We start from the raw sequence: 57,200 nt of genomic DNA, 5'->3' as shown, positions 1-57,200 counted from the left end.
CATCAGGTCGACACCGTCGCCCTGAGCCGCGACGGCCGGCGCGCCGTCGTCGCCGGGATCAGCAGCCCGCGGCGCCACGTTCTCACGGTGTGGGACATCGACCAGGGCCGTGAGATCAGCCGGATGACCGCCCCCGGCTGGACGGTCTCGACGCTCGCCCTCAGCCCCGACGGCCGCCGCGCCCTCTCCGCGGTCGACGACAGCCGCGTACGCCTGTGGGATCTGGAACGAGGCCGCTGCCTGCGGACCTTCGACGGCCACGACACCGAGGTCGGAGAACTGCTGCTCCGCCTCGGCGACGACGAGGCGACGATCATGGACGCGGACGACGCGCGGTGGCTGCAGTGGGATCCCCCGGGCACGTTCACCGCCGCCCCGGTCCTCGGCAGGCCCCGCCGTCAGGCCGACCTCGACCGCCACGGACGCTGGTGCGCCGCGCTCCTGAACGGCGCCGAGAAGGCCCTTGCCGCCGGCCGCGTTTCAGTGGCGGTGGATCTGGTGCAGCGTGCCAGGGCCGTGCCCGGCCACGCCAGTGAGCCACGGGCGATGGAGCTGTGGCGGGTGCTCGGCACCAGGACCATGCGGTCCGGTCTGCGGTCGGTGCGTGCGGCGTGGGAGCTCACCGACATCCAGTCGGTGGGATCGGTGGCGATCTCCCCGGACGGTGCGAAGGCGTGTGCGTCGGGCGACGGGCAGGTCCGGCTGTGGGACACGAACACCGGGGACCGGCTGGCGATGTGGGAGGACGACGGCTCGGGAGCGGTCGCCCTTCTCTCGGACGGGCGCCGGGTGGTGGCGAGCGGGAAACGCCGCATCGTGATGCGGTCCGCCCCGCACGGCCACTGGCCCGTGGTCGTGGAGACGGATCCGAGCGACGGGCTGCGAGGGCGCAAAGGAGTGGGGGCGACGGGCGACCGCGGAACGGCGTCCGTGAGCGCCGACGGGCTGGTCCTGACGGCTTGCTCGGACGGCGCTCTGCGGCTGTGGAACCTGACGGCCGGCGAACTCGTGAGGACCCTGCCGGGCGGGGGATCCCTGCTCAACAGCGCCTGGCTCAGCGCCGATGCGCGCCGCGCGGTGTCGGCCACGTTCGACGGCACGCTGCGCATCTGGGACCTGGAGGCGGGCACGGAGGTGACCGCCCGGCAACCGGGTACGTGGGTGACGTCGGTGTGCCTGAGCGCGGACGGCCGGATCGTGCTGAGCTCCGGCCACCACGACGACTGGACGCTGTGGGTGACCGACGCGGCGACCGGATCATTCATCCGAGGGCTCAGCAAGGAGCGGGATGACGAGGACGTGGTGTGGACCGTGCGGCTGAGCTCCGACGGGCGGTTCGCGTTCTCGGGGGACGACGAGGGTGACGTACGCATCTGGGACATCGCCTCGGGGCGGCACGTGCGGACTTTGGAAGGGCATACGGGGCAGGTCAACGGCCTTGCGCTGACTCCGGACGACCGTTTTCTGCTGTCGGGTGGCGACGACGGCAGCGTACGGCTGTGGGAGCTGGACTGGGAGCTGACGGCCGCAACGTGAGGTGGGGCGGCTGGTGTTGGCGGGTGTGACGGGTGAGGGGCCGGGCGGATTTTCATGGGCGTGTGCGGGACGGGGGGAGCGGGATCCGATGGTCGCGATCACAGCGGGCGGTGAGCGATGAGCGGGGCCGCCGCCTATACCGACAGCGTGCGGTTCGTGCTGGCGCGTGCGCTGGTCGAAGCACGCTCCGGCCGGGCGCTGGAGATCGAGCCGGATCATCTGCTGGTGGGGATGGGCACGTTGTGCCGTCCTGATCTGCCGGAGATCCTTGCGCGCGGTCAGCAGGATCCTGCCGTACGGGGCCGGATCGAAGCGGAGGCACTGCGCGTCAAGGCGTGCTTCGACCGCGCCGGAATCAGCCCGCAACAGCTGCGCCGTAGCCTGCGCGACGCCCTGGTCGTGGAAGGCGGTCCCGACGGGTCCGAGCGTCCGCTGAGCCGTGCGGCGCGCCGGGCCTTTCGCCGCGCCGCGGAGTCGGCCGGCCAGGAGAAGGCCGACGCGGTGCGTCTGCTGCGGGCCGCGCTCGACGAGCTCACGTCCGTAGGCCGGCATGTCCTCGCGTCGCACGGGATCGGCGACGCACGGGCGGCGTTCTTCCCCACGGTGCCCGACACTCCGTATCTCGACCGCTATGGACGGGACTTGAGTGCCCTCGCCCGAGCGGGCAAGCTGCCGCGGCTCATCGGGCGCGGCGCCGAGCTACGCACCCTCGCCCGCGTCCTCATCCGGCAGCGCAAGGCCAACGCCGTCCTCGTCGGGCACGCGGGCACCGGCAAGACCGGCATCGTCGAAGGTCTCGCGCAGCGGCTCGTATCGCCCGGCGCGCCCGCCGAACTGGCCGGGGCGCGGATCGTGGAGCTGTCCATGTCGGCCCTCCTGGCGGGCGCGCAGTACCGCGGGGATTTCGAGGCGCGCATGCAGGCGGTCCTGGCCGAGGCACGGGACGCGCCGGACGTGATCCTGTTCATCGACGAACTGCACACCGTCCTGCGGGCCGGCGGACGCGGGGCGAGCGACGCCGCCAACATCCTCAAACCCGCGCTGGCCCGGGGCGAAGTGCGGTGCATCGGTGCCACGACCCCCGGCGAATACCGCCGCGACATCGAGGACGATCCGGCACTGGAGCGCCGCTTCGAGGTCGTCCGCGTCGACGAGCCGGACCGCGACGAGGCCGTGGCGATCCTCCAGGGCGTCGCGGAATCCTTCGCCGCGCACCACGGCGTACGGATCGAACCGGAGGCGGTGGAGGCGGCAGTCGATCTGAGCATCCGTCATCTGCCGGACCGGCGCCTGCCGGACAAGGCCATCGACGCCCTCGACCAGGCCTGCGCGGCCGCCCGCATCCGCACGCTGAACCCGGACATCGCACCTGAGCCGCCGCTGCCGGTCGGCCGCGACGAGGTGGCGGCGGTCATCGCCGAACGAGCCGGACTGCCGCTGCACCAGGTGGCGCAGGCGGAGGCGGACCGGCTCCTCGCGATGGAGGAGCACCTGCGCCGCCGCGTGATCGGACAGGACGAGGCCGTACGGGCGGTGGCCGAGGCGGTGCGCGCCGGGCGGGCCGGGCTCGGCGATCCGCGGCGTCCGGTCGGGGTGCTGCTCTTCGCCGGGCCGACCGGCACCGGGAAGACGGAACTGGCCAAGGCACTGGCCGAGTTCCTCTTCGCCGACGAGCGGCGGCTGGTGCGCATCGACCTGTCGGAGTACAAGGAACGGCACGCGGTCTCGCGGCTCCTCGGCGCTCCGCCGGGGTATGTCGGGCACGACCGCGAGGGGCAGCTGAGCGGTCCGCTCCGGGACCATCCGCACAGCGTGGTGCTCTTCGACGAGGTGGAGAAGGCGCATCCGGAGGTCCTCGACCTCCTGCTGCAGATCTGCGACGAGGGCCGGCTGACGGATGCGCGGGGGCGGCGGGTGCCGTTCTCCGAGGCGGTGGTGATCCTGACGTCGAATCTGGGGACGGGGGAGGCCGCGCGGCCGGCGGACGGCTTCGGCTTCGCGCGGGCGCCGCTGGCCGAGGGCGCGTCCCCCGCCGGTGCAGACGGACACGTGGCGAAGGGCGGCCCGCCCGCGCGCGAGAACCCCGCTCACCGGCCGGTGCTCGACGCCCTGCGCCGGCACCTGCGTCCCGAACTCCTGGGCCGGATCGGCCGGATCGTCGTGTTCTCCCCGCTGTCCGACGCCGAACTCGACCCTGTACTCGACAAGGTGCTCGACCGCCTCCACGCCCGCCTGGCCGCCCGAGCCGTCACCCTGACCCTCACCCCGGCGGCCCGCGCGCTGCTCCTGCGCCACGGCACCGACCGCCGCGCCGGGGCGCGCCTCCTGGAACAGTCCGTCGACCGTCTCCTCGTCCAGCCTCTCGCCCGCGCCCTCCTCAACGGCGACCTCGCCGACGGCGCCCAGGTCCGCGCGGATGCCGCGGGCGAGGCGCTGACCTTCACCACGGACCAGCCCTGATGACCGCTACGGAGCAGCCCTGATGACCACCACGGAGCAGCCCTGATGACGCCGCCGTCCGCCACCGTCACCCTCACACTCGTCAAGGGACGCCTCGACCCGGCCGAGTACGTCTACGACAGCCGCGCCACCTGCGTCATCGGCCGCTCCGCCGACTGCTCACCGCGCCTGCCGAACGACGAGCACCACCGCACCGTCTCCCGCCACCACTGCCTCATCGACATCAACCCGCCCGACATCCGCATCCGCGACTTCGGCAGCCTCAACGGCACCTACGTGAACGGCGAGAAGATCGGCCAGCGCCGGGAGGGACTCACCCCGGCCGAGGCCGCGGGCGATTCCTACCCGGAGCACGATCTGTCCGACGGCGACCGGATCCGCATCGGCGAGACCGTCCTCAAGGTCGGCGTCACGCGCCCGCAGTCCACCCGCGTCCTCGGGGCGTGTGCCCGGTGCGGCCGCGAGGTGGGCGGCAGCGGCGGGGACGGCGAAGTGCTGTGCGCGGCCTGCCAGTCGGACCCCGCCGCCGTGCTGCGGCAGCTGCTCGACCAGGCGAAGGGCGGGCGCGCCGACCTCAAGGCCATCGAGGGCTACACCGTGCTGCGCGAGCTCGGCCGGGGCGGCATGGGCGCGGTGTATCTGGCGCGGCACGAGTCCACCGGCGAGGACGTGGCGCTCAAGGTGATGCTGCCGAAGGTCGCCGCGAACTCCACGGCCCGGGCCCGTTTCCTGCGCGAGGTGGGACTGACCCGGGCCCTGAGTCATCCGCATGTGGTGGCGCTGCACGATGCGGGCTTCGCGAACGGCACCTTCTATCTGACCACCGCGTACTGCAGTGGCGGCAGCCTCGACCACCTCCTGGCCGCGCGCGGCGGGCGGCTGCCGGCCGAGGAGGCCGTCCCCCTGATCCTCCAGGCCGCGCGCGGCCTGGAGCACGCCCACGACCGGGGCGTCATCCACCGCGACCTCACCCCGTCCAACATTCTCCTGGACGCCTCAGGGACGGCGAAGATCGCGGACTTCGGCATCGGGAAGGCCTTCGACCAGGCCGGCCTCAGCGGTCTCACCCGGACCGGTGCCACGGCGGGCAAGCCGATGTTCATGCCGCGCCAACAGGTAGTCAACTTCCGCAAGGCGCCGCCCGCGGTGGACGTCTGGGCGCTCGCCGCCTGCCTCTATCACGCCCTGACCGGGAAGACGCCCCGTGAGTTCCCCCGGGGCAAGGACCCCTGGCAGGTCGTCCTGCAGGAGCCGGCCGTCGCGATACGCCGACGTGCGCCGGGCGTTCCGGCCGGGCTCGCGGACGTCATCGACCAGGCGCTGCGTGAACGCCCCGAGATCGGCTTCGGCAGTGCGGCGGACTTCCGGAAGGCGCTGGAGCAGGCCATGTGATGCGCTGTCGCTCAGAAGTACCGCTCCACGGCGGCACTGAACGCGTCCGTCCACTCGACGGACGCCGGAGGCTCATGCCCGGCAGCGCGCACATGCGCGACGAACTCGTCCGGGATCACCAGCGGTTGCTGCGTCAGATACTCGATGGAGTCCACGCGCCAGAGCCATACACCGTCCGAATGCAGCGAGGGGCCGCCCGGGATGTGGCGGTCCTCCTCGAAGAAGTGCGGCTCGGAGGACATGACGTCGAAGATGCCGGGCCCGCGGCGCAGATAGCTCAGCACGGCTTCCCGGTCGGGCAGTTCCTCCGTGGCCACCGACTCGTAGAACGACGGCAGGTGTGCGTGCCGGCCGTTGTACATCTCCCGGTACATCCCGACGGTCCTCAACTCCACTGCCCTGCCTCTTTCGTCACGGCCCACGCCAGGTGATGGGCGGCTGGGTCAACCACGGACAAGCCGGCGGTCGTGTGCCGTGCGCTACCGTTCCGACGGCCGATGGCCATGGTACGAGGGGGAGTTCATGGTACGAGCCGGTAACAGGGTGCCCGTCCCGGAGGCGCCGCGCGACGCGGCTCCCCGCAAGGTCGGCGACGTGGTCGACGGCCGGTACCGCGTGCTGCAGGTGCACAGCGACGGCGCGATGGGCCTCGTCTACCGGGTGCGGCACATGCAGTGGGGCACCGACCTCGCGATGAAATGCCCACGGCCCGAACTGTTCGCCTCCGCCGCCGACCGGGACCGCTTCGTGGAAGAGGCCGAGACCTGGGTCTCGCTGGGCCTGCATCCCCATGTCTGCGGTTGCCACTACGTGCGGCTCGTCGACGGGCTGCCGAGCGTCTTCGCCGAATACGTCGACGGGGGCAGCCTCCAGGACGCGATCCGCAGCCGGCGGCTGTACGCGGGCGGGCCCGAGCAGGCCCTTGAGCGGATCCTCGACATCGCCGTGCAGTTCGCCCGCGGCCTCGACCACGCGCACACCCGCGGCCTCGTGCACCAGGACGTCAAGCCGGGCAACGTCCTCCTGGACCGGGACGGCACCGCGAAGGTCACCGACTTCGGGCTCGCCCGCGCCCGGGGCGGTTCCGCACGGGCCGAGGCCGGTGCGGGACCGCAGGCCAGCATCCTGGTGACGACGGGCGGCCTGACCCCGGCGTACGCCTCGCCGGAGCAGAGCGCCCTGCGGCCGCTCGGCCGCCGTACCGACGTCTACAGCTTCGCTGTCTCCGTCCTGGAGATGTTCACCGGAGGCGTGAGCTGGGCCGCCGGACCGATCGCCGGCCTGGCCCTCCGCTCCCACCTCGTCAACGGACCGGAGGACGAAGGGCTGCCCCGGATACCCCTCGAAGCCGTGGAGGTCCTCGCCGCCTGTCTGAGCCCCGACCCGGACGACCGCCCGTCCACGATGGCCGAGGTGGCCGCCCAATTCGCCGCCGTATACGAGGAGTTGGTCGGCCGCCCCTACTCTCGCCCGGCCGCCGTGGCCGCCGATCTGCGCGCCGACGAACTCAACAACCGTGCCCTGTCCCTGCTCGACCTCGGCCGTGTGGACGAGGCCGCAGCTTCCTTCGACGCGGCGCTCGCAGCCGACCCACGGCATCTGCGGGCCGTCTACAACGCCGGACTGCTGCAGTGGCAGCTCGGCGCCCTCACCGACGAGGGTTTCGTCGACCGCATCGACCGCGCCCGGCGGGATGCGGGAGATCCCGCGGAAGGACGCCAACTGCTCGCCCGGGCGCACTTGGCGCGCGGACAGCTCCCGGACGCCCGGGAGTTGCTCGACGGCGTGACGAGCGCCGACGAACCGGATGCGGCCGCCGCGCTGGCCGCCGTCGGATCCGGCACCGTCGTCCACGCCCGCTGCACCGCCCGCCGCGAGGTGCCGTGGGCCGCCCGCCCGTCACGGCGGGTGCTCGACAAGGACGGCAAGGAGTACCGGCGGTTCGAGTCACTGCCCGTCGCCCTCACGGACGACGGCACAAGGCTTCTCGTCGGAGGCGCCGACGGGGTTCTGCAGCTGTGGGACGTCATTGAGGGCCGTTGCCTCAAGACGCTCAAGGGTCACCGGCGCAAGGTGGAGTCCGTCGCGCTGACCCCCGACGGCCGCTACGCACTCTCGCGCTGCGCGGGCGAACTGGTGCGGTTCTGGGACCTGTCGAAGATGCTCCTGGGCGGCCTGCTCAAAGGCGCGGCACTGCACCACGGCACCCCGAAGCCGCACGCGCGGTACGAGGACGATCCGTCGGACAGCGCAACGGCGAAAGCGGTCGCCCTCACCCCGGACGGCCGCACCGCCGCAGCCGTCGACGCCGAAGGCACCCTGCGCGTATGGGACACCGCGAGCCGGAGGCTGCGCCGGGCCTTCCCCGGGCACCGACGGCACGCGGAAGTGGACCTGACCGCCGACGGCAGCCGCGTGCTCGCCATCGGCGACACCGACGACAAGCGCCCGGGCGCCCACCACCGGGACTACCCGGCCCTCCTGTGGGACGTGACCGGCGGCGCCCGGCTGCGGGAGCTCCGCGGTCACGAGTCCTTCACCACAAGCCTGTTCATGAGCCCCGACGGACGCCGCGCCGTCACCGGCACCAGCGAGCGCCTCCGGCTGTGGGACCTCTCGGACGGCCGCTGCCTGCGCACCTTCACCGGCGCGCGGTGGCCCCACGCGCTCGCGCTCTCCCCAGACGGCCGGCAGCTCGCAGCCGCCGACGCATACCACGGCAGCCTGCGCGTCTGGGACACGGACACCGGCCGCTGCGTACGCACCTTCCACCGCCACGAAGGCCACGCCACCGCGGTCCACTTCACCGCCGACGGCCGGGGACTGATCTCGACGGGCGACGACCGCACCGTCCGCCACTGGTCCCTGCCCGCCGGCTACACCTGCACCCCGCAACTCAGCCGGCCACGCCGCCACGACGAGCTCCACCGGCTCGGCTCCCGGGTGGAGCAGCTGCTCGCCGACGCCGAACGGGCACGCTCGGCAGGCTTTTCCGCGGCCGCGCTCGACGCGCTCCGCCAGGCACGCGAGACACCGGGATACGAGCGTGCACCCCAGGTGATGGCCGCCTGGCACCGGCTCGCCCGCCACACCCGGCGCACCGGCCTGCGCACGGCCTGGACGGCACGCACGCTCCAGGGCCACAGCGCATACGTGGGCGGCATCGACGTATCGCCGGACGGCCGTATCGCGGTGTCCGTGAGCCACGACCGGACCATGCGCCTGTGGGACGTGACGACCGGCACCTGCACGCGCGTCTTCGAAGGCCACACGGCACCGGTGTACGGGGTGTCCCTGAGCCCGGACGGCGAACTGGCCCTCTCCTCGGGCCGGGACGCGACGGCACGGCTCTGGCACCTCGGCTCCGGCACCTGCGAGCACGTGTTCCGCACGCAACCCGGCGTCAGCGAGACCGCGGCGGTCTGCTTCACCGCCGACGGGCGCCACGCGGTGACCGGCGGGGCGGGCAACGTGCAGATTTGGGACGTACACAGCGGCGACAAGGTCCGGGAGTGGAAGACGCCGACCCGACGGACCAGCGCCCTCGCGCTCTCCCCGGACGGACACACCCTGGCCACCGCGGGCGACGGCGGCACGCACCTGTGGAACCTGGCGGACGGCACACAACTGGGCGCCTTCGTGGACCCACGGAGCGACGTCCTCTCACTGGAGTCCGCGCACTCCGTGTCCTTCAGCGCCGACGGCCGCCGCCTGTGGACCGGCGGCGGTGTGCACCTGAGCGACGACACGATCCGCCTCTGGGACATCGCCACCGGCCAGGTCCTGAAGGAACTACAACGACAAGGCGGTTGCCGCTTCGTGCACCCCACCCCCGACGGCGCCTTCGCCGTGTCCGGCGGCTTCACCGGCCACCCCCACATCTGGGACCTGACCACCGGCCACCACCTGCGCACCCTCGGCGACCGCACGGACCGCACCGGCGTCACGGCCCTGGCCATGCCTTTGGACGGGCGCCTCGTGGTGGCCGGGGCCGGCGAGGGAGAGTTGCGGGTGTGGGAGCTGGACTGGGAGCTGAGTGCGGAGGCGTGAGGAGTGCGTGCTTCCTGTTCCCCTTACGTACCGTCTTACGTGCCGTTGCTCTTGAGCCTGCCGCAGTACCAGAGGTTGCGGTTCTCGTACCAGCGCCACTGCAGGTGCGTACGGGACTGCTCGCCGTAGCCGCCGTCCGCGCTGATGTCCTCCTCGCCCTGTGCGTACTCCAGGGCGTCCCTCGTGTCGTTGCCGAAGATGCCGTCGACGGTCAGTTTCCGGCCGTAGCACCAGTTGAGGTTCTTCTGGAGCGCCTTGACCGCGTTGCTCTGAGCGCCCGGGTTCATGTAGCAGTTGATGTTGGTGCCGTAGGCGGGGAGATAGGCGTTGTACTTGCCGCCGGAAGCAGCCGGCCTCGACTTGGTCACCTGCGCATTGCAGTACCCCGCGTAGGCGGCGGCAGGCGCGGCGGCGGCCAGGCCGACCCCGAACCCCGACAACAGTACGGCGGCCGTGCAGACTCCCGCCTTCACACGTGACGTCCGGATCCTGCCCATGCTCATCCCCCAAGTCCTCGTCGGACGGCCGGACTTGTGTCCGTGCCGATACGACGATGGACGGCCTGCCTTGCACGTTTCTTGCGGAGTCCTGGAAGGAGGCGATGGGAGCAGCTGCTCCGCCCCGTCTACCGGCGTCGGATGTCCGTGAGCGTGGCGAGGGCGCGTTGTTCCGCGGGGCGCAGTTCGAGGTCGCGGGCGATGGCCAGTCCCTGTTCGGCGTGGAAGGCCGCCGTGTCGCGGGCGCCGGTGCTGAGGTGGAGCCGGGCGAGGTGGGTGTGGGCGTCCGTCTCGTGGTGGCGGAAGCCGTGCCGGCGGGTGAGTTCGAGGGCCTCCTGGAGCAGGGCGAGGGCGCTGTCGTGCGCTGCGGTCAGGACGTGGACCGAGCCCAGGGTGATGAGGCTCTCCGCCTGCGAGGCGGGTTCGCCGATGTCGAGTGCGGCGCGGAGCGAGGTCTCGGCCAGGCCGCGGGCCTGTCCGAGGTCGCCGGCGTCGCGGTGGATGCGGGCGAGGATCTCGTGCGTGGCCGGCCCGCTCGTCCCGTGCGGGTGGTCGCGGTGCAGCCGGAGTGCCTCGGTGGCATCGGCAAGGGCCGCGGTGGAGTGGCCGGCGCCGTGGTGGGAGACGGCCCGGTTGACGAGCGGGCCGATCGTTCCGGTGGGGCGGTCGAGCGCACGGCACAGGCGGATGGCTTCCGAGGTGCATGCCACGGCCTCGTCGAACGCGCCGAGGAACGCGTGCATGAGTCCCGTGTTGCTCAGCGCCCGTGCGAGCAGGACCGGGCGGTCCAGGCGGCGCAGCAGAGCGAGCCCATGGCGCTGACTGTCGATCGCGTGCCGCATCTCACCGCGCAGCGCGTGATGGATGGCGAGATTGGTCAGGATGGCGACCTCGCCGACCGTGAATTCGGCTGCCCGATAGCCCTGTTGGGCCGCGAGCAGCGCCTCACGGGCGCCGTCGGAGTCCCCGGTGTGCTGACGCAGCAGACCGGTGCTGTTCCACAGCAGCGCCTGGGCGAGTACGTCCCCCTCCTGCTCGGCCGCAGCCATCGCCGCCGTGGTCGTGACCTTCCAGTCCGACAGGTGCCGCCGCCCGTAGTGGTAGAGGCGCAGCTGGTCGGTCAGTTGCCAGGCGACGTCGCGCGGCCCGGCGTCACCGGCACGAAGGACGAGTGCGGTGAGCGCGCTGCGCTCGCTCTCCAGCCAGGCGAGCGCCTCATGCCGGTCCGCGAAACGTGTGGACGGAGTGCGGGTACGGGGGAGTTGGACGCTGCCCGCGTAGTCGAACGCGGTGGCGGCGTCGGTCGTCGCGAGATACCAGTCGCACAGGCGCCGCCAAGCCGACTCCCGGTCGGGTGCGTCGGCGGCGTGTTCGGCGGCGTAGAGGCGCAGCAGGTCGTGGAACCGGAAGCGGTCGGCGCCGGTGTGCTGGAGCAGGCTCGCGGCGCTCAGGCGGTCGAGGAGGCGCTCGGCCTCGCCCGGCGGGCAGTCGAGCAGCGCCGCGGCCGACTCACTGCTGAACTCCGGTCCCGGGTGCAGGCCGAGCAGCGCGAACAGGTGCGCCGCGTCGGGTTCCAGGGTCGCGTGGGAGTGGCCGAAGGCGGTACGGACCGCTGCCTGACGGTCGCCCGTGATGGCGAGCTTGGTGAGCCGCTCGCCGCCGGCGAGGTCGGCCACGTAGTCGGTGAGACGGCGGGCCGGCCGCGCCGCGAGGTGGGAGCCGGCGATGCGCAGGGCCAGCGGAAGCAGCGCACACAGCCCGGTCAGCTGTGCGGCGGCCTCGTCCTCGGCAGCGACCCGCTCGGCCCCGATCATGTGGGCCAGTAGGGAGCGCGCCTCGGGCGCGGTGAGCACATCGAGCGGCACCGTGCGGGCCGCGTGGCTCACGGCCAGTCCGCGCAGGTCGGACCGACTGGTGATCACCACCGCCGATCCGGGTGTGCCCGGCAGCAGTGGCCGCACCTGTTCCGCGTCGTAGGCGTCGTCCAGGACGAGGAGCACCTTGCGGTCGGCCAGGCGCGCCCGCAGCGCCGCCGCGCGCCCCTCGATCGGCTCGGGAATCGTGCTCGGGTCCTGTCCCGAGGCGAGCAGAAGCGCCGCGATGGCCTCCCCCGGATCGCGCGGGTTCCCGCTGTTGCCGGTCAGGTGCACGTACCACTGGCCGTCGGGGAAGCTCTCCCGGAGCCGGTGCCCGAGATGCGCCGCGAGCGCGCTCTTGCCGATCCCCGGGGATCCGCAGAGGACGACGGGGGCCGCAATCGGGGCGGTCAGTTCCTTCTCGAGGAGCCGCATCTCGTCCGTGCGGCCCGTGAACCCCGGCAGGTCCAGCGGCAGTTGACAGTGCACCGGCCACGGTGGCGGTGCCGCACCGGCGTCCGTACGCCGGGGAGCATCCAGTTCGGCGCTGCCGGTGAGGATGCCCTGGTGCACGCGTTGGATCTCGTGCCCGGGAACGATGCCCAGCTCCTCGGCGAGCGTGCGGTGCATCGTCCGGTAGTGGGCGAGGGCATCGGCCTGCTGCCCGCAGCGGTACAGGGCGAGCATGTACTGCGCGGCAAGCCGTTCGTCCAGGGGGTGCGCAGCGGTGCGTTCGGCGGCGGAGGTGAGGACAGCGGCGTGTTCCCCGAGGCGCAGGCGTACGTCGGTATGGTCCAGCTCCGCTGCCCGGTGTTCCTTCTGCAGCAGCTCCCGGGCGGCGTTGAACCAGGGCGTGTCCGCGTCGGCGAACGGCTCTCCGCGCCACAACGCGAGGGCCTGGCCGAACAGTTCACCGGCCCGCTCGTCGTCGCCCGTCTCCCGGGCGAGCGCGATCAGACGGTGAAACCTGTGCACGTCCACCGACTCGACGTCGGCCGTGAGGACGTAGCCACCACCTGAGGACCGGTCGATCAGCCCTGGCAGGAGACGGCGCAGCCGGGACACATAGCTGTAGAGCGTGGGTACGGCACGGGACGGCTGATCGTTCCCCCACACCCGGTCCACCAGCTGAGCGACCGTCACCGGCCGGTTCGCGTCCATCAGGAGCGCCGCAAGCACCCGCCGCTGCCGCGCCGTGCCGGTATCGACCGGGCCGTCGCCGGCCCAGACCTCGGTCCCACCCAGGAGCCGGAACTCCACGCCACTTCCCCCCACGCGCTCACCCGCCCTCGCCCAGTGGAATCGTACGGATGGATTCCGGATTTCCTCGTCGGAACCACGAACTGAGCATGAGTCGTCGCGCGGCACGTCGCGCACGGGCCCTGCGCCCGGCAGCCCGGCCGGGTCGCCGATCGCCACGACCGGGTCGCCGAGGTCACTCGGACACGAGCGGCTCCAGCGTGAAGCGCGCGTGGAAGCGGCGCCGGTGGTCCACCTCGCGCACCGGACCCGTCAGGGAGACCCGGGCCGTCAGGCGGGGCCGGGTGCTCGACGCGGACAGGTGCAGGGCGAGGGCTCCCGGTTCGACGATGCGGCGACCGGCACGGCCGGTGAAGGAGGCCAGGTCGGCGGGGACCTCCACGTGGACGCGCACGGCGTCGCCGGGTTCCAGGCCGACGCGGACGTAGCCGACCAGACGCCGCACCGGCTGCACCACCGAGGCCACCGGGTCGTGCAGATACAGCTGGACGACCTCGGTGCCCGCGCGTGGACCCGTGTTGCGCACCGTGCACGAAAGCCGGAACGCGCCGTCCGTGGGCACCTGTTCGCCGTCCCCGGACAGATCGGTCCAGGAGAAGGTCGTGTACGTCAGCCCGTGCCCGAAGCCGAACGCGGGCGTCGGATCGATGCTGGAGACCTCGCCCGCGTGACCGAGCTTCGCCGTGAGATACGTGGACGGCTGGGCGCCGGGGTGGCGCGGCACGCTCACCGGCAGCCTCCCCGTGGGGTGGACGCGGCCGCTCAGGACGGACGCGAGGGCTGTGGTGCCTTCCTCACCGGGGAAGAACGACTGGACGATCGCGGCGGACTCGGTGACCGCGCGGCCCAGCGCGTACGGCCGTCCGGTCACGAGCGTCACCACGACCGGGGTGCCGGAATCCAGGAGCAGGTCGAGCAGTTGCTGCTGTACGCCCGGCAGAGCGAGGGATTCGGCATCGCACCCTTCGCCGCTCGTGCCGCGCCCGAAGAGCCCTGCCCGGTCACCGAGGACCGCGATCACGAGGTCGGCCCCACGGGCGAGTTCGGCGGCCGCGGCGAATCCGTCCGTCGCCGTGCCGTCGACGTCCGCGCCCCGCGCGACCACGATCTCGCTCCCGGGGAACTCCGAGGCGATGGCCTCGTGCAGCGTCGGCAGACCGATGCCGGGCGGGACCTCCGGGTGACGCGAGCCCACGTGGACCGGGAAGGCGTAGCAGCCGAGTACCGCGGTCGGCTCCTCGGCGTGCGGGCCGATCAGCGCGATCCTTCGCGGCCGCCCAGGGGCGTCGGCGGACAGGGGCAGCGTGCCGTCGTTGTGCAGCAGGACGACGGCCTGTTCGGCGACCTCACGGGCCAGCGCGCGGTTGGCGTCCGGGTCGAGGTCGACCGAGCCGCGAACCGAGCCGGAATCCACGGTCTCCTCCGCAAGCTCGGCCAGGGCCGCGGGCCGCGGACTCCAGCCGGGGTCGAGCAGTCCGAGTTCTGCCTTCTGGACCAGCACGCGTCGTACGGCGCGGTCCACCAGCTCCTGCGGGACGTGGCCCGCGGTTACGGCTTCCAGGAGCGGTTCGCCGAAGGCCTTCACCGTCGGCAGTTCCACGTCCACACCCGCGGCGAGCGCCGCACCGGCGGCCTCCCCGAAGGTGCCGGCCACCCCATGGAGGGTCTTGAGGAACGCGATCCCGAAGTAGTCGGCCACCACGGTCCCGGTGAAGTCCCAGGTATCCCGCAGCAGTCCGGTCAGGAGCTCCTCGTCGGTGGCCGAGGGGATTCCGTCGGTGTCGGTGTAGGCATGCATCACCGACCGTGCACCGCCCTCGCGCAACGCCATTTCGAACGGCGGCAGTATCACGTCCGCGCGTTCACGCGCCCCCATGCCCACGGGCGCGAGATTGCGTCCGGCCCGGGAGGCCGAATAGCCGGCGAAGTGCTTGAGCGTGGCGACGAGTCCGGCCGCCTCCAGACCCTGCACGTACGCGGTGCCGATGGTCCCCACCAGATACGGGTCCTCGCCGATGGTCTCCTCCACCCGGCCCCAGCGTGCGTCGCGTACGACGTCGAGCACGGGGGCGAGGCCCTGATGGATGCCGACCGAGCGCAGGTCGCGGCCGATCGCTCCGGCCATCTCGCGGATGAGCGCGGGGTTGAAGGTGGCGCCCCACGACAGTGGGACCGGATAGGCGGTGGCGCCCCAGGCGGCGAAGCCCGCCAGGCACTCCTCGTGGGCGAGCGCGGGAATCCCGAAACGGTTGGCCGCGGCGATACGGCGCTGGGTGCGCGCCAGCGAGACGGCGCCGACGGCCGGGTCGACCGGCGCCGTGCCGAACGGCCGCGTCAACTGCCCCAGACCGTAGGGAAGAAGCGCGTCGAGATCGACCGGCTCCTCCATCTCGTGCTGGTGCGGGGCCACTTCACCGCCCTCGTCGCACGCTCCGACCCACACGCCGTAGAGCTGTCCGATCTTCTCCCGCAGGGTCATCTCCGCGATCAGTGCGTCGGCCCTGGTCGGCGCATCGAGCGAGGGGTCGCGCCACGGCGGCACGCCGCCCGGGGTTTCCGCGGCTCCGGTGGGAGCGCCCTGCCCAGCGGTGTTGTCCTGCACGGTCACGTTGTCGGTCACTTTCCTCCGACCCCCATCAGCCCTTGGACCAGGGCGCGGCGGGCGAACAGATAGACGAGCAGGATGGGGAGCATGGACAGGACCACGGCGGCGAGCATCCCGGGAATGTCGACCCCGTGTTCGGTCTGGAAGTCGTACAGACCCATGGTGATCACTTTGTTCTCCGCGGACTGGGTGAGGACCAGCGGGAAGAGGAAGCCGTTCCACGCCTGGAGCGCCGAGAAGACCACGACGGTCGACAGACCGCTCTTGGAGAGGGGGAGCACGAGCTGGAAGAACGTACGCAGAGGGGAGGCGCCGTCCACCGTCATCGCCTCGTACAGATCAGGTGTGATGTCCCGCATCACACCGGTGAGGATGAGCGCGCACACCGGCATCGCGAAGGCCGCCGTCGGCAGGATCACGCCGATGAGGTTGTCGTAGAGACCGGCCTCGCTGATCACGTAGAACATGGGGACGATCACGGCCTGCGAAGGGATCGCGAGGCCGAGCAGGAAGAGGCGGAAGACGGCGCCGGTGGTGCGGCCCTGGTTGCGGACGATCGCGTACGCGAGCGGCGGGATGAGCAGCAGCACGATGCCGACCACGGCCGCCGTGACGAGCACGGTGTTGAGGAAGTACTGCGCGAAACCCTCATTGAGGTCGTTGAGGTAGTTGTCGAGCGTGAACTCCTCGGGAAACGCCAGCGGTCCGTTCGCCGCGTACTGTGTCCGGCTCTGGAAGGTGGCGATCAGCATCACGTACAGCGGCAGGCCCACCAGGAAGAGCCACAGCAACGAGCCGAAACCCGCGAGATAGTTGGGGCGGCTCCGCATCACAGGCCCTCCTGGGTGCTGCGCATCTTGTCGTAGCCCGACAGCCTGACCATGACGAGAGAGATGACGGTGGCGACGGCGACGAGCAGCAGGGCGATGGCGGCGCCCGCGCCGAAGTCGAAGCTCTTGAAGGCCTTTTGGTACATGTAGTACGCGCTGATGGTGGTGTCCGTGCCAGGGCCGCCCTGGGTGAGGATCAGCACCGTGTCGAAGGTGGTCAGGCCGCCGACGACCATGAGGATCACCGAGGTGATGATGCTGTTGCGCAGCTGCGGCAGCGTGATGTGCAGGAACTGCCGGAAGCGGCCCGCGCCGTCGATCTCGGCCGCCTGGTAGAGAACGTGCGGGATCGCGCGTGCCGCGCCCTGGTAGATCAGCGTGTGCAGTGGGGTGAACTGCCAGGTGGCGACGAATACCAGGACGCCGATGGCGGTGGTCTGCTCGCCGAGGAGATTGCCGTCCCCGAAGAGCCAGGCGGCCTGCGAGGGCACACCGAAGTTGGGGTCGAGCACGGCACGCCACAGCACGGAGACGGCCGTGACGGAGAGCAGCAGCGGGACGAAGTAGATCGCGGTGAGGACGGCCCGGTTGCGCTGGCGGCCCGCGGCCCAGACGCCGAGCAGGATGCTGACGGGGGTCTGCACGGCGACGCCCAGCAAGGTCAGGAGCACGCTCAGCCAGAGGCTCTCCAGCATCACGGGGTCGTCGATGAGCTTGGTCCAGTTGTCGAAGCCGACGAACTCCGGCTCACCGATCCCGTCCCAGCCGGCGAACGACAGCACGACGAGCATGCCGAGCGGCACGAGGGCGAACAGTCCGAAGAACACGGCGGCGGGGGCCGCCCAGCCGAAGCCCGGGCGGCCCGTGGTGACAGTGGTCATGTCGGCGGGCTCAGGCCGTGGGCAGGGACTGCATCTGCCGGATGAAGGCATCCGCGTCGATCCGCCCGTTGAAGTACTGCTGTACGGCCGCGTGCAGCGTGGTCGTCGCGGAGGGCGGATAGGCCTGGTCCCAGGAGAGCTGGAACGACGGGGCCTCGGCGACGAGGTCGTACTGGAATTTCGAGTAGTCCGGGTTCGCTGCGGTGTCGAGGAAGTCCGGGGTGTTCGTGGTCGTGGGCAGGTTGCCGATGGCCAGATGCCCCTTCACGAACTCGTCCGAGTACATGAGCTTCAGGAAGTCGGCGACCGCTTCGGGGTGTTCGGTCTTCTTCAGGACGGAGTAGAAGTTGTTGACGTTGCCCGCGACGCCGGCCGGGTCGCCCTTGCCGCCGGGGACGGCCGGGAAGGCGCTGTAGCCGAGGTCCTTCTCGGCGAACTCGGGGAAGGCCTCCTGCAGCGTGGAGTACTCCCAGGACCCCATCAGTTCGAACGCGGCCTTGCCGGTGGCGAGCAGTGTCGGCGAGCCCTGGTCGGTGAACTTGACCGAGTCGAAGTTGGTGCCGAACGCGCCCGCGTCGACCAGGTCCTTGATCATGGAGAGGGCCTTCTTGCTGTCGGCGCTCTCCCACGCGCTCTTGTCCCCGTCGAGCGCGTTCCGGAACAACTCGGGCCCGGCCACGCGGTCGTAGAGGTACTGGTACCACATCTGCGTCGGCCACTTGTCGCCGCCGCCGAGAGCGATCGGTGTGACTCCCTTGTCCTTGAGCGGCCCGATCGCCGCGACCAGTTCGTCCCAGGTCTTCGGCGGGGTGACCCCGGCTTCGGCGAGGACCTTCTTGTTGTGGAACAGCAGCACGGGCTGGGTGCCGCGCATGGGTATGCCGTACGGCTTGCCGTCCACGACGGCGGCATCGAACACGGCGGGCAGGAACTTGTCCTTGAGTCCCGGGTCCTTGGCGATGAACTCGTCGAGCGGCATCAGCAGATCCGCCTCGACGAACGGCTTGATGGAGCCGCCGCCCCAGTTGAAGAAGACGTCGGGAGCCTGCTTGCCGTTGATGATCGTCTGCAGCTTGGCCTGGTAGTCGGCCCCCGGGATCGTGTCCAGGACGACCTTGACCTCGGAGTTCTTGTTGAAGGTCTCGACGAGCTGCTTCTCCACCTTGTTCGTCGCGTCGCCATAGACCAGGACGTGGATCTCGTCGGCGCCGCCGGCCGAGCCGGAGTTCCCGCCGCACGCGGACAGCGACAGCGTCATGGCCAGTACCACCCCGCCGATGACGGCGACCCGGGGGAGCCGTACGCGTAGCTTCATTGCTTCGCCTCTCGAAAAAGTTTCGGAGCTAGCCTCGAAAGTTCTCGTATCGGGAGGGAAGTTAGGTGGGGCGGAAGGGGCGGTCAACCCTCACTTCTGCAGTTATCAAAGCGTTACCCTGTTCCGGTAGTTGAGCGTGGCCTATGCTCCTCGCCATGCGCGATGACGAGGAGCTGGGGCGGATCACCTTGGCCCAGGTGGCCGAGAAGGCGGGAGTCTCCATCTCGACAGTTTCGAAGGTCCTCAATGGCCGCCAGGATGTGGCGGGCCCGACGAGGGACAAGGTGGAGCGGCTGCTGGAGGCCCACGCGTACCGGCGGACCACGAGAACCTCCAGGGAGGCGCCGCTCATCGAGATCGTCTTCCACGAACTGGACAGCATGTGGGCTCTGGAGCTGATACGCGGCGTGGAGAACGTCGCGAAGGCGAACCAGGCGAGCGTCGTACTGACCGAGAGCGGTACCCGGCATGCGCCGGGCCCCGAGTGGATCGAAGGGGTGCTGCAGCGTCGCCCCATGGGAGTGGTGCTGGTCTTCTCGGCGCTCCCCGCGGCCGTGAAGGAGCAACTGCGGGCCCGTTCCATCCCGTTCGTCATCATCGATCCGGCGGGGGACCCGGACCCCGACGTGCCGTCCGTGGGCTCCGCCAACTGGAACGGTGGCCTGGTTGCCACCCGCCACCTGATCGAACTGGGGCACCGGCGCATCGGCATCATCACCGGGCCCGACGACATGCTCTGCTCGTTGGCCCGGCTCGACGGCTTTCGGTCCGCCATGAGCATGGCGGGGCTGGACGTCAGTCCCGGTCTTGTCCACTTCGGTGACTTCCATGTGCAAGGCGGATTCGACGCGGCGGCGACGATGCTCGCCCTTCCGTCAGCCGAGCGCCCCACGGCGCTCTTCGCCGGCAGCGACCTCCAGGCCCTCGGCGTCCTGGAGGCGGCCCGCGTCGCAGGGCTGCGGGTGCCGCACGACCTCTCGGTGGTCGGCTACGACGACGTCCAGGTCGCCCGCTGGTCGAGCCCCGCGCTGACCACCGTCCACCAGCCGCTGCGGCAGATGGCCGAGGAGGCCACCCAGATGCTGCTGCGGCTGCGCGATGACCAGTCGGCGTCGACCCGTCTGGAACTGGCGACGAGCCTGATCGTCCGCAAGAGCACGGCTGCGCCGCACGGGGAGTGATGGCGTGGCGGTGGCCGCCCCTTGCTCGATGTATCGAAATTCGATAGATTTCCATCGGATATCGATGAGGGGTTGAGGAATGGGACAGCTGACCGTGCGCGCACTGCGCGCCGTGCTCATGGTGGTGCTCACCGGCACCGTGTTCGTCCAGGGTCTGATGCTGTGGGTCCTGATCAGCGGGAACGATCCGGAGGACGGGTCGATGCCGCTCACGCCGCTGCGCGTGATCACCATCCTGGGGATCGGGACGGTTCAGGTCGCCGTGGTCTGCGTGTGGCGACTGGTGACGATGGTGCGGCGGGGGACCGTGTTCTCCGACGCCGCCTTCCGGTACGTGGACGGCATCATCGGCGCGATCGTCGCGGCCGCTCTGGTGTGGTTCACGGTCACCGCCGTCAATGCGCCCGGCCAACGTGAGGATCCGGGCGTCACGCTCATCATGGCCGGGATCGGCGTGGGCATCCTGGGTGTCGCGCTCATCGTGCTCGTCCTGCGGATGCTGCTTGCGCAGGCGGTGGCCCGCGACGCCGAAGCGGGCCGGATGCAGGCCGAGCTGAACGAGGTGATCTGATGCCGATCGCCGTCGACATCGACGTGATGCTGGCCAGGCGGAAGATGTCCGTGGGCGAGCTCGCCGACCGCGTGGGCATCACCCCCGCCAACCTGGCGGTGCTCAAGAACGGCCGCGCCAAGGCGGTGCGCTTCACGACGCTCGCCGCCCTCTGTGAGGTACTCGAATGCCAGCCGGGCGATCTGCTGCGCTGGGAGGCGGAGGGGCATGCAGATGCTCGGGCGGAGGGGCAGGCACAGGTGGCGGAAGAGATCGCGTACGACGCGTAGGGCGCCGTCAAGTGAGAGAGGCGGACCGCCGCCGGCCCGGGATCAGCCGGCGGCGTTCGGTACCGGGAACAGCATGCAGCTGCTGGTCGCATGCGCCAGCAGACGGTCGCCCTCGTCCATCAGCTGGGCCTGGGCGAGGGCCGTCTGGCGGCCGCGGCTGATGATCGTGCCGATGGCGCGGATCCGGCCCGTGTCCACGGTGATCCGCTTCAGGAACTTCACCGTGAGGTCGAGCGAGGTGTAGCCCATGCCCGGCGGGAGCGTGGACTGCACGGCGCAGCCCGCCGCCGAGTCGAGCAGTGTGGCGTAGACGCCGCCGTGGACGCTGCCGATGGGGTTGTAGTGCTCCTCGCCCGGCGTCATCGAGAAGACCACCCTGCCTTCGTCCACCTCGTCGAGGGTGAAGTCGAGCGTGGCCGAGATGGGGGCGGCGGGCAGCTGTCGTTTCTGGACGGAGCGCAGGAAGTCCACGCCCGAGGCGGTGCCCACGGCGGCGGCGGTGATCGAGGGGTCGCCCCACTCGTAGGTGCGTACGCGTCCCATGTGCTGGCATCCCTCCGGCTGGCTTCGTCAGCTGAAGCTAGCCGGAGGCTCCGCTGGCTGTCAAAGGTGAAGCCAGCCTCTAAGGTGGAGGCATGGAGTTCGTCGAGACCAGCACGGAGAACTGTCCCGTCCAGCGCACGCTCGAACTGGTCGGCGAGAAGTGGACGCTCCTGGTCCTGCGGGACGCCGCGAACGGCGTGCGGCGCTTCGATGACTTCCGGCGGCACATCGGGCTGTCGGAGGCCGTCCTGAGCGACCGGCTGCGCAAGCTGACCACGGTCGGCATTCTGCGCGCCGTCCCCTACCGGGACCCGGGAACCCGCACCCGCAACGAGTACCGCATGACCCGCAAGGGGTGGGACCTGTGGCCCGTACTCGTCGCGCTGAAGCAGTGGGGTGACACCCATGCGCCCGATCCCGAGGGCCCCGTCCTCGATCTGCGCCACACGGAGTGCGGAAGCCCCGTACGCGTAATCGTCGAGTGCACGGCCGAGCAGGAGACCCTCGACCCCGCGCAGGTCATCGCACGCCCGGGTCCCGGAGCCCGCCGTCGCGCGTGACGGCTGACGCATGATGGAGGGCGACCACCGGTGCGCCCGTCGCGGGGCACCGGCCCTTGTCACAGGAGGACTTCTTCGTGAACGACTGGCCCTTGACGCTCATGGCCGTGCACGCCCACCCCGACGACGAAGCCACCGGAACCGGAGGTGTCCTCGCGCAGTACGCGGCGGAGGGCATCCGCACCGTGCTCGTGACGTGCACGGACGGCGGCTGCGGCGACGGCCCCGGGGGCGTGAAGCCGGGTGACCCCGGGCACGACCCGGCGGCCATCGCACGGATGCGGCGGCAGGAACTGGAGGCGAGCTGCGAGATCCTGAAGATCGGCCATCTGGAGACCCTGGACTACGCCGACTCCGGAATGATGGGCTGGGCGACCAACGACGCCCCCGACGCCTTCTGGCAGACACCGGTGGAAGAGGGCGCTTCCCGCCTCGCCGCACTCATGCGGCGCTACCGTCCCGATGTCGTCGTCACCTACGACGAGAACGGCTTCTACGGGCACCCCGACCACATTCAGGCGCACCGCATCACGATGGCGGCACTCGAGCTGATCGACGAGACACCGAAGGTGTACTGGACGACCATGCCGCGCTCGGCGATGCAGCGGTTCGGCGAGGTCATGCGCGAGTTCGCCGGGGACATGCCGGAGCCGGACCCCGAGGAGGCCGCCGCGCTGGCCGAGATCGGACTGCCCGACGAGGAGATCACCACCTGGGTCGACATCACCGAGTTCGGCGGCCAGAAGTTCGACGCCCTGGCCGCGCACGCCAGCCAGGGCGAGAACATCTTCTTCCTCCAGATGGGCCGGGAGAAGTTCACCGAGCTGATGGGCGTCGAGACCTTCGTCCGCGTACGGGACACCACGGACGCGGACCTTCCCGAGACCGACCTCTTCGCCGGGCTGCGCTGATGAACTGAAGGGGTGGGACAGGGCAGAAGGGCTTACCTTCTGCATAAGAGGTGTGAACATGTCGTGGTCGGAGCGGCTGCAAACGCTGCGCGCCGGCGCCGAACGGCGCCTTCCCGTACTGACGGAGCTGATCGACCGCTTGATGTCGGGGCAGCTGCTCGACTCCGCGACCCGCCTCGCCGCACAGGCCTTCCTGGCCTCCGTGCCCCTGCTCTTCGCCGTCGCGGCCTTCGCACCGCACGGCATGCAGACGCAGCTGCAGGAATCGGTGCGGGCGATGTTCGGCCTGACCGGACCTGCCGACGGCCAGTTGCGTCAGGTGATCGACCCGTCGGGCAACGGTGAGCTGCGCGAGACGACCGGGATCATCGGTCTGCTGGTGGTCCTGGGCTCGGCGACAAGCTTCAGCCGGGCCATGGTCCGCGTATGCGAGCGGGCCTGGGGGCTGCCCAAGGCGAGTTCACGGATCACCGCGTGGCGTTGGGTCGTCTGGCTGCTCGCGCTGGTCCTGTTCGTCTTCCTGCAGGGGCCGATCCGCGGCGGCCTCGGCGCGGGCGCGGTGGTCGGCATCCCGCTCTACTTCGCGCTGAGCAGCGCGGTGTGGCTCTGGACCCAGCGCCTGCTCCTCGCCTCACGCATCGACTGGCTGCCGCTTCTGCCCGGCGCATTGCTGGCGGGAGCGGCGACCAGCGCCCTTGCACTCAGCGCCCGCGTCTACATGCCGCTGGCACTCAACCGGGCGCTGAACGAGTACGGCTCCCTGGGCCTCGTCCTGGCCATGCTGTCCTGGCTGATCGTCCTGTGCACGGCCGTCACGTTCGCGCTGACCGTGGGGGCGGTGCTGGCGCAGGCGCCGCCGCTGAACCGGTACCTGATGCGCGAGCGGCAACCGGATCCGGCTTGAGGCGACGTTCGGCGGCCTGCTCCTGTCCTGGCACGTGAGCACCGCCGCCGGCACGAACCCGCCACGGCCCTCATTTGTCAACGGCATTGACCAACCGTCGGTCCCTCTCTACCTTGCTCCGTCGAAGCGCTTCGATCTCTTTCATCGAATCGATTCGACGACGCTTCAGCGCACCCTCCCAGCCGTTCCCACCCTCCTGGAGGCAGTCGATGTTGAAGGCACGGAGAAGGAGGCGCCTCCTGGCGGCCGCCCTGGCCGGGATGCTGTCGATGAGCACGCTCGCCGCGTGCGGCGACGACGCGGGCGACGGGGGTTCGGGCAAGACACTCCGGCTGTGGCATTACGAGGCTCCCGAGAGCGCGATGGGCAAGGCGTGGGACGAGGCCATCGCGGAGTTCAAGAAGAAGCATCCCGACGTCAAGGTCGAATTCGAGGCGAAGGGCTTCGAGCAGATCCAGAAGACCGCCCCTCAGGTCCTGAACTCCGACCAGGCGCCCGACCTGCTGGAGTACAACAAGGGCAACGCCACCACCGGGCAGTTGTCCAAGCAGGGGCTCCTGACCGATCTGAGCGACGTGGCCGAGGAGCGCGGCTGGGACAAGGCGATCCCGCCGACCGTCGCCGTCACCAGCCGGTACGACAAGGGCGTGATGGGCTCGGGTGCCTGGTACGGGGTGCCCAACTACGCCGAGTACACCCTGGTCTACTACAACAAGGATCTCTTCGCCGAGCACGACGTCGAAGTACCCACCAGCGTCGACGAGTTGGAGCAGGCGCTGGCCACCTTCAAGGAGGCGGGCCTCACCCCGTTCGCGAACGGCGGGGCCGAGTACATAGCGCAGCAGTACGTGTACCAGCTGGCGCTCTCGCAGGCCGACCGTGCCTGGGTCGAGTCGTTCCAGATGAAGGGCGAGACGGACTTCTCCGACGCCGCGTGGACCTACGCCGCCGAGACCTTCGCCGAATGGGTCGACAAGGGGTACATCGCCAAGAGCTCCAGCGGCGTGAAGGCCGAGGACGCCGGCGTCTCCTTCATGCAGGGCAAGCACCCGCTGTTCTTCTCCGGCAGCTGGTGGTTCGGCCGCTTCGGCACCGAGATCAAGAAGTTCGACTGGGACACCTTCATGTGGCCCGGAAGCGACATGACCCTCGGCTCCGGCGGCAACCTCTGGGTGGTGCCCGAAGGCGCCGAGAACAAGGAACTCGCCTACGACTTCATCGACATCACGATGAAGAAGCAGAGCCAGAACACCCTGGGCAACGCGGGCGGCGTCCCGGTCGCCGGGGACCCTGCGGCCATCACCGACGAGCGGTCCAAGAAGCTGATCGAGCAGTTCGACACCCTGGCCGGCAACGACGGCCTCGCGTTCTACCCCGACTGGCCCGCCAACGGCTTCTACGACAGCCTCACCTCCGAGGTCCAGAAGCTCATCACCCAGAGCGCCGAGCCCGCCGACGTACTGAAGTCGCTGCAGGCCGAGTACGACGAAAACGTGCTCAAGTAATGAACGCCGTCCTCACCAAGACGGCGTCCGGCGGCGGCGGGAACCGCACCGTCCCCCGCCGGCGCCGGACCGGAAACGGGCGCTCCAGGAACGAGGGTTCGTACGCCCTGTACCTGCTGCCCGGCGCACTGGCGTTCCTCGTCGTCATCATCGTCCCGTTCCTCATGAACACCGGGATCAGCTTCACGCAGTGGTCCGGAGTCGGCACCCCGGAGTTCACCGGGCTCGACAACTACGAGAAGCTGCTCGGCGACGAGGACTTCTGGGAGTCCTTCCGGCACAGCCTGGCCATGGTCGTGGCGATGGCGCTGCTGCCCACCGCCCTCGGACTCGTCCTCGCCTCCGCCCTGTTCGACGTCGTCGCCAGGCATGCGGGCAGCCGGTGGGCGGCCGCGCTGCGCGCCTGCTTCTACCTGCCGCAAGTGCTCCCGATCGCGGTGGCGGGCATCGTGTGGAGCTGGATCCTCGCGCCCGAGAACGGTTCGCTCAACGACCTGCTCGGCGCGCTCGGCCTCGACGCACTCGAGCAGGACTGGCTCGGCGACCCCGACTGGGCGCTGTACAGCGTCATGGCCGTCATGGTGTGGGTGCAGATCGGCTTTCCGCTGGTCATCTTCATGTCCGGACTGCAGCGCCTCGACCCGGCCCTGCACGAGGCGGCGGAGCTGGACGGAGCCGGCTGGTGGCAGCGCTTCTGGCACGTGACGCTGCCCCAACTGCGGCCCGAGATCGCCGTGGTGCTGCTGTGGTGCACCATCGCCGCCCTGAAGGTCTTCGGCATGGTGTACGTCCTGACCGGTGGCGGTCCCGGCGGCTCCACGAACGTTCCGTCGTACTTCGCCTACCAGAACTTCTTCGAGAACTTCCAGGCCTCGTACGGCGCCGCGATCTCCACCGTCCTGACCATTCTCATCATGGTGCTGGCCGTCCTCGCGCTGCGCCTGCAGACCAAGGCGGAGGACGAGACCGGATGACCGCCGTCAAGAAATACCCCGTGCTCGCCGCCCTCGTGCTCGGCGCGCTCTTCATGGTGCTGCCGTTCCTGGTGGTGCTGATGAACGCCGTGAAATCGCCTGATGAGTACTCCTCCGATGGGCCCCTGAGCCTGCCGGACGGCCTGTACCTGGACGGCCTGACCGAGTTCTGGGAACGCGTCGACTTCGGCGAGAAGCTGTGGAACTCCCTGCTCATCTCCGGCTCGGTGGCGCTGCTCGCCGTCGTCCTGTCGCTGTTCAGCGCGTACGCCATCGGCATCGGCCGGATCAAGGGGCGCCCCTGGGTGCTGGCCTTCTTCGTCCTGGCGAACATGCTGCCGCAGGAAGCCCTGGTCTACCCCGTCTACTACCTCTCCAAGGAAGCCGGGCTCTACGACACAAGGCTCAGCGTGATCATCGTCTTCACCGTGATCCAGTCGGCCTTCGGTACCTATCTGCTCGCTTCGGTGCTCTCCGGCTTCCCGCGCGAGATCATCGAGGCCGCCCGCATCGACGGGGCCACCAAATGGCAGGTGCTGTGGCGGGTCGTGGTGCCGGTCAGCCGGCCCACCATCGGCGTCCTGATGGTGCTGTTCTTCATCTGGACGTGGAACGAGTTCCTGCTGCCGCTGGTCATGCTCGTCTCCGACGACGTCCAGACGGTCTCCGTCGCCCTCGGCGTCCTGCAGGGCCAGCGCGACATGGACGCCACGATGACCAACGCCGCCGCGCTCCTGGGCGTCCTGCCCGCCCTCGCCTTCTTCCTCGTCTTCCAGCGGACGCTGACCCGCGGCATCGCCGTGGGCGCCGTCAAATGACCCCGAGAGGCAGCCGCATGAAGTTCACCGACGGCTACTGGATGCTGCGCGACGGCGTGAGCGCCGCGCACCCGGTGGAAGTCCTCGACGTGACCGGCACGGACGCGGGCACCCTCGAGATCCACGCGCCCACCCAGCCCATCCGGCACCGCGGCGATCTCCTGAAAGGGCCGGTCATGACCGTGTCGTGTCATTCACCGCTGCCCGATGTGATCGGCGTGACGCTCACCCACTTCGACGGCGAGGTCGACCGCGGCCCGCACTTCGCCCTCGCCGGCAGCGAGGGCCACGCGCAGGTCGCCTACGACGACGACCACGCCCTTCTCATCTCCGGCAGTCTCGCACTGCGGGTGGCCCGCACCGGACCGTGGCAGCTCGACTTCCTGACCTCCGACGGGCTCCGGCCGCTCACGTCGTCCGGGCCGAAGGCCATGGGCATCATGCAGACGGACGGCGGCCGGCACTACCTGCGCGAGCAGCTGAGCCTCGCGGTGGGCACGAGCGTCTACGGTCTCGGCGAACGGTTCGGGCCGCTGGTCAAGAACGGCCAGGTGGTCGACATCTGGAACGCCGACGGCGGCACGGCCACCGAACAGGCCTACAAGAACGTCCCGTTCTACCTGACGGACGCCGGATACGGCGTCTTCGTCGACCACCCGGGCCGGGTCTCCCTCGAAGTCGGCTCGGAGGCGGTCTCGCGCGTGCAGTTCAGCGTGGAGGACCAGGCGCTGACGTACTACGTCATCCACGGCCCGACTCCGAAGGAGATCCTGCGCAAGTACACCGAGCTCACCGGACGTCCCGCGCTGCCGCCGGCCTGGTCGTTCGGCCTGTGGCTCTCCACCTCGTTCACCACCTCGTACGACGAGGAGACGGTGACCTCCTTCATCGACGGTATGGCGCAGCGCGAACTGCCGCTGTCCGTCTTCCACTTCGACTGCTTCTGGATGCGCGAGTTCAACTGGTGCGACTTCCGGTGGGACCCGCGCGTCTTCCCCGACCCGGCCGGCATGCTCGCCCGGCTGAAGGAGAAGGGCCTGCGGATCTGCGTATGGATCAATCCGTACATCGCGCAGCGCTCACCGCTCTTCGCCGAGGGCCGCGAGGGCGGATACCTCCTGAAGAAGCCGGACGGCGGCGTGTGGCAGTGGGACCTGTGGCAGCCGGGCATGGCGCTCGTCGACTTCACCAGCCCGGAGGCCCGCGCCTGGTACGCCTCCAAGCTGGAGGCGCTCCTGGAGATGGGCGTGGACTGCTTCAAGACGGACTTCGGCGAGCGCGTGCCCACCGACGTGGTCTATTTCGACGGCTCGGACCCCGAGCGGATGCACAACTATTACACCTACCTCTACAACCGGACCGTGTTCGACGTCCTCACCAAGCACCGAGGCGAGGGCGAGGCCGTGGTCTTCGCGCGCTCGGCGACCGCAGGGAGCCAGCAGTTCCCGGTGCACTGGGGCGGTGACTGCGAATCGACGTACGAGGCGATGGCCGAGTCGCTGCGCGGCGGGCTCTCGCTCGGCCTTTCGGGCTTCGGCTACTGGAGCCATGACATCGGCGGGTTCGAAGGCACGCCGTCGCCGGCCCTGTTCAAACGGTGGATCGCCTTCGGTCTGCTGTCCTCGCACTCCCGGCTGCACGGCTCGTCGTCGTACCGCGTGCCCTGGCTGTTCGACGAGGAGGCGGTGGACGTCCTGCGGGTCTTCACCCGGCTCAAGATGCGCCTCATGCCCTACCTCGACGCGGTCTCCCGCCAGGCGCACACCGAGGGGGTGCCGATGATGCGGGCGATGGTGCTCGAGTTCCCGGACGACCCGGCGTGCACGCATCTGGAGCGCCAGTACATGCTGGGACCGGACCTGCTGGTGGCTCCGGTGTTCTCGGACGCGGGCGACGTCTCGTACTACGTACCGGAGGGCACCTGGACCCATCTGCTGACCGGCGAGGAGGTGCAGGGGCCGCGGTGGGTGAAGGAGCGCCACGGCTTCGACAGCGCACCGGTCCTGGTGCGCCCGGGCGCGGTGCTGCCGGTCGGATCCGTCGAGGACCGGCCGGACTACGCCTACGCGGACGATGTCACGCTGCACGCGTACGGGCTGCGCGACGGCGACCGCGTCGACCTGAGTGTGGGCGGCGTCGGCTACACCGTGGTCCGTGAAGGCGACACGGTGCGGGCCGTGACGAGCGACGCAGGCCTTCCCTGGACGCTCCGGCTCGTCGGCGGCCCCACGGTCCGCGCCGGGGACGGGTCCGGGGTGATCGTGGCGGAGATCGGCTAGAACAGGTCTGTCGGACGTGCGGTCCAGGGGGAGTTGATGGTCAAGATCACCGATGTGGCCCGGCACGCCGGGGTGTCGCCGAGCACCGTCTCGTACGCGCTCAGCGGCAAGCGGCCGATCTCCGAGGAGACCCGGCAGCGCATCGAAGCCAGCATCCTTGCGCTCGGCTACCGGCCGCACGCGGGCGCCCGTGCCTTGGCGAGCAGCAGGTCCAACGTGCTGGCCCTGGTCGTGCCGTTCCGCAGCGGGATGCATGTGCCCGTCGTCATGCAGTTCGCCGTGTCGGTGGTGACCGCGGCGCGCCGGCACGACCACGACGTGCTGCTGCTCACCCAGGAGGAAGGCGAGGAGGGGCTGCGGCGCGTCGCGGACACGGCGCTGGTCGATGCGCTGATCGTCATGGACGTACAGATGCGGGACGCGCGGCTGCCGCTGCTGCGGGCCCTTGACCGGCCGAGTGTCCTGATCGGGTTCCCCGCCGAACCGGCCGGACTCACCTGCATCGACCTCGACTTCGAGGCGGCGGGCGCGGCGTGCGTACGGCATCTCGCCGAGCTCGGCCACCGATGCGTGGCGCTCGTCGGATCGCCGCCCGAGGTGTACCTGCGCGGTACGGGCTTCGCGCAGCGCGTCGCCCGCGGGTTCACCGCCGCGGCCGACGAACGCGGACTCACGTCGACGATCCACCCGTGCGGTGCGACCCAGGCCGAGGCCCGGGACATCGCACGGCGGCTGCTCGGCGAACACCCCGAGCTGACCGGGCTCGTGGTGCACAACGAACCCCTGGTGCAGCCGCTGATCGAGGCGTTCCAGGAGATCGGGCTGCGCGTGCCCGAGGACCTGTCGCTCGTGGCCATCTGCCCCGACGAGCAGGCCGAGCAGGCGCCGGTCCCCGTCACTTCCGTGGCGGTGCCCTCCGCGGAGATCGGTACGGAAGCGGTGGAACTGCTCATGCACAAGCTCGACCGCAGGTCCGTGCCCGAGGCCACGTTGCTGCCGCCGCGCCTGACCCGGCGCGCGACGACGGTGCCGCGCGGCAGTACCCGCTGAGCACGCACTTTTCCCTGCGTACGGAAACACCGGAAGCCCGGCCCGAGCGATGGCCGGGGCCGAGTACGACCCATGGCCGGATCCCAGACCGGCCCCGCCCTCACAGTCGAAGCGATTCGACTGGACCGGAAGGAGTCACGTACGTGAGACGCAGAACCATCCTGACCGTTCCCGTGGCCGCCGCACTGGCCGCCGCCGTCGCCCGGCCCGCGGCAGCCGCCGCCCCGGCCGCCACCGCGGCGGCCGCGGCGCTCGCCGGCCGGGTCGAGGAACTGCTCGGCAAGCTGACCCTGGACGAGAAGATCTCGCTCCTGCACCAGTGGCAGCCGGCGATACCGCGGCTCGGCATCAAGGCGTTCCGCACCGGCACCGAAGCCCTGCACGGTCTTGCCTGGCTGGGCCCGGCCACCGTCTTCCCGCAGGCGATCGGACTCGCCTCGACCTGGAACCCGGACCTCATCGAGGAGGTCGGCTCCGCCGTCGGCGACGAGGTGCGGGGCCTGCAGCACGAACAGCCGCGCGGCTGGGGCCTGAACGTCTGGTCCCCCACGGTCCAGCTGCTGCGCGACCCGCGATGGGGCCGCAATGAGGAGGGGTACTCCGAGGACCCGTACCTGACGGGCGTCATGTCGACCGCGTACGCGCGAGGCCTGAGCGGCGGCGATCCCGACCATCTGAAGACGGCCCCGCTGGTCAAGCACTACCTGGCGAACAACAACGAGATCAGACGCGACCAGACGTCCTCCGATCTGCGGCCGCGCGTGTACAAGGAGTACGAGGAACCGGCGTACAAGGCGGCCATCGCGGCCGACGTGGCGTGCGGGGTCATGACGGCGTACAACCTGGTCAACGGCCGCCCCTGCACGGTCACCGATCTCAACGGCTCGGTGCGCACCTGGACCGACCGGGCGCTGCTGAACGTCACCGACGCCTGGGCGCCCAACAACCTGCCCGCGACAGGCTCGCAGAAATACTTCGGCACGCTTGCCGAGGCCGACGCCGCCATTCTCAAGGCGGGCCTCGACAGCTTCACCACCGACGACGCGGACCCCTCGAACACCGTCGCCGCGATCAACACGGCGCTCAAGGAGGGTCTGCTGGAGGAATCCGACGTCGACACCGCCGTCCGCCACATCCTCGACATCCGTTTCCGGCTCGGCGAGTTCGACGAGGACGGCGGTCCCTACGGCCACATCGACCGCTCCGTGATCGACAGCCCGCAGCACCGGCGTCTGGCACGCCGCGCCGCCACCGAGGCCGTCGTGCTCCTCAAGAACGACGCCGGAGCCCTGCCGCTCGACGCCCGCAGGCTGCGGAAGGTCGCGGTCGTCGGCCCGCTCGCGGACACCCTCTACGCGGACTGGTACTCCGGCGAACTGCCCTACAGGGTCACGCCGTTGGCAGGCATCACGAAGCGGCTGGGCCCCGGCGCGACCGTCACCGCGAGCGAGGGCGTCGACCGGATCACCCTGCGGAACGCGGCCACCGGCGCGTACATCACGGCGGGCGAGGGCCCGGCGGGGGCGGCGCTCGAGGAGACCGCCGGTGAACCCGGCGAGAGGCAGCACTTCGACGTCTTCGGCTGGGGCCAGGGCGTGCTCACCCTGAGGGCGGCCGTCAACGGCAAGGTCGTCGGCATGCGCGACCCCGACGGCGGCGGCTACCAGTTCTTCAACGACCAGGAGCAGCCCAACGGCTGGTTCGTCTCCCAGCTGTTCAAGCTGGAGGAGCAGAACGACGACACCGTCCTGCTGCGGTACTCCGGTTACGAGAACTGGCTGGGCGACAACGTGTACCTGCACGCCCGCGCCGAGGACGGCACCTTGGTGCTCGGTTCCGCGGCCGATGCGAGCCGCTACACCCGGGACGTGGTGCGCGACGGCACGAAGGAGGCGGTCGCGGCGGCCCGGGACGCGGACACCACCATCGTCGTGGTCGGCTCCATGCCCTTCATCAACTCCCGCGAGACCGACGACCGTGAGGAGATGGGTCTCGCCGAGAACCAGTCGGCCCTGATCAAGGCGGTGCTCGCGGCCAACCCGGACACCGTGGTCGTGGTCGAGAACAGCTATCCCACCACCCTCGCCTGGGAGCAGGAGCATGTCCCGGCGATCGTCTGGACGACCCACGCGGGCCAGGAGACGGGCACGGCACTGGCCGAGGTCCTGTTCGGCGACGCCGACCCGTCCGGGCGGCTGACCCAGACCTGGTACCGGTCGGAGGACGACCTGCCCTCCATCCTGGAGTACGACACCATCAAGTACGACCGCACCTATCAGTACTTCAGAGGCGAGGTGCTCTACCCCTTCGGGCACGGCCTGTCCTACACCTCCTTCCGGTACGGCCGGCCGAAGGCGGTCCGTGCCGGCATCGAGGTGGCGGTCACCAACACCGGGCGCCGCACCGGCACCGAGGTCGTCCAGCTCTACACCCGCCAGCGCAGCTCGCGCGTCAAGCAGCCGCTGAAGAAGCTGCAGGCGTTCCGCAAGGTGACGCTCAAGCCGGGTGAGACGCGCACGGTGTCGCTCCCGCTGTCACGGGACGCCCTGGCGCACTGGGACGTCACCCGCTCCCGGTGGGTGGTGGAGCGCAGTGCGTACGACGTCATGGTCGGCTCCTCGGCGGGCGCCATCCATGGTCGTACGACCCTGGACGTGCAGGGCGAGACGGTACCGCCGCGTGATATGTCGCTTGCGACGCGCGCGGAGAACTTCGACGACTACGAAGGGGTACGGCTGGTCGACGAGACGAAACCGCGGGGCACCGCGGTCGGTGCCGAATCCTCCGGAGCCTGGCTCCTTTTCGCCGACGCCGACCTGCGCTCGGGTGCACGGCGCCTGACGGCGAGGGTCGCCAAGGAGACATCGGGGGACGGCGTGATCGAGGTGCGGCTGGGCGCGCCGGACGGCCGGCTCGCGGGCCGGGTGACCGTCCCGAGCACCGGCTCGCGGTACACGTACACGGACGTCACGGCTTCCCTCACGGGCGCCACCCGACGCCAGGACGTCTACCTGGTGCTCGGCGAAGGGCTGAGGATCGCCGACTTCTCTCTTCGCTGAGGAAGGTGCCGGTCAAGTACCGTTGATCACTTGAGAGTTCGGCACTGTGCAACGGGGGCGCGCTTTGGCGCGGGAAGAGTGGGAGCAGTTGAAGGCCGCCGCGGCCGAGCGGCACGCGGCCGCGGCGGCAGTTCGCATCTGCTGACCGAGCCGGTGGGCTGCTCACAGGGTGCAGGCCGACAGGGCAGGGGTGTCGCGGGTGCGGATGCCGGGCAGCCAGGCGTGCCCTGAGCCGACGCTGTCGAGACGGACTCGGTACCAGCGGGTGCTCTTCGTGCCGATCTCGTCGACGACCTCGTCGCCTTCGTGCAGGACGCAGTCGGCCTTCAACTCCTCGCCGTGCCACACCCGTTGGGCCACCACGTTGCGGGCGTCGTAGTTGCGCCGTGGATCGACCGCCAGGCCGATGCTGCAGCCCGGAGCCCTGTCGCTGCGGGTGCGGCAGCGATCCTCGACGTTGAACACCCGTACAACGGCGGTCGATCCGCTGTCCTGCGACGGGCCGCCCGCCTGCCCGGAGGCGCCCGGCCGGTCGCCGCTCAGCACGGCGAGCACGAGGGCGCCGGTCGCCGCGAGGCCGGTGGCCGTGAGGATCGTGAACCTGTGACGGTGCCACCGGGGCGGGCGGCCGCCAGGGTCCGAGGGCGGCGCGGCAGGCGGTGTCGAGTCCGACGACGCGACGGGTGCTGTCGCATCCGAGGACTCCGCCGACGCTGCCGTGAGGGGCTCCTCGTCGGCCACGGCCGCAGGCGTCGTACCGGACGTGTCCGGCAATCGTGCGGCATCGGCGAGAGCCCACAGCCGGTGCAGCTCCCGCAGTTCCGCACTGCTCGCGCCGCAGGCCTGGCCCAGTGCGTGCACCACGCCGTAGCCGGGGGCAATCTTGCTGCCGGAACAGTAGCGGTGCACGCTCGAACTGCTGATTCCGGTCCGCCTGGCGACCTCTTCGAAGCTGATCCCGGCACGCGCTTTGAGCGCCCGGAGCCGGGCGGCCAACCGTTCGGCTTCGTTGGACTGCACGACGTGACCTCGCACGCTCACCCGGCGGGCCGGCGCAGTACCCCTGCCGTTCGGCATCCCACCCGCATCCCAGCGGGGCGGCAGGACCGCAGGCCGCGGCCGGCAACTCAGCCCACCGTCCCATCTCGCCGTGTTCTCTTGCAAGGCTGCCCGGCTGCTCGCGAGCGTTGCTGCTGCGGGGGGAAACGGCATGCGCCGAGAGGGATCCGGTGGACCGGAAAGCTCCGCAGAGCAAGGAACAGCACAACCACGGGGAAGGATCAGCAATGCGAAAGAGCAGCATGTTCGGCGGACTTGCCGCCGCGGCGGTCGGAGTCATGGCGTTCACGGGCCCGGCCGGTGCGCAGGCGGCATCGGAGACCGGCGAGGCCGGCGCTCTCGCCTGCGGCAGGGGGAAGGTGTTCCTCGACGGGATCCGGGCTCTCGACGTGCTCGAAGAGGGCGAGCGCGACGAGGTCTACATCCGGAACCAGAACGGCGTGAAGATCTGTCCGAAGACCGCCGACTACGTGTCGATGGCCGAGGGCCAGCGGGTCGAGGTCGACAAGTGCGTCCCGGTCGGCACCACGCTCCGGCTCTGGGGCGATGACGGGCCCCTCAATCCCGATGACTTCATGGGGATCGCCAGGGTCTTCAGCGAGTCGACCGCCAACAAGTTCTTCGACAACGGCTCCAGCCTCTACAGGCTCGGGATGGTCGCCTGACCTCGCCCTCCCACGCCGGAGCGCATGCGTCTGCGTACGGATCCCGCGGCCCCGGAGCGCCGGCGACACGGGAGGGCTCCGGCCTCAGTGGCAGTGACCGGGGCCGGTCGCCGGACCTGTGCCGGTCGCAGGTCCGGTGCCGGTGGCGCTCAGGTCGTCGGAGCAGCCGGCGTCCACGCGCGGCCACTGTGCCGTCGGGCGCCCACCCGGCCACTTCCACAGGGACGGCCAGTCGGGAGCCCCGCCCCGGGTCCGCGTGGCCTGGCCCAGGCGCGGCCAGTCCGCCGGTGAGTCCTCCCACTCCTCCTGCCGCCCGAACGCCGTGAGGTCCATGAGCGCGTAGCTGTAGTCCACCGCCTCCGCCCCTCGACGCTTGGTCCAGTACGTCTCGAAGACACGGTCGCCGTCGCGCAGGTAGCACACCAGATGGAACAAACCGTGCTCCCGGCCGACAAGAAGCGCGTCGAGCGAGGGCTGGGCGGAGTACCACGGCATCGACCAGCCCATGAAGGAGCGGTAGCGCAGGCTCTCGTCGTACGAGGTCTGCGCGTCACCGAACCCGTAGGCCGTGTTCCGCCCCTGGCAGAGCACGGCGAAGGTGATGTCGCGGGAGTGCAGATAGGACAGCTCGCCCACGTGACTCATCACCCAGGTACAGCCTTCGCACTGCTCCGCGGCCGGCCGGCCGGGCCACCACATGAAGTAGTAGGCGATCAGCTGACGTCGCCCTTCGAACGCGTCCAGAAGTGTCATGGGGCCCTGCGGCCCCAGCAACAAGCTGTCCGCGGCCACCTCGACCATCGGGAGCCTGCGACGCGCGGCCGCAAGCGCGTCCCCTTCGCGGGTGTGCGCCTTCTCCCTCGACCGCAACCCTTCCAACTGCTCCTCGAAGGCCGCACGGTCGACGACCGGCGGCTGCGCATTCCTCGGCTTCTCCGACATCAGCGGCTCCTACGATCGCGTCGCTGCGACTACGGGTCGCTCCTCGGCACCTTAGTCACCGGCGTGCAATACGGCTGGAAGGCCGGGCCCCCGTGCCTGCACGGTCCGCGTGTGCTGCCTACGTGTTTGCTCGGCATCAAGGCGTGGCGTGAGCGTGCGTCCTTGCAGGCGGCGTGGAGTCGATCACGACGGACCGGTCCGTCGCCGCGGCCCGCGCCTCCCAACGGCCTTCGTGTCAGGTGCCCGCGCTAGCGAAGGGCGGGGATCTCAATGGCCGGGCACCGGTTCATGACCATCTCAAGGCCCGCCTCCCGCGTCCGGTCGTACGCCGCCTCGTCGATCACGCCGAGCTGGAACCACACCGCCTTCGCACCGATGGTGACCGCCTCGTCGGCGACGTCGCCCGCGAGGGAGCTGTTGACGAAGACGTCGACCACGTCGACCGGGAAGGGGATGTCCGCGAGGGAGGCATAGCCCTGTTCGCCGTGGACCGTCTCGGCCTTCGGGTGGACCGGGACGACGCGCTTGCCGAACTGCTGCAGGACGCGGGCCACGCCGTACGCCGCGCGCTCCTCGTTGTTCGAGAGGCCGACGACGGCCCAGGTGTCGCCGGTCTCGGTGAGGATGCGGCGGATCGTGGCGGCGTCGGCGTACATGGGCTGCTCCTCGGAAGAAGTCGGACGGTGCTGCTTCACGCGGTACGGGTTCGTGCGCGGCTCGACTAAGTGAACGTACGGCCCGGTGCGGTGATTCCCCTCGCACCGGGCCGTACGGCAGCGGGCGTCAGGCGCCGCGCAATGCGTGGAGCGCCGAGGTGAGCGTGTCGTGGAAGCGGGTGTGGGCCGCGGGGCTGGGCGGGAGCTCCGGGTTCCACGGGGTGGTGCGGACCGTCGTGGCGAAGTCGGCGGGCAGGGCCGCCGCGTGGGCGCGCACGTCGACGAGGACCAGGTCGGGGGCGAGAGCGGCGGCCTCGGACCACGGCACCGTGGACCAGTTCGCGCCCGGGCCCTCGGCGGGCTCCACCAGCGGGACGCCGAGCGCCGCGAGCGCGCTCAGGTCGGGCCAGGTGTGCGGGCGGGCGAGGTGGACCGTCTCCGCGTCGGCAGGGGAGAGGGCGAGCACGCGAGGGCGCCCGGCGGCGGCCGTGGCGAGGGTCAAGCGCTGTTGTGCCGCGGCAAGTTCGGTGTCCGCCGCGTCGTCGGGCGCGGCGCCGAGCGCGTGGGCGAGCCGCGTGAAGCTGTCGCGGACCTCGGTGAGGGAGCGGCCGCGGCTGACGTCCAGGGCCACGACCGGGACCTGCTCCTCCAGGTGCTTGGCCGCCTCGGGCGTGATGCCGTACGTCTGCCCGCCCCCGTAGGTCACGGCGACGATCAGCTCCGGGTCCGCGGCGAGCAGCGCGTCCATATCGAGTGCCGCGCCCGCCCCGTAATAGGGGAGCGATCCGAGCGGAAGCTCGCCTGCCTTCGCGGGATCCGGCACCCGCGGGTCGTCGTGACTCGACCCGAAGATCCCGGCGGGCCGCAGACCGTGGTCCCACAGCGCGGCACCCGCCTGTATATACGCGGCCAACCGGACCGGCCGACGAGGCGCGACCACCAACTGCCCGCGGTCGTCGGTGAATTCCCACCGGTATGCGCCGCCGGGCCCGTCGGTGGGCGGGGCGCCCGATGCGTGCGGTAAGCGTGATGCGTGTGGCGTGCGCGATGCGTGCGGTGCGGATTCGGATTCCATGAAGCCTCCATCCATTCAGCCGGGTACCTGCCCCTGATGTCCGGTCGACAAGCCCGGCGGACGGACTTCCCTGCCCGTGCGCATACGCTGGGCGGATGCAGGACGAGTACCGCACCGTGGCCCGGGAGGGCGTGCACGAGACCGAGGTCAACCGTTCCCGTTTCCTGTGCGCGCTCGCCCCGGCGGCCACCGAGCAGGAGGCGCAGGACTTCATCGCCAGGATCCGCAAGGAGCACCCGACGGCCACGCACAACTGCTGGGCGTACGTCATCGGCGCCGACGGCGGCGTGCAGAAGGCGAGTGATGACGGGGAGCCCGGCGGTACGGCGGGGCTGCCGATGCTGCAGATGCTCACGCGGCGTGAGATGCGCTATGTGGTGGCCGTCGTCACGCGCTATTACGGCGGGGTGAAGCTCGGCGCCGGCGGTCTGATCCGCGCGTACGGAGGAGCGGTCGGTGAGGCGCTCGACACACTCGGCACCCTCACCATGCGCCGCTTCCGCCTCGTCACGGTCACGGTCGACCACCAGCGCGCGGGCAAGCTGCAGAACGATCTGCGGTCCGCCGGACGCGACGTGCGCGCCATGCACTACGGGGAGGCCGTGACGCTGGAGATCGGTCTGCCGGATGCCGAGGTCGAGGATTTCCGCGCCTGGCTGGCCGACGCGACCGCGGGGACTGCGGGCCTGGAACTAGGTGCGGAGGCTTACGGGGACGCGTAGGGGCGGGGCGCGTGGGTGCCCGATATCGGTGAACAGTCCGATTTATTGCGGCATGTGTAACTCGCGTGCTCGTGAGGGCTGATGCGCCGGTAGCCGCCCGGGATGTCCGACCCGCCCGTTAGTCTCGGGGATCATGAGGCTGCTGCACACATCCGACTGGCACCTGGGCCGCGCGTTCCACCGCGTGAGTCTGCTCGACGCCCAGGCCGCGTTCATCGACCACCTCGTCGCCGTCGTGCGCGAGGAGCGGGTCGATGCCGTCGCCGTGGCCGGGGATGTGTACGACAGGGCGGTGCCGCCGCTGTCCGCCGTGGAGCTGTTCGACGAGGCGCTGCACCGGCTGGCCGATCTCGGGGTGCCGGTCGTGATGATCTCCGGGAACCATGATTCGGCGCGCCGACTGGGCGTCGGCGCCGGGCTCATCGGCAAGGCCGGTATCCATCTGCGGACCGCTCCTGCCGAGTGCGGTACGCCCGTCGTTCTTCACGACGAGCACGGTGACGTCGCGTTCTACGGTCTGCCGTATCTCGAACCGGCGCTGGTCAAGGACGAGTTCAAGGTGGACAAGCCCGCGCACGAGCCGGTGCTCGCCGCCGCCATGGACCGGGTGCGGGCGGATCTGGCGGTACGGGACGAGGGCACCCGTTCCGTCGTCCTCGCCCACGCTTTCGTGACCGGGGGCGAGCCGAGCGACAGCGAGCGGGACATCACCGTCGGCGGGGTGCAGTCCGTGCCGGCCGGGGTGTTCGACGGCGTCGACTATGTGGCGCTCGGCCATCTGCACGGGTGCCAGACGCTCACCGAGCGCGTGCGGTATTCGGGGTCCCCGCTGGCGTACTCCTTCTCCGAGCAGCACCACCGCAAGACGATGTGGCTGGTCGAGCTCGGACCGGGCGGCGAGGTGGCCGCGGAGCGCATCGACTGCCCGGTGCCGCGGCCGCTCGCCCGGATCGAAGGGCAGCTCGAAGAGCTGCTGGAGGATCCCGGACTCGACAGTGTGACGGAGCACTGGGTCGAGGCCACGCTCACCGACCCCGTGCGGCCGCCCGAGCCGATGGCGCAGCTCGCCGAGCGCTTCCCGCACGTGCTGCATCTGGTCTTCGCGCCCGAGCGCGCCCCGGGCACACCGCAGGTGTCGTACGCGCAGCGGCTCAAGGACCGCACCGATGAGCAGGTCGCCGAGGACTTCGTGGCGCATGTGCGCGGCACCGGACCTGACGACGCCGAACAGGCTGTGCTGCAGGCCGCGTTCGACGCCGTCCGTGTCGACGACACCCTGCGCGAGGTCGCCCGATGAGGCTGCACCGGATGACGCTCACGGCCTTCGGGCCCTTCGGCGGCGCGCAGCAGGTCGACTTCGACGCGCTGTCGGAGGCCGGGCTGTTCCTGCTGCACGGACCGACCGGCGCGGGCAAGACCTCCGTGCTCGACGCGGTCTGCTACGCCCTGTACGGCTCGGTGCCGGGCGCGCGGCAGGGCGCCGGGGCGACGCTGCGCAGTGATCACGCGGCCGCCGGCGCCCGTACGGAAGTGGTGCTCGAACTGACGGTGGCCGGGCGTCACTTGGAGATCGGCCGCCAGCCCCCGTGGGAGCGGCCGAAGAAGCGCGGCACCGGCACGACGATGGAGAAGGCGCAGTCCTGGCTGCGGGAGTACGACGCGAAGCAGGGGGCCTGGAAGGACCTCAGCCGTTCGCATCAGGAGATCGGTGAGGAGATCGGGCAGCTCCTCGGGATGAGCAAGGAGCAGTTCTGCCAGGTGGTGCTGTTGCCGCAGGGCGACTTCGCGCGCTTCCTGCGCGCCGACGCCGAGGCGCGCGGCAAGCTCCTGGGGCGTCTCTTCGACACGCGGCGCTTCGCCGCCGTCGAGCAGCAGCTCGCCGAACAACGGCGCGGTACCGAGGCGCAGGTGAAGGCCGCCGACGAGCAGTTGATCGCCGGGGTGCAGCGGATGGGGCAGGCCGCGGGCCGGGTCGCCGAGCTGCCGCTGCCCGAGCTCGCCGCGGGGGAGCCCGGCCTCGCGGAATCCGTGCTGACGTGGGCCGCGTGCGCGCGCTCGGCCGCGCGTGAGGCGCTGGCGGTGGCGCGCGCCGCGCAGGACGCCGCCCAGTCGGCTCGCGCGGGAGCGCAGGACCGGCTCGACGGCGTACGGGAGACCCACCGGCTGCAGCGACGTCATGCCGAGGCGCGTACGCGCGCCCACCTGCTGGCCGGGCGGGCCGACGAGCACCAGACCGACCAGGAGCGGATGGAGCGTGCGCGCAAGGCGGAGGCCGTCGTGCCCGCGCTGTCCCTGCGGACCTCGGCCGGCGCCGAGCAGCAGCGGACAGCGGGGGACGAGGCCCGGGCGCGGCAGCTGCTGCCCGAGACGTTCGCCGGAGCCGAGGCCGCCGCGCTCGCCGCCGCCGCGCGCACCGCGCACGAGGAGCTCGGCTCGCTCGCCTCGGCCCGCCGCGCCGAGCAGCGCCTGGGTGAACTGGCGCGCGAGCGGGCCGACCTGGACCGTCAGGAGCGCGCCGACGAGGAAGCGCTGAGCGAGGCCGCGGCCTGGCTGGCGAGCTGGGACGGTGTACGGGACGGTCATCGGACCCGTATCGACCAGGCGCAGGAGGCCGCCACCCGAGCCGGTCAGCTGGAGGGCCGGGTCGGACCCGCACGCGACCGGCTGGCGGCGGCCCGCCGCCGGGACGCGCTCACCGGTTCCGTCGCCGAGGCGCAGGAGCGGGCGCTGGACGCGACGAGGCGCGCGGGCGACGCGCGTGAGCACTGGCTGGACCTCAAGGAGCAGCGGCTGCGGACCATCGCCGCCGAGCTCGCCGAACGGCTCGCCGAGGGCGAACCCTGTGCGGTGTGCGGTTCCGTCGAGCACCCCGAGCCCGCACGCCGGAGCGCCGGGCACGTCGACCGGCAGGCCGAGGAGACCGCGCTCGGCGCCTACCAGGACGCGGAGCAGGACCGGGCCCGCGCCGAGACAGCGCTGGCCACCGTCCGCGAGACCCTCGCGGCGGCCACCGAGTCGGCGGGTGAGACCGCGGCAGACGAACTCGCCGACGCACTCGATGCGTTGGAGCAGGAGTACGAGCAGGTCCGCACCCTCGCCTCCACCCTGCACGCCGCACGCGAGGCGTTCACCCACGACGAGCGGGAACACGACCGCCGCGTCGCCGCTCGCCAGGAGGCCGGGGCCCGCGCCGCATCGCGTACCTCGCAGCGCGAGGCTCTCGTACGGGACCAGGCGCTGCTCCAGGAGGAGTTGGACCAGGCGCGCGGCCCCGCCGCGACCGTGACCGACCGGGCGCGGCAGCTGCAGCGGCAGGCCGAGCTGCTGACCGGCGCCGCCGACGCCGCGCGCGCCGCGCAGGAGGCGGCCGAGCGGCTCAAGGAGGCCGACGGACGGCTCGCCGAGGCCGCGTTCCGCGCCGGATTCGACACGCCGGCCGCCGCGGCCGCCGCGGCGCTCGACGAGGCGGCGTACCGCGGCCTGCAGCACCGGCTCGACACCTGGCAGCAGGAGGAGCTGGCCGTACGCGCCGTCCTCGCCGAACCCGACACCCACGCCGCCGCGCAGCGGCCCGCGGCGGATCCGGCCGCCGCCGAGCAGGCCGCCGACGAAGCCGAGAGGACCCTGCGGCACACGGTCGCCGCGCAGTCCGCCGCAGCGGAACGCTGCCGCGAGCTCGACCGGCTGTCCCGCCGCGCCACCACCGAGGCACGCCAACTGGCGCCGCTGCGCGAGGAGTACGACCGCATCGCACGCCTCGCCACGCTCGCCGCGGGCACCTCGGCCGACAACGAGCGCAAGATGCGCCTGGAGTCCTATGTGCTCGCGGCCCGCCTCGAACAGGTCGCGGCCGCGGCCACGGCCCGGCTCCAGCGCATGTCCGCGGGCCGCTACACCCTGGTGCACTCCGACGACCGGGCCGGGCGCGGCGCCCGCAGCGGTCTGGGGCTGCATGTCATCGACGCCTGGACCGGCCGTGAACGGGATACCGCGACGCTCTCCGGCGGCGAGACCTTCTTCGCCTCGCTCGCCCTGGCCCTCGGCCTCGCCGATGTCGTCACGGACGAGGCGGGCGGCGTCCGCCTCGACACCCTCTTCATCGACGAGGGCTTCGGCAGCCTGGACGACCAGACCCTCGACGAGGTCCTCGACGTCCTCGACTCCCTGCGCGAACGTGACCGCAGCGTCGGCATCGTCAGCCACGTCGCCGATCTGCGGCGCCGGATCCACGCCCAGCTGGAAGTGGTGAAGGGACGGGCGGGGTCGGTCGTACGGCAGCGGGGGACGGGCGCCTGAGCCGGGGTGAGGGTGCCCCCGAGTCGGCTCAGCGGCTGAGCGCGCGGCGCGGCAGCGGCGAGGAGTAGACGACGCTCGTCGTCACCGAGCCGAGCGTGGCGATCTTCCCCGAGATCTCCTCCAGATGCGCCATCGAGCGCGCGGCGACCTTCAGGACGAAGCAGTCGTCGCCCGTGACGTGGTGCGCCTCCAGGATCTCAGGGGTCACCGCCACGAGGTCGTGGAAGGGCTTGTAGTTGCCGGTCGGGTAGCGCAGCCGTACGAACGCCAGGATGGGCAGTCCCAGGTGCTCGGGCACGACCACGGCGGTGTAGCCCTGGATCACGCCCGCCTCCTCGAGGCGGCGCACCCGCTCGGTGACGGCGCTGGAGGACATGGAGACGCTGCGGGCGAGCTCCGCGAAGCTGGCCCGTCCGTCGCGCTGGAGGGCGTCGAGGATCAGCCAGTCGGTGGCGTCGGGGGAATAGCCGGTCATGGGGGATGGATAGCAGGGGAATCACCGGTGGATCAAGGTGTACGCCGGGGAAAGGCTCTGTTCGCCGCATGATCACCGGTCGTAGATTGATGGGCATGACGACGACACAGACCACCGTGACCAGCGAAAACCCCGTTCTCCGCGTGCCCCCGGCCACCCCCGCCGCGGCCGCCGCCTACTTCGCCGCCTCGCTCGCCTTCCACGCCGATGTCTCGGATGTCGCGGCCGCCCTGGCCGCCGACGGCGACCCCGGCTTCGTGCTCGTGGACACGCGCTCCACCGCCTCCTGGGACCAGGGCCATGTCCCCGGCGCCACGCACCTGCCGACGGCGCTCATCCCCGCGCAGGCCGAGGAGCTGCTCGACAAGTCGGTCCCCGTGGTCACGTACTGCTGGGGACCGGGGTGCAACGGCGCCACCCGCGCCGCCCTCGCCCTGGCCCAACTCGGCTACCAGGTCAAGGAGATGCTCGGCGGCTTCGAGTACTGGGCGCGCGAGGGTTTCGCGTACGAGACCTGGGAGGGGCCGGCGCAGCGCGCGGCCGACCCGCTGACTGCGCCCGTCGAGGGCGACTGCGGCTGCTGACACGGGGGCGTGGGCTCGGCACCGTAAGAGTTCGAAGACAGGCTCCGAGAACAATGCGGTTGAGGTCTCGTACGGCAGCCACCATCATGATCCGTCATGCCTCAACTCCCGGACCCCGCCCCCGAACAGCTCCGCCGCGACCCGCTGCCCCTGCGCGGCCGCACCGCGCTCGTGACGGGCGCCAGCCGGCGCGGCGGCATCGGCTTCGCCGTCGCACGCCGGCTCGCCGCGTACGGCGCGAGCGTCTATCTGCATCACCACGTGGCGCACGACGACGCTCAGCCCTGGGGCGGCGACCGCCCCGAGGCGGTCGCCGCGGCCGTGCGCGAAGTGGCCGCCGACCCCGAGGCGGTGATCGTCCACGGACCGGCCGATCTGTCGGACCCGGCCGCGCCCGCGCGGCTGATCGCGACAGCCGCCGAGGAACTCGGCGGCCGGCTCGACATCCTGGTCGCCAACCACGCGCTCAGCGGAGACGACGGCCGGCTCGACGCGATCGACGCGACGATGCTCGACCGCCACTGGGCCGTCGACACCCGCTCGGTGATCCTTCTCGTCCAGGCCTACGCCCGGCTGCGCGCGGACCTGCCCCGATCCGCGCCCGGCGGGCGGGTGATGATGATGACCTCGGGCCAGGACATCGCCGGCGGTATGCCGGACGAGGTCGCGTACTCCCTGCAGAAGGGCGCGCTCGCCTCGGCCACCCGCACGCTGTCCTCCGTGCTCGCCGAGCACCTCGTCACGGTGAACACCGTCAACCCCGGCCCCGTGGACACGGATTACCTCTCCGGTGAGGTCTACGACAAGATCGCCGGCATGTTCCCGGCCGGGCGGTGGGGGATGCCCGACGACCCGGCGCGGCTCATCGCCTGGCTCGCCACCGACGAGGCGGAGTGGATCACCGGGAACGTGATCGACTCCGAGGGCGGCTTCCGACGCTGATCCGTACGGGGAGGGGCGCCGCCACGCGAGCGGCGCCCCGCACCCGTACGCCTCAGAGAAGCACGCCCGCTGAGGAGCGCGTCCCTCAGAGACGCGAGAGCTCCTCCACCAGGTCGTCCAGGCCCAGCGAACCCTGCGACAGCGCGGCCATGTGCCAGGCCTTCGCGTCGAAGGAATCGCCGTGCGCCTGCCGGGCGTTGGCGCGGCCGAGGAGCCAGGCGCGCTCGCCCAGCTTGTAGCCGATGGCCTGGCCCGGCGTCGACAGATAGCGGATCAGCTCGCTCTGCACGAAGTCCGCCGGACGGCTGGAGTGCGCGGCGAAGAACTCATGCGCCAGCTCCGGCGTCCAGCGCTCGCCCGGGTGGAACGGGGAGTCCGCCGGGATCTCCAGCTCCAGGTGCATGCCGATGTCGATGATGACGCGCACGGCGCGCATCATCTGCGCGTCGAGGTAGCCGAGCCGCACCTCCGCGTCACCGAGGAAGCCCAGCTCGTCCATCAGCCGCTCCGCGTACAGCGCCCAGCCTTCGGCGTTGGCGCTGACCATGCCGACCGAGGCCTGGTAGCGCGACAGGCTGTCGGCGACGTGCACCCACTGCGCGAGCTGCAGGTGATGGCCCGGAACGCCCTCGTGGTACCAGGTCGACACCAGGTCGTAGACGGGGAAACGGGTCTGGCCCATCGTCGGCAGCCAGGTGCGGCCGGGGCGCGAGAAGTCCTCGGACGGCGAGGTGTAGTACGGCGCCGCGGCGCCGCCGGGCGGGGCGATCCGGGACTCCACCTTGCGTACCCGCTCGGCCAGTTCGAAGTGGGTGCCGTCGAGAGCCTCGATCGCCTCGTCCATCACCTGCTGAAGCCACTCGCGCACCTCCTCCACGCCCTCGATGTGCCGGCCGTGCTCATCGAGGTGGGCGAGCGCCGTCCACGGGGTGTCCGCTCCGGGCAGGATCTTCTCGGCCTCGGTGCGCATCTCGCCGAGGATGCGGTGGAATTCCGACCAGCCGTACGCGTACGCCTCGTCGAGATCCAGATCGGTTCCGTTGAAATAGCGTGACCAGCGGGCGTAACGCTCCCGCCCGACCGTGTCCGGCGCGCCCTCCACCACCGGTGCGTAGACATCGCGCAACCAGTCGCGCAGCTTCACCACTGCGGCCGTCGCCACGCGGCCCGCCTCGTCGAGCTCGGTACGCAGCTCGGCGGGCGCCGGGTCGGTGAACTCCTCGAACCAGCCCCGCTCGGTGCCCGCCCAGTCCGTCAACTGCCCGATGAACGTGGCCGTCGCGCGCGGACCGCCGTAGATCTTCTTCTCCAGACCGAGCGCCAGCGACGCGCGATAGCCCTCGAGTGCGGCGGGCAGCGCGCGCAACCGGGTCCCGATCGCACGCCAGTCGTCCGCCGTGTCCACCGGCATCAGCGTGAACACATCGTGCACTTCGTGGGCCGGCGACATGATGTTGCTGATCGCGCACAGCGGCTCATCCGCGTCGAGCACCGCGAGCTGCGCCGTCAGCCGCTCGCGGAGCAGCCGCGCGCAGCGCCGCTCGTGCTCGCTGTCGCCGCCCGGCACCTGCTCCGCGGCGTCGAGCCGGCGCAGTGTGGTGCGGGCGAGCTCGGTGAGCTGCCGGGTGCCCTCCGGCGACAGATCGGGAAGCCGCGTGGAACTCCCGGCGTCGCCGAGATACGTACCGGTGATCGGGTCGAGGGCGATCAGCTCGTCGACATAGGCATCGGCGACCTGACGGGGAAGAGGGCTGCGCGTGGTGTCTGACATGCGGACATCTTCGTACGCAGAGCGGTGCGCCGTCACCGGATTCCGCTCTTGGCTTCAGTCCGAAACCGGCGGCAGCAGCGGTCCGCAGTCCCACTGCTGGAAGATCAGCCGGGTCTCCACCCGGGCCACCTCGCGCTGCGAGGTGAACTCGTCGAGCACGAGCCGCTGCAGGTCCGCGGTGTCGCTCACCGCCACATGCACCAAGTAGTCGTCGGGGCCGGTCAGATGGAACACCGAGCGCGACTCGGGCAGCGCCCGGATCCGCTCCACGAACGGTCCGACCAGCTCACGCCGGTGCGGCCGCACCTGGACCATGAGCAGCGCCTGCAGACCCCGGCCGAGCTTCGCCGGATCCAGCCGCAGCTGATGCCCGAGGATCACCCCGGCCCGGCGCAGCCGTGCGACCCGGTCGAGACAGGTGGAGGCGGCCACGCCGACCTCGGCCGCGATATCGCGGTACGTGGTCCGTGCGTCGTTCTGCAGCAGACGCAAAATGTCCAGATCGACCGAGTCAAGTACGACAGAATCGCTCACAGACCGAACGTAACACGGGATATCGAGGTCAGACCCGGTGTGATGTTCAGAATCGGGCCATGGCAACCGACGACATCAGCGCCGCACCCCTGGCGCTCGCCACCGAAGCCGTGCACGCCGGCCGCGAGGACCTCGCCGGGCTCGGGCTGCACGCCCCGCCGCTCGATCTGTCGACCACCTACCCCTCGTACGACAGCCGTGAGGAAGCCGCCCGGATCGACGCCTTCGCGTCGACCGGCGCCCTCGACGACGGCCCGCCGGTGTACGCGCGGCTGAGCAATCCGACCGTCGCCCGGTTCGAGACCGCCCTCGCACGCCTCGAAGGCACCGAGAGCGCTGTCTCGTTCGCCAGCGGCATGGCCGCCCTGACCGCCGTCCTGCTGGTGCGGGCGAGCCTGGGCCTGCGCCACGTGGTGGCCGTGCGCCCGCTGTACGGCTGCAGCGACCACCTCCTCAACGCCGGACTCCTCGGCACCGAGGTCACCTGGGTGGACCCGGCCGGGATCGCGGACGCCATCCGGCCCGACACGGGCCTCGTGCTCGTCGAGTCCCCGGCCAACCCCAACCTGCGCGAACTCGATCTGCAGGCCATCGCCCACTCCTGCGGCTCGGTGCCGCTGCTCGCCGACAACACCTTCGCCACCCCCGTCCTGCAGCGGCCGGTGGAGAGCGGTGCGCGTCTTGTGCTGCACAGCGCGACCAAGTACCTGGGCGGTCACGGCGACGTGATGGGCGGCATCGTCGCGTGCGACGAGGAGTTCGCGCGGGCGCTGCGGCAGGTGCGCTTCACCACGGGTGGTGTGCTGCACCCGTTCGCCGGCTATCTGCTGCTCCGCGGCCTGGCCACGCTGCCGGTCCGGGTGCGGGCCGCTTCCGCCACCGCCGCGGACCTCGCCGGGCGCCTGGCCGCCGACCCGCGGGTGAGCGCCGTGCACTACCCGCGGATCGGCGGGGCGATGGTCGCGTTCGAGACCGTCGGTGACCCGCACGAGGTGATCGCGTCGGTGCGTCTGATCACCCCGGCGGTCAGCCTCGGCAGCGTCGACACGCTGATCCAGCACCCGGCGTCCATCAGCCACCGCATCGTGGACGCCGGGGACCGCAGGTCCTCCGGGGTGAGCGACCGGCTGCTGCGGATGTCGGTCGGCCTCGAGGACGCCGAGGACCTGTGGGCCGACCTGGACCAGGCGCTCAGTGGGTCCCGGGATCGTGCGGAGCAGGCCGGACGGCGTACGGGCGCGGTGAGTTGACCGGCACCGTGTCGAGGCGGGCCGTGATCACCAGCGTGCCCTCCTCGATCTGGTAGTCGAGCGGCAGACCCAGGCCGCGCATCGCCGCGACCATCCCGGTGTTCGCGGCCCGGGTCACCGCGTACACACTCCCGCAGCCCGCCTCGACGGCCATCTCGACCAGGCGCTCCAGGAGTTCGGTGCCGATGCCGCGGCGCTGCCAGTCGTCCTCGACGAGCAGCGCCACCTCGGTCTCGTCGCCGTCCCACAGCAGATGGCCGAGGGCGACGAGGCGGCCCGAGGCCGTCTGTACGGCGAGCGTGCGGCCGTGGCGCGGGCCGAGCAGATGCTGCAGATACGCGTCGGCGTCACCGACCGGGCCGTGGTAGCGCAGCCGGAGTGTCTCGGGGGAGCAGCGCTCGTGCATCGCCTTGGCGGCGGTGACGTCGGAGAGGTCGGCGCGGCGCACCGTGATCGCGTTGCCCTCGGGGAGCGTCAGTACGTCCTGGGCGCGCGGGATCCGCGGTCCGAGCCGGGCGTCGAGCTCCACGAGGGCCCGGGCGCGGGCGAACTCGGTGGGCGTGAACGGCAGATACGGCCGTTCCACGACGATCTCACCGCCCTCCCCGTCCCGCAGCCGCAGCACACAGTCGTCGATCTGGCCCTCGACGGGCGAGGTCCTCGGCGTACGGGCCCGTGCCTTGGCGGGAACGGAGCGAATGGTGCAGCGGCCGAGCAACTGCCGCAGCGCGAGCGGGAGTTCCGCCGCGTCCAGGGCCGTGCGGGTGGCCAGGCCGAGCACGCGGGTGGGTGCGTCCACGAGGTCGTGGGTGTCGGCCCGCTCGATCCAGGTGCCCGAGCCGCCGGCCGCCGCGACCGCACGGGTGACCTCGGCACCGGCGAGCTGCTGCGGGGCGCGCAGCAGGAACTCGTCGACCGTGCCCTGCGCGAGCGGATGCGTCTGCAGGCTCAGGATGTCGACCTTCAGGCTCGCGAGCGCGACGCACAGCGCGGCGAGCGAACCGGGCTCGTCACGGACCGTGGTCCGCATCCGCCACAGTGTGGTTGCGGTCTCCATGGGTGCGGCTCCTGTCGAGGCCGCATGTGTGGCCCCTGCCGAGGATTCCGAGGCGGAACGCTGTGGGGTGTCCGACGCATGGGCTGCCCCGTCGACTGCCCGGCCGGTCGCCCCGGTCGCCAGGGTCGCCGCCGGTGGCGGTGCCGGAGGAGCGTGGCTATGTCGCCGTGCCCACCAGGTGTGGAACACGGCTGTGGCCACCAGCGCCACCGCCGAGGCGATCAGCATCACGGGACCGCGCGGCCCTTTGACCACGGTCTTCGCGATCGTGTCCGCGACCGCGACGGCCGTGAACAGGGCTGCCAGCTCCACCACGTCGCGGCGCCAGTGGTGGCGCCCCGTGCGCCGGTTGCGGGGGATGCGGAGCCGGGGCCGCCGCTTGGTCTCAGAGGTCACTTCCGTCATGACAGCACTGTGGACGATCGGTGTTGCGTGATCACGAACGCTTTGTGACTGAGCGGTTAAGTCGCCTTCTGTCCTTTTTGCCGTCGGATCGCTTCCGGAGGGCATCGGGAATCAGTCCAGGTGAGAGCACCCGTGACCGCCCCCCGCCCCCCCGGAGCTGGGCGCTACCTACCCAGCGCCTCGCGCAGCCTCCGCGCCTGAAGCTGCACCCGGGACTTCCCGGACCGGCCCGCCCGCTCGGTCAGCTCAGGTATCTCACCGTGCGCCCCGCAGTGTTCGACGCACTCGGCGCCCGCCTCCAGGAAGTCGCCCAGCGCCTTGGGCGGAATGCCGTCCAGGCCGAGCAGGCCCGGCAGGGCGGCGCGGAGCACCTCCCAGGTCGTGGCGTACGCGCCGGTGCCTGCCGCGGTCCGCAGCGCCTCGGCGATGCGTGCCGGCTTGATCCCGGACAGGGTGCACAGCGCCGCGATGTCCGCCCCGAGCCGCGCGGGATCGAGCGTGCCGCGAGCCGCGAGGACGAGGAGTGCGTCGACAGCTTCGAGGCGGGTCTGCGGCCGCGGCGCAGCGAGCCCGTACGCGACCGACAGGTGTACGGCGCTGCCGGCGGGACCGGGCGCTTCGGCGAGGGCCGGCAGGTACCCCGGCTCAGGCGGGTAGTCGAGGCAGGCCACGCCCGACATGAAGTACAGCAGGCGGGCCGCGACGAGCTCGGGAAGCGCGGGCAGCACAGCCAGGAGGTGCGGGTAGTGCGAGCTGGGGCTGTGATCGGGGGAGCCGGGGGTCACGGGACGGCCGAGATGGGCGATGGGGAGGCTGGAGTTCTCCTGCAGCCAGGGGAGATCACCGAGGGAGACCAGCACACGGTCGAAGTGGTGGTACTCCCTTACCTCGCGGTGCTCGGCCGGTCCGGTCGGCACTCCGCGCCGCAGATGCTCCGCGAGCTGGGTGCCGTGGGACGTACCGAGAGCCTCCGCCCGCTCGGCCAGATCACTCAACTCGCCGTCCGGCGCCGAGGTCTCGAAACGTACCCGCAGCATCGCCTGCCCGAAGTCCATGACACCGACCCGCGCCCCGAGCCGGTGGTACTCCTCCAGGCGCGCGACGAGAACCTCCGCCTCGATGGAGCCGGAGCCGTCCGTCGGCGTTGCCAGCAGAAACGGCGAGGGGGCCGATACCAGCCGGTGCGCGGCCTCCCAGCAGCGTGCGTCCCGCACCGCTGCCGGACCGCCCCGCGACCCCGTGCCGACCCATGTGCTCTGCTGCACCCTGCGGTGCACGACCTCCATCGGCACATCGCCGAGCACGGCCGCGACCAGGAGCTCGATCCCGCTCGAATGGAGATGGAAGGAGTCGTTGCGGCTGATCCAGTGCGCGGTGTTCTCCCATCCGCGCTGCGCGGCCGCCACCGGCCGCAGCGCCTCGACGAGGGCGGCACGGTCACGGTGCGCCTGCCGCATCAGACCGTCGAGCGCCCGCTCGAAGGTCACCAGGTCACGGGCACCACCGTCGGCGAGCAGCACACTCACGTCCTCCGCGACCTCGGCGGCGCTCGCCCCCGCAGGCGCGAACGGCACGGGAGCGGGCGCGGGCGGCAGGAACTCCTCGTACTCCGTGGCGAGTTCAAAGGAGTCGTCGCCGATCGGCTGCCCGAGGATCTCCGCGGCGCGGGGCCGCAGCACCGGCGCGAGCAGCTCGGCCGCCGTGGCCAGCTCCGCGAGCTGCATCCGGTCCACCGCCCCGCAGTACCGCTCCACCAGCTTGAGCGCCCGCTCCTGCACATCGACGGCCGGATGCCCGAACGCCTCCGCCGCCGCGGGCAGCAGTACCCCGGCCGCCTGCGGGCGCGCCTTGAGCACCTTGCCCAGCAGCACCAGCTGCGCCCGTACCAGCTTCTTCTCCGTACGGAAGAGCACGGCGCGGGTCAGTTCGGCGAGCCGGTCGTCCGACAGCTCGCCGTCGAGTGCCAGCGCACCGAGCACGGCCTGCGCGTAGGAGGCCACCGGGGAACTCGCGTCGGCGGCCAGCGCGGACCAGTCCGCGCGATGGCGGAGCTCCTCCTCGCGGGTCGGCGCCAGCTCCTCGAGGAGGGCGAGGAACAGCCGGTCGTCCATCAGCCGCCCTCCCCGCAGCAGCCGCGCCACGCACGAGTCGACCATGACCGCACGGTCCAGGCTGCCTTCACGGGTGAGCAGGGCCAGCGCCTGCGGCCAGGTCCGCTGCCCCTCCGGACCCGGGAACGTGAACTGGCTGTAGCTGCCGACCTCGGGCGTCGTGAAGTAGGCGGCCACCAGGGAGGTGAGATGCGGGTCGGACCGCAGCCGCTCGATCAGGGAACGGTGGCGATGCGTACGGAAGTGCGAGAACACCCAGCCGTGCACGTACGCCTCGGTGGTCGGCGCCGCGCACCCGGACGCCCGGACCAGGCCCGCCATCAGGTCGTAGGAGATGTCGGCCCTGCGCGGACGCTCGGCCAGCCGATGTGCCACATCGGCCTGCCACTCGGGCGCCCGGTCGGCGAGCACATCGAGCAGCAGACCGTGCGGCGGCTCGGTCCACGCGAAGTCGCCGGACGCCAGCCAGGCCGCGGCGGCCGCGGCACCGGACTGGCAGCCCGCCCCCGCCACGGCGAGCGCCCGCAGCCGGCTGCGCCATTCCCAGTTCCAGACACCGCGATTCGCCGTGCGGAGCTTCTTCAGCAGGTCCAGACAGGACCGCCGGTCGGGCAGATCGAGCTTGACCACGCACTGCGCGGCACGCTCCGCCTCGCCGCGCTGCACCGCCTCGTACACCTCGAGGACGGCGGGCCCCGCCTCGGCCAGGGCCGCGTCCACGGCACCACCGGTCAGCAGCCTGATGGTCATCGCGCTTCCCCCTCGGACATCTGCGCCGGCACGCTCGCCGACCGCTCCGGCAACCCGGCGCCGCTCCCGCCCCGCCGCACCAATCGCGCCGCGAGCGCATGCTTGCACGGGCCGCGCCCGCCCCTGTACTTGGCCCACCACGGGCAGGTGCAGGTCAGCACCTCACCGTCGGCGCGCACCCGGTGCACATGCTCGTCCCCGGCGCGCACGGTCGCCACCTGCCCTTCCCATGTGACCGCGCCGCGCTCCACCAGCGTGCGCGCATCCTTGAGCCGGGGGTTGTGCCGCTCCACGCGGCCGCTGTCGTACGGCAGTTCACGGTGGAAGTACGCCGCCTCCGCCGCGTCGTACCCCACCCGCCCCGACGTGCCCAGATGCACCAGGGCCGCACGCACCCGTGCCACGGACAGGCCTGCCGACGCTGCGAGCCGGTCCGGATCGATCCGTGGCTCCCAGGAGAGAAGCACCGAGATCAGCTCCGCGTCCTCGGCCGCCTCCGTCTCCGCGAGTGGGGTGAGCACTCCACCCTCGCCGGAGAACCCGCGCGCCACGTCGGGGGAGAGCGTCAGCGTGAGCCGCATTCCCGGCAGGACGGCCTCCCACGCACCGGCCGACGGTGCGGAGTCCACCGCGGCCGGCCCGTACACCCGAAGCGCCGTGGCATACCGCAGCACGCGTTGGAGTGCCGCGAGCCGCTCGGGCCCGGGAAGGCAGACCGCGCCCGGCACGGGACGCGTGGTCGGCCGCAGTCCGCGCCCGGCCGGGACCACCCACATCGCCCCGCGTGCGGCGCCACGCGCGCCCGCGCGCGGCAGCCCGCGCAGGAACCGCACCGCCTCGGCCGCCGGAAGCTCCGCCCGCAGTTCGAAGGCGGCGGCCGCGACCTGCGCCTCGGCGAAGCCGCGCAGCCAGCGGTCGGGGAGCGGCACCTTCTTCTCGACGACGGGACCATCGAGCGTGGTGACCGCCAGCTCCTCGGGTCCGACCCGCAGATGCAACGGATCGTCCGAGCCGACCCGGGACAGCGCCTCGCGCAGCGGATGGTTCACATCCACGTTCGTCGTGCCGTGCCCCACCTCGGCGCCGTCCAACCCGTCCGACAGCAGGTCCAGACGCGCCAGCACCCCGCCGCACCCCGAGAACGACTCGAACCGCAGCCGGTCGCCGCTGCCCGTCACCACCGGGTCGTACGAACCGGGCCGCTGCGGCTGGAAGTAGCGCGCGGCGGCCACATCGGCGACCGACAGGAGCGCGGCGGCCGCTGTCCGCGGCTCCGTCACGAAGCCGGCGAAGAAGCGCGGATGATCGACCCGGCCCGCGGGCGTGGCGCCGCGCGAGGTCTCGAGACCGAGCCGCTGCCCGAGCGGTCCCGACTCCAGCACGGAAGGGCGGTGATAGGCCACGGCCTGCAGTGATCGCGTCATGGAAAAGACCGTAGACGGCGCCACTGACAACGGCCGTGGCCCTCAACGAACCGCAGGCCGGAGCCGTTTGAGCGAGCGGGTCACTGCCCGACGCGACCCGGCTGCAGCACCTTCGTGAACAGCACAGCTCCCGTGTCCTCGCGCAGCCGCACGGTCAACTCGCCACTGCCGCCGTCGATGTCGACCTCACCGAAGTACTGCGGCGACTCCAGCGGCGAGACGTTGGCGCGCGACGGAGCCTTGAGGAAGGACTGCTCGGGGCCGAACGTCCCGTCCAGCTTCGCCGCGGGGAACCCGCCCGCGGCCAGCGGCCCGGACACGAACTCCCAGAACGGCGCGAAGTCCTTGAAGCCCGCCCGCTCCGGCGCGTAGTGCTGCGCGGACGTGTAGTGGACATCGGCCGTCAGCCACACCGTGCCGGTGATCCGCCGGTGCTTGATGAACCGCAGCAGCTCCGCGATCTGCAGCTCACGCCCGAGCGGCGCACCCGGGTCGCCCTGCGCGACCGCCTCGTAGTTCACCGAACCGTCCGCGACGATCAGCCCCAGCGGCATGTCGGACGCGATCACCTTCCACGTCGCACGCGACCGCGCCAGCTCCCGCTTCAGCCACTCCAACTGCTCGGCCCCGAGGATCCCGACGGGGTCGGTCGTCTGCCGTCCCGGCGAGTTCTGGTTGCGGTACGTACGCATGTCGAGCACGAACACGTCGAGCAGCGGACCGTGGTGCACGACCCGGTGCACGCGTCCCTCCTCGCGCCCCGACAGAGTGGACACGGGGAAGTACTCGCCGAAGGCCTGCTTGGCCCGCGCCGCGAGGACGTCGACGCTCTTCTCCGTATAGCGGGCGTCCTCCAGGATCTCCCCGGGGTACCAGTTGTTGCAGACCTCGTGGTCGTCCCACTGCACGATCGAGGGGACCTCGGCGTTGAAGCGGCGCAGGTTCTCGTCGAGCAGGTTGTAGCGAAACGTGCCGCGGAACTCGGCGAGCGTCTCGGCGACCTTCGCCTTCTCCTCGGACGTCACGTTCCGCCAGACCCGGCCGTCCGGCAGCGTCACCGACGGCAGGATCGGGCCGTCCGCGTAGACCGTGTCACCGCTGCACAGGAAGAAGTCGGGGGACCGGCGGCGCATCTGCTCGAAGATGCGGTAGCCGCCGAGATCGGGGTTGATGCCCCAGCCCTGGCCCGCGATGTCGCCCGACCACACGAAGCGCACATCGCGCTGCCGCTTCTCTGGCGCCGTGCGGAAACGGCCGGTGACCGGGCGGCTCGTGCGGCGCGTGTCGTCGGGGTCGGCGAGCAGGACGCGGTAGTGGATCTCCTCGCCCGAGGGCAGTCCGCGCAGTCTCGTCGTCCCCGTGAAGTCGCTGCCAGGGCCGAGGAGCGGCCCGTGCCATCGCTTGGTGCGGTGGAACGACTCGGTCGCCGAGGTCTCGACGATCATCCGGGCCGGCCGGTCGGAACGCACCCACACCAGACCCGAGTCCGTCGTGACGTCCCCGCTCTGCACCCCCCAGTCGGCGCTCGGCCGCCCGGACAGGGCGAGCGCGGGCGCGGCGCCGAGCGTGGGCAGCGCGAGCGCGGCGGACGCGGCGAGCGAACCGCGCAGGACGGAGCGGCGGCCGGGGACGGAACCCTGCTGACCCGATGACATCGATGAGCCTCCTCGGAGGAAACCGGCAACGTTGCGGAACAGACCTACTGGTGCGGCACGGCACTTGTGCGAACCCCAAGTGAACAACTCCCTTACCGCACAAGGGAACACGGCACGCGCTGCGCATCATTCGTACGACCGGTGCGCGGCCGCTCCGCTCCCTGGGACCTACGCCTCATCCGCGCAGGTCCTAGGGCCGGCGCCCGATGACCGCCGAGTGTCGCCGCCCTACGCTCACGATCATGACGATCAACCACCGCAGCCACATCCGTATCGCCCGCCCCTCCACGGACCTTGCCGCCGCCGAACGGTTCTGGGTGGAAGGTCTCGGTCTCAGCGTCGTCTGGCGCTCGTCGGGCGATCACGGTTCCGGCGACCCCGGTTCCGGCGGTCACGATCTGCTGATGGCCGGTTGGCCGGACGCCGACTGGCACCTGGAGCTGGTCCACGACCCGGCCCACCCCGTCATCCCGCGCCCGACGGAGGAGGACCTCCTCGTCGTCTACCTCGACGGCCCGGTCCCCGACGAAGTGGTGGCGAGGCTCGAACAGCACGGCGGCAAGCGCGTGGTGTCCCCGAACCCGTACTGGAACGAATGGGGCGTCACCATCGAGGACCCCGACGGCTACCGCCTCGTGCTGTCCACCCGGTCCTGGTCCAACGCCTGACCCGGAGGACGCCCGCGATAGCGTCCTGCGCATGACGCTGCACTCCGACGCGCCGACCGTCCCGCACGACCTGGCCCTCTCCGCGGGCCAGGGCCGCCGAGCACGCCTGGTGGCGGACCTGATCGTCTGGCTGCTGCCGCCCGTCTATCTGGCGGTGACCGCGGTGCTGGTGCGGTCCGGCGCCCTGTCGGACGCGCTGATCTTCGGCAACCTGTTCACTCCGGCCGTCAGCGCCTTGGTCGCCTTCTACTCGGCCACCGGCTGGCACGTCCAGGTCTCCGGAGAGGGCCTGCTCACCGCGCGCACCCTGTCCGGCCGGCGCACGGTCGACCTGACCCGTCTGACCAAGGTGGGCCGGATCGAGGTCCCCGGGCAGGTCGGCAGCCCCGACGACCGGCTCATCCTGACCGACGCCCACGGAGTGCGGCTCATCGTCCACAAGGTCAAGGGCGGTACCGGCACGGTCGACCGGACGGTGCGCCGCGCCCTCCTGGAACGGCCGGTCGACGCCGGGGTGATCCTCTCGGCGCAGGCGGCCGACCGCCTCGACCTGACCGACGAGGTCGAGCGCGCCAACCGCAAGATGGTGCCCGGTCGTTCAGTGCCGGACCGGGTGCACGCGTGGATGCCGATCCTCTCCCTGCTCGCCTTCGCCCCCGTCTGCATCGGCCTCCTCCTCGCCGGCTACGTGGCCGCGGGCAGCCCCTGACCGCCGCTTCCGGCTCCGTCCCGCACCACGCGCGCGAGGATCCGCACGGCTTCCTCGATCCGGTACGGCGCCGACTGCGCGTATCCGATGACGAGCCGCACCCGTCCGTCCGCGGGCGTCGACGACGCGTACCCGTCCAGAAGC

45 protein-coding genes (2 of these 45 running past the window's edge) are annotated in these 57,200 nt (G+C 71.2%); 25 read left to right on the top strand and 20 right to left on the bottom strand.

Annotated features, from left to right (window positions below; translation table 11 throughout):
• The 3 genes from ACIBI4_RS06830 to ACIBI4_RS06820 form a co-directional block, all read left to right on the top strand.
• On the top strand, positions 1-1,536 hold the 3' portion of the coding sequence (locus ACIBI4_RS06830) for a WD40 repeat domain-containing serine/threonine protein kinase (RefSeq protein WP_399202546.1). It extends 1,812 nt beyond the left edge of the window; the window shows 1,536 of its 3,348 coding nt (coding positions 1,813-3,348); its start codon lies off the left edge, out of view; the stop codon is at positions 1,534-1,536.
• A gap of 117 nt (positions 1,537-1,653) precedes the next feature.
• Positions 1,654-3,996, top strand: a complete 2,343-nt coding sequence (locus tag ACIBI4_RS06825) for an AAA family ATPase (protein ID WP_399202545.1) — start codon at positions 1,654-1,656, stop codon at positions 3,994-3,996.
• Positions 3,997-4,041: 45 nt separating this feature from the next.
• A complete protein-coding gene (locus tag ACIBI4_RS06820) occupies positions 4,042-5,388 on the top strand; it encodes a protein kinase (RefSeq protein WP_399202544.1) in 1,347 nt (448 codons plus the stop codon).
• Between the two features lie 11 nt (positions 5,389-5,399).
• Here ACIBI4_RS06820 and ACIBI4_RS06815 read toward each other — a convergent pair whose 3' ends face one another.
• Entirely contained in the window at positions 5,400-5,783 is a 384-nt protein-coding gene (locus ACIBI4_RS06815; protein WP_399202543.1) for a hypothetical protein, read from the bottom strand.
• Positions 5,784-5,910: 127 nt separating this feature from the next.
• Here ACIBI4_RS06815 and ACIBI4_RS06810 point away from each other — a divergent pair, with 127 nt between their 5' ends.
• Positions 5,911-9,438, top strand: coding sequence for a WD40 repeat domain-containing serine/threonine protein kinase (locus ACIBI4_RS06810; protein ID WP_399202542.1), 3,528 nt, complete (start codon positions 5,911-5,913; stop codon positions 9,436-9,438).
• A gap of 35 nt (positions 9,439-9,473) precedes the next feature.
• Here ACIBI4_RS06810 and ACIBI4_RS06805 read toward each other — a convergent pair whose 3' ends face one another.
• The 6 genes from ACIBI4_RS06805 to ACIBI4_RS06780 all read right to left on the bottom strand — a co-directional run bounded on the left by ACIBI4_RS06805 (position 9,474) and on the right by ACIBI4_RS06780 (position 18,682).
• Positions 9,474-9,941, bottom strand: coding sequence for a peptidoglycan-binding protein (locus ACIBI4_RS06805; protein ID WP_399202541.1), 468 nt, complete (start codon positions 9,939-9,941; stop codon positions 9,474-9,476).
• A gap of 122 nt (positions 9,942-10,063) precedes the next feature.
• On the bottom strand, positions 10,064-13,051 hold the full coding sequence (locus ACIBI4_RS06800) for a BTAD domain-containing putative transcriptional regulator (RefSeq protein WP_399202540.1): 2,988 nt from the start codon (positions 13,049-13,051) through the stop codon (positions 10,064-10,066).
• Between the two features lie 175 nt (positions 13,052-13,226).
• The gene (locus ACIBI4_RS06795) at positions 13,227-15,530 is read right to left on the bottom strand and encodes a glycoside hydrolase family 3 N-terminal domain-containing protein (protein ID WP_399202662.1); all 2,304 of its coding nucleotides are present in this window, start codon (positions 15,528-15,530) and stop codon (positions 13,227-13,229) included.
• A gap of 137 nt (positions 15,531-15,667) precedes the next feature.
• Complete coding sequence (locus ACIBI4_RS06790; protein WP_399202539.1) at positions 15,668-16,486, bottom strand: carbohydrate ABC transporter permease; 819 nt, start codon at positions 16,484-16,486, stop codon at positions 15,668-15,670.
• Entirely contained in the window at positions 16,486-17,367 is an 882-nt protein-coding gene (locus tag ACIBI4_RS06785) for a carbohydrate ABC transporter permease (protein WP_399202538.1), read from the bottom strand. Before ACIBI4_RS06785 ends, ACIBI4_RS06790 begins: the two co-directional genes overlap by 1 nt.
• Positions 17,368-17,377: 10 nt before the next feature.
• Positions 17,378-18,682, bottom strand: coding sequence for an ABC transporter substrate-binding protein (locus tag ACIBI4_RS06780; RefSeq protein ID WP_399202537.1), 1,305 nt, complete (start codon positions 18,680-18,682; stop codon positions 17,378-17,380).
• Between the two features lie 143 nt (positions 18,683-18,825).
• Between ACIBI4_RS06780 and ACIBI4_RS06775 the strand changes: the two genes are divergently transcribed.
• From ACIBI4_RS06775 to ACIBI4_RS06765, 3 genes are all read left to right on the top strand, one after another.
• The gene (locus ACIBI4_RS06775) at positions 18,826-19,863 is read left to right on the top strand and encodes a LacI family DNA-binding transcriptional regulator (protein ID WP_399202536.1); all 1,038 of its coding nucleotides are present in this window, start codon (positions 18,826-18,828) and stop codon (positions 19,861-19,863) included.
• 79 nt (positions 19,864-19,942) lie between these two features.
• The gene (locus ACIBI4_RS06770; protein WP_399202535.1) at positions 19,943-20,434 is read left to right on the top strand and encodes a DUF2975 domain-containing protein; all 492 of its coding nucleotides are present in this window, start codon (positions 19,943-19,945) and stop codon (positions 20,432-20,434) included.
• The gene (locus ACIBI4_RS06765) at positions 20,434-20,703 is read left to right on the top strand and encodes a helix-turn-helix domain-containing protein (protein WP_399202534.1); all 270 of its coding nucleotides are present in this window, start codon (positions 20,434-20,436) and stop codon (positions 20,701-20,703) included. Before ACIBI4_RS06770 ends, ACIBI4_RS06765 begins: the two co-directional genes overlap by 1 nt.
• Before the next feature lie 42 nt (positions 20,704-20,745).
• On the opposite strand, the gene ACIBI4_RS06760 is transcribed toward ACIBI4_RS06765, so the two are convergent.
• Entirely contained in the window at positions 20,746-21,246 is a 501-nt protein-coding gene (locus ACIBI4_RS06760) for a PaaI family thioesterase (RefSeq protein WP_399202533.1), read from the bottom strand.
• 92 nt (positions 21,247-21,338) lie between these two features.
• Between ACIBI4_RS06760 and ACIBI4_RS06755 the strand changes: the two genes are divergently transcribed.
• From ACIBI4_RS06755 to ACIBI4_RS06715, 9 genes are all read left to right on the top strand, one after another.
• Positions 21,339-21,806, top strand: coding sequence for a winged helix-turn-helix transcriptional regulator (locus tag ACIBI4_RS06755; protein WP_399202532.1), 468 nt, complete (start codon positions 21,339-21,341; stop codon positions 21,804-21,806).
• 77 nt (positions 21,807-21,883) lie between these two features.
• On the top strand, positions 21,884-22,717 hold the full coding sequence (locus ACIBI4_RS06750) for a PIG-L family deacetylase (protein WP_399202531.1): 834 nt from the start codon (positions 21,884-21,886) through the stop codon (positions 22,715-22,717).
• Between the two features lie 58 nt (positions 22,718-22,775).
• Positions 22,776-23,621, top strand: a complete 846-nt coding sequence (locus ACIBI4_RS06745; RefSeq protein ID WP_399202530.1) for a YhjD/YihY/BrkB family envelope integrity protein — start codon at positions 22,776-22,778, stop codon at positions 23,619-23,621.
• 209 nt (positions 23,622-23,830) lie between these two features.
• Positions 23,831-25,126, top strand: a complete 1,296-nt coding sequence (locus tag ACIBI4_RS06740) for an ABC transporter substrate-binding protein (protein WP_399202529.1) — start codon at positions 23,831-23,833, stop codon at positions 25,124-25,126.
• Positions 25,126-26,100 (top strand): carbohydrate ABC transporter permease, encoded by a 975-nt coding sequence (locus ACIBI4_RS06735; protein ID WP_399202528.1) that lies wholly within the window; start codon positions 25,126-25,128, stop codon positions 26,098-26,100. Before ACIBI4_RS06740 ends, ACIBI4_RS06735 begins: the two co-directional genes overlap by 1 nt.
• Positions 26,097-26,918: a carbohydrate ABC transporter permease gene (locus tag ACIBI4_RS06730; protein ID WP_399202527.1), complete on the top strand. Its 822-nt coding sequence runs from the start codon at positions 26,097-26,099 to the stop codon at positions 26,916-26,918. Before ACIBI4_RS06735 ends, ACIBI4_RS06730 begins: the two co-directional genes overlap by 4 nt.
• A 17-nt stretch (positions 26,919-26,935) precedes the next feature.
• A complete protein-coding gene (yicI, locus tag ACIBI4_RS06725) occupies positions 26,936-29,197 on the top strand; it encodes an alpha-xylosidase (protein ID WP_399202526.1) in 2,262 nt (753 codons plus the stop codon).
• A 36-nt stretch (positions 29,198-29,233) separates the two neighbouring features.
• Positions 29,234-30,247: a LacI family DNA-binding transcriptional regulator gene (locus ACIBI4_RS06720; RefSeq protein ID WP_399202525.1), complete on the top strand. Its 1,014-nt coding sequence runs from the start codon at positions 29,234-29,236 to the stop codon at positions 30,245-30,247.
• A gap of 143 nt (positions 30,248-30,390) precedes the next feature.
• A complete protein-coding gene (locus ACIBI4_RS06715) occupies positions 30,391-33,306 on the top strand; it encodes a glycoside hydrolase family 3 C-terminal domain-containing protein (protein ID WP_399202524.1) in 2,916 nt (971 codons plus the stop codon).
• A gap of 162 nt (positions 33,307-33,468) precedes the next feature.
• Here the strand turns inward: ACIBI4_RS06715 and ACIBI4_RS06710 are convergent, their stop codons facing one another.
• Positions 33,469-34,326, bottom strand: a complete 858-nt coding sequence (locus ACIBI4_RS06710; protein ID WP_399202523.1) for a helix-turn-helix domain-containing protein — start codon at positions 34,324-34,326, stop codon at positions 33,469-33,471.
• A gap of 266 nt (positions 34,327-34,592) precedes the next feature.
• Here ACIBI4_RS06710 and ACIBI4_RS06705 point away from each other — a divergent pair, with 266 nt between their 5' ends.
• The gene (locus tag ACIBI4_RS06705) at positions 34,593-35,030 is read left to right on the top strand and encodes a hypothetical protein (protein ID WP_399202522.1); all 438 of its coding nucleotides are present in this window, start codon (positions 34,593-34,595) and stop codon (positions 35,028-35,030) included.
• 84 nt (positions 35,031-35,114) lie between these two features.
• On the opposite strand, the gene ACIBI4_RS06700 is transcribed toward ACIBI4_RS06705, so the two are convergent.
• The 3 genes from ACIBI4_RS06700 to ACIBI4_RS06690 form a co-directional block, all read right to left on the bottom strand.
• On the bottom strand, positions 35,115-35,972 hold the full coding sequence (locus tag ACIBI4_RS06700) for a DUF899 family protein (RefSeq protein WP_399202521.1): 858 nt from the start codon (positions 35,970-35,972) through the stop codon (positions 35,115-35,117).
• 248 nt (positions 35,973-36,220) lie between these two features.
• Positions 36,221-36,628 (bottom strand): CoA-binding protein, encoded by a 408-nt coding sequence (locus ACIBI4_RS06695; RefSeq protein WP_399202520.1) that lies wholly within the window; start codon positions 36,626-36,628, stop codon positions 36,221-36,223.
• A 127-nt stretch (positions 36,629-36,755) separates the two neighbouring features.
• Positions 36,756-37,541: an ABC transporter substrate-binding protein gene (locus ACIBI4_RS06690; RefSeq protein ID WP_399202519.1), complete on the bottom strand. Its 786-nt coding sequence runs from the start codon at positions 37,539-37,541 to the stop codon at positions 36,756-36,758.
• Positions 37,542-37,798: 257 nt separating this feature from the next.
• Between ACIBI4_RS06690 and ACIBI4_RS06685 the strand changes: the two genes are divergently transcribed.
• The 3 genes from ACIBI4_RS06685 to ACIBI4_RS06675 all read left to right on the top strand — a co-directional run bounded on the left by ACIBI4_RS06685 (position 37,799) and on the right by ACIBI4_RS06675 (position 42,721).
• The gene (locus ACIBI4_RS06685; protein ID WP_399202518.1) at positions 37,799-38,425 is read left to right on the top strand and encodes a YigZ family protein; all 627 of its coding nucleotides are present in this window, start codon (positions 37,799-37,801) and stop codon (positions 38,423-38,425) included.
• Between the two features lie 133 nt (positions 38,426-38,558).
• Positions 38,559-39,722: an exonuclease SbcCD subunit D gene (locus tag ACIBI4_RS06680; RefSeq protein WP_399202517.1), complete on the top strand. Its 1,164-nt coding sequence runs from the start codon at positions 38,559-38,561 to the stop codon at positions 39,720-39,722.
• Positions 39,719-42,721 carry an AAA family ATPase gene (locus ACIBI4_RS06675; RefSeq protein WP_399202516.1) on the top strand — a complete coding sequence of 1,001 codons (3,003 nt, stop codon included), beginning with the start codon at positions 39,719-39,721 and terminating at the stop codon, positions 42,719-42,721. Before ACIBI4_RS06680 ends, ACIBI4_RS06675 begins: the two co-directional genes overlap by 4 nt.
• Positions 42,722-42,749: 28 nt before the next feature.
• On the opposite strand, the gene ACIBI4_RS06670 is transcribed toward ACIBI4_RS06675, so the two are convergent.
• Positions 42,750-43,196: an Lrp/AsnC family transcriptional regulator gene (locus tag ACIBI4_RS06670; protein WP_399202515.1), complete on the bottom strand. Its 447-nt coding sequence runs from the start codon at positions 43,194-43,196 to the stop codon at positions 42,750-42,752.
• Between the two features lie 95 nt (positions 43,197-43,291).
• Between ACIBI4_RS06670 and ACIBI4_RS06665 the strand changes: the two genes are divergently transcribed.
• Together ACIBI4_RS06665 and ACIBI4_RS06660 are read left to right on the top strand one after the other, a co-directional pair.
• Positions 43,292-43,780, top strand: coding sequence for a rhodanese-like domain-containing protein (locus ACIBI4_RS06665; protein ID WP_399202514.1), 489 nt, complete (start codon positions 43,292-43,294; stop codon positions 43,778-43,780).
• Between the two features lie 96 nt (positions 43,781-43,876).
• A complete protein-coding gene (locus tag ACIBI4_RS06660) occupies positions 43,877-44,722 on the top strand; it encodes an SDR family oxidoreductase (RefSeq protein WP_399202513.1) in 846 nt (281 codons plus the stop codon).
• Between the two features lie 85 nt (positions 44,723-44,807).
• On the opposite strand, the gene ACIBI4_RS06655 is transcribed toward ACIBI4_RS06660, so the two are convergent.
• Both ACIBI4_RS06655 and ACIBI4_RS06650 read right to left on the bottom strand, forming a co-directional pair.
• Positions 44,808-46,493 carry a DUF885 domain-containing protein gene (locus ACIBI4_RS06655; RefSeq protein ID WP_399202512.1) on the bottom strand — a complete coding sequence of 562 codons (1,686 nt, stop codon included), beginning with the start codon at positions 46,491-46,493 and terminating at the stop codon, positions 44,808-44,810.
• A 54-nt stretch (positions 46,494-46,547) separates the two neighbouring features.
• Positions 46,548-47,027, bottom strand: a complete 480-nt coding sequence (locus tag ACIBI4_RS06650; protein ID WP_399202511.1) for an Lrp/AsnC family transcriptional regulator — start codon at positions 47,025-47,027, stop codon at positions 46,548-46,550.
• 59 nt (positions 47,028-47,086) lie between these two features.
• Between ACIBI4_RS06650 and ACIBI4_RS06645 the strand changes: the two genes are divergently transcribed.
• Positions 47,087-48,277, top strand: coding sequence for a trans-sulfuration enzyme family protein (locus tag ACIBI4_RS06645; RefSeq protein WP_399202510.1), 1,191 nt, complete (start codon positions 47,087-47,089; stop codon positions 48,275-48,277).
• Here the strand turns inward: ACIBI4_RS06645 and ACIBI4_RS06640 are convergent.
• From ACIBI4_RS06640 to ACIBI4_RS06625, 4 genes are all read right to left on the bottom strand, one after another.
• Positions 48,219-49,739 (bottom strand): GNAT family N-acetyltransferase, encoded by a 1,521-nt coding sequence (locus tag ACIBI4_RS06640; RefSeq protein WP_399202509.1) that lies wholly within the window; start codon positions 49,737-49,739, stop codon positions 48,219-48,221. The genes ACIBI4_RS06645 and ACIBI4_RS06640 overlap by 59 nt on opposite strands.
• 164 nt (positions 49,740-49,903) lie before the next feature.
• Positions 49,904-52,600: a DUF6493 family protein gene (locus tag ACIBI4_RS06635; protein WP_399202508.1), complete on the bottom strand. Its 2,697-nt coding sequence runs from the start codon at positions 52,598-52,600 to the stop codon at positions 49,904-49,906.
• A complete protein-coding gene (locus ACIBI4_RS06630; RefSeq protein ID WP_399202507.1) occupies positions 52,597-54,024 on the bottom strand; it encodes an SWIM zinc finger family protein in 1,428 nt (475 codons plus the stop codon). Before ACIBI4_RS06630 ends, ACIBI4_RS06635 begins: the two co-directional genes overlap by 4 nt.
• Before the next feature lie 80 nt (positions 54,025-54,104).
• Positions 54,105-55,679: an alkaline phosphatase D family protein gene (locus ACIBI4_RS06625; protein WP_399202506.1), complete on the bottom strand. Its 1,575-nt coding sequence runs from the start codon at positions 55,677-55,679 to the stop codon at positions 54,105-54,107.
• A gap of 242 nt (positions 55,680-55,921) precedes the next feature.
• On the opposite strand from ACIBI4_RS06625, the gene ACIBI4_RS06620 reads away from it, so the two are divergent.
• Both ACIBI4_RS06620 and ACIBI4_RS06615 read left to right on the top strand, forming a co-directional pair.
• Entirely contained in the window at positions 55,922-56,347 is a 426-nt protein-coding gene (locus ACIBI4_RS06620; protein ID WP_399202505.1) for a VOC family protein, read from the top strand.
• 31 nt (positions 56,348-56,378) lie between these two features.
• On the top strand, positions 56,379-57,056 hold the full coding sequence (locus ACIBI4_RS06615; protein ID WP_399202504.1) for a hypothetical protein: 678 nt from the start codon (positions 56,379-56,381) through the stop codon (positions 57,054-57,056).
• On the opposite strand, the gene ACIBI4_RS06610 is transcribed toward ACIBI4_RS06615, so the two are convergent.
• Positions 57,032-57,200: the 3' end of a PLP-dependent aminotransferase family protein gene (locus ACIBI4_RS06610; RefSeq protein WP_399202503.1), read on the bottom strand. The gene runs 1,328 nt beyond the window's last position; the window shows 169 of its 1,497 coding nt (coding positions 1,329-1,497); the start codon falls outside the window, past its right edge — the gene reads right to left on this strand; the stop codon is at positions 57,032-57,034. The two genes, ACIBI4_RS06615 and ACIBI4_RS06610, sit on opposite strands and share 25 nt — an antisense overlap.

The organism is Streptomyces sp. NPDC050418, assembly GCF_044458745.1.
In the GTDB taxonomy this organism is placed as follows: domain Bacteria; phylum Actinomycetota; class Actinomycetes; order Streptomycetales; family Streptomycetaceae; genus Streptomyces.
The sequence above is the reverse complement of the archived record's forward strand: the minus strand, read 5'-3'. Positions and strand labels throughout refer to the sequence as shown.

What these genes read in the sequence shown, in the direction of transcription:
- ACIBI4_RS06655 (WP_399202512.1), bottom strand. Translation starts at nt 46,493, where the DNA reads ATGTCAGACACCACGCGCAGCCCTCTTCCCCGTCAGGTCGCCGATGCC.
- ACIBI4_RS06755 (WP_399202532.1), top strand. Translation starts at nt 21,339, where the DNA reads ATGGAGTTCGTCGAGACCAGCACGGAGAACTGTCCCGTCCAGCGCACG.
- ACIBI4_RS06685 (WP_399202518.1), top strand. Translation starts at nt 37,799, where the DNA reads ATGCAGGACGAGTACCGCACCGTGGCCCGGGAGGGCGTGCACGAGACC.
- ACIBI4_RS06785 (WP_399202538.1), bottom strand. Translation starts at nt 17,367, where the DNA reads ATGACCACTGTCACCACGGGCCGCCCGGGCTTCGGCTGGGCGGCCCCC.
- ACIBI4_RS06660 (WP_399202513.1), top strand. Translation starts at nt 43,877, where the DNA reads ATGCCTCAACTCCCGGACCCCGCCCCCGAACAGCTCCGCCGCGACCCG.
- ACIBI4_RS06795 (WP_399202662.1), bottom strand. Translation starts at nt 15,530, where the DNA reads ATGACCCTGCGGGAGAAGATCGGACAGCTCTACGGCGTGTGGGTCGGA.
- ACIBI4_RS06695 (WP_399202520.1), bottom strand. Translation starts at nt 36,628, where the DNA reads ATGTACGCCGACGCCGCCACGATCCGCCGCATCCTCACCGAGACCGGC.
- ACIBI4_RS06625 (WP_399202506.1), bottom strand. Translation starts at nt 55,679, where the DNA reads ATGTCATCGGGTCAGCAGGGTTCCGTCCCCGGCCGCCGCTCCGTCCTG.
- ACIBI4_RS06705 (WP_399202522.1), top strand. Translation starts at nt 34,593, where the DNA reads ATGCGAAAGAGCAGCATGTTCGGCGGACTTGCCGCCGCGGCGGTCGGA.
- ACIBI4_RS06745 (WP_399202530.1), top strand. Translation starts at nt 22,776, where the DNA reads ATGTCGTGGTCGGAGCGGCTGCAAACGCTGCGCGCCGGCGCCGAACGG.
- ACIBI4_RS06820 (WP_399202544.1), top strand. Translation starts at nt 4,042, where the DNA reads ATGACGCCGCCGTCCGCCACCGTCACCCTCACACTCGTCAAGGGACGC.
- ACIBI4_RS06620 (WP_399202505.1), top strand. Translation starts at nt 55,922, where the DNA reads ATGACGATCAACCACCGCAGCCACATCCGTATCGCCCGCCCCTCCACG.
- ACIBI4_RS06770 (WP_399202535.1), top strand. Translation starts at nt 19,943, where the DNA reads ATGGGACAGCTGACCGTGCGCGCACTGCGCGCCGTGCTCATGGTGGTG.
- ACIBI4_RS06675 (WP_399202516.1), top strand. Translation starts at nt 39,719, where the DNA reads ATGAGGCTGCACCGGATGACGCTCACGGCCTTCGGGCCCTTCGGCGGC.
- ACIBI4_RS06740 (WP_399202529.1), top strand. Translation starts at nt 23,831, where the DNA reads ATGTTGAAGGCACGGAGAAGGAGGCGCCTCCTGGCGGCCGCCCTGGCC.
- ACIBI4_RS06760 (WP_399202533.1), bottom strand. Translation starts at nt 21,246, where the DNA reads ATGGGACGCGTACGCACCTACGAGTGGGGCGACCCCTCGATCACCGCC.
- ACIBI4_RS06810 (WP_399202542.1), top strand. Translation starts at nt 5,911, where the DNA reads ATGGTACGAGCCGGTAACAGGGTGCCCGTCCCGGAGGCGCCGCGCGAC.
- ACIBI4_RS06730 (WP_399202527.1), top strand. Translation starts at nt 26,097, where the DNA reads ATGACCGCCGTCAAGAAATACCCCGTGCTCGCCGCCCTCGTGCTCGGC.
- ACIBI4_RS06700 (WP_399202521.1), bottom strand. Translation starts at nt 35,972, where the DNA reads ATGTCGGAGAAGCCGAGGAATGCGCAGCCGCCGGTCGTCGACCGTGCG.
- ACIBI4_RS06645 (WP_399202510.1), top strand. Translation starts at nt 47,087, where the DNA reads ATGGCAACCGACGACATCAGCGCCGCACCCCTGGCGCTCGCCACCGAA.
- ACIBI4_RS06665 (WP_399202514.1), top strand. Translation starts at nt 43,292, where the DNA reads ATGACGACGACACAGACCACCGTGACCAGCGAAAACCCCGTTCTCCGC.
- ACIBI4_RS06765 (WP_399202534.1), top strand. Translation starts at nt 20,434, where the DNA reads ATGCCGATCGCCGTCGACATCGACGTGATGCTGGCCAGGCGGAAGATG.
- ACIBI4_RS06780 (WP_399202537.1), bottom strand. Translation starts at nt 18,682, where the DNA reads ATGAAGCTACGCGTACGGCTCCCCCGGGTCGCCGTCATCGGCGGGGTG.
- yicI (WP_399202526.1), top strand. Translation starts at nt 26,936, where the DNA reads ATGAAGTTCACCGACGGCTACTGGATGCTGCGCGACGGCGTGAGCGCC.
- ACIBI4_RS06735 (WP_399202528.1), top strand. Translation starts at nt 25,126, where the DNA reads ATGAACGCCGTCCTCACCAAGACGGCGTCCGGCGGCGGCGGGAACCGC.
- ACIBI4_RS06680 (WP_399202517.1), top strand. Translation starts at nt 38,559, where the DNA reads ATGAGGCTGCTGCACACATCCGACTGGCACCTGGGCCGCGCGTTCCAC.
- ACIBI4_RS06615 (WP_399202504.1), top strand. Translation starts at nt 56,379, where the DNA reads ATGACGCTGCACTCCGACGCGCCGACCGTCCCGCACGACCTGGCCCTC.
- ACIBI4_RS06805 (WP_399202541.1), bottom strand. Translation starts at nt 9,941, where the DNA reads ATGAGCATGGGCAGGATCCGGACGTCACGTGTGAAGGCGGGAGTCTGC.
- ACIBI4_RS06635 (WP_399202508.1), bottom strand. Translation starts at nt 52,600, where the DNA reads ATGACCATCAGGCTGCTGACCGGTGGTGCCGTGGACGCGGCCCTGGCC.
- ACIBI4_RS06630 (WP_399202507.1), bottom strand. Translation starts at nt 54,024, where the DNA reads ATGACGCGATCACTGCAGGCCGTGGCCTATCACCGCCCTTCCGTGCTG.
- ACIBI4_RS06790 (WP_399202539.1), bottom strand. Translation starts at nt 16,486, where the DNA reads ATGCGGAGCCGCCCCAACTATCTCGCGGGTTTCGGCTCGTTGCTGTGG.
- ACIBI4_RS06825 (WP_399202545.1), top strand. Translation starts at nt 1,654, where the DNA reads ATGAGCGGGGCCGCCGCCTATACCGACAGCGTGCGGTTCGTGCTGGCG.
- ACIBI4_RS06720 (WP_399202525.1), top strand. Translation starts at nt 29,234, where the DNA reads ATGGTCAAGATCACCGATGTGGCCCGGCACGCCGGGGTGTCGCCGAGC.
- ACIBI4_RS06640 (WP_399202509.1), bottom strand. Translation starts at nt 49,739, where the DNA reads ATGACGGAAGTGACCTCTGAGACCAAGCGGCGGCCCCGGCTCCGCATC.
- ACIBI4_RS06670 (WP_399202515.1), bottom strand. Translation starts at nt 43,196, where the DNA reads ATGACCGGCTATTCCCCCGACGCCACCGACTGGCTGATCCTCGACGCC.
- ACIBI4_RS06775 (WP_399202536.1), top strand. Translation starts at nt 18,826, where the DNA reads ATGCTCCTCGCCATGCGCGATGACGAGGAGCTGGGGCGGATCACCTTG.